The organism is Actinosynnema sp. NPDC023794 (genome assembly GCF_040639675.1).
In the GTDB taxonomy this organism is placed as follows: domain Bacteria; phylum Actinomycetota; class Actinomycetes; order Mycobacteriales; family Pseudonocardiaceae; genus Actinosynnema; species Actinosynnema luteola.
This window is the reverse complement of record NZ_JBFAFR010000008.1, coordinates 57672-115342: the sequence shown is the minus strand read 5'-3', so window position 1 is coordinate 115342 and position 57671 is coordinate 57672. Positions and strand designations below refer to the sequence as shown.

Here is a 57671-nt window from a genome sequence, read left to right as displayed (position 1 = left end):
ACCGCTACGCCGTGGAGGCCAACGGCCTGGTGTGCACCCCCAACCCCTTCCCGGTCGCACCGCAGTGACGTGGCGCCGCCTCCGGCGTCGCGGCTCGGTCGCCGGGAAGTCGACCGTCCGAGTCGACCTCGCGGCGGGTGAGGCGTGAGGGTGCCGTCCCGCGCCTTGGGACGACTTCCCATCCGGGAAGACGGACGGGCAGGCTGGTGTTGTCCGTCGGTAAGGACATGTTTCGTCGAGGAGGACTCAGATGGCGCTTCCGCCGCTCGTGGAGCCCGCAGCGGAGCTGACCAAGGAAGAAGTAGCGCGCTACAGCCGCCACCTGATCATCCCGGACGTCGGGGTCGACGGGCAGAAGCGGCTGAAGAACGCGAAGGTCCTGGTCGTCGGCGCGGGTGGCCTGGGCAGCCCGGCCCTGCTCTACCTCGCGGCGGCGGGTGTCGGCACGCTCGGCGTGGTCGACTTCGACGTCGTCGACGAGTCGAACCTCCAGCGTCAGGTCATCCACGGTCAGTCGGACATCGGCAAGCCCAAGGCGGAGTCGGCCCGGGACTCGGTGGCCGAGATCAACCCGTTCGTGAAGGTGGTCCTGCACCAGACCCACCTGAACTCGGAGAACGCGCTCGACATCTTCCGCGACTACGACCTGATCCTGGACGGCACGGACAACTTCGCCACCCGGTACCTGGTCAACGACGCGGCCGTGCTGCTGGGCAAGCCGTACGTGTGGGGCTCGATCTTCCGGTTCGAGGGCCAGGTCAGCGTGTTCTGGGAGGACGCGCCCAACGGCCAGGGCCTGAACTACCGCGACCTCTACCCGGAGCCCCCGCCGCCCGGCATGGTGCCGTCGTGCGCCGAGGGCGGCGTGCTGGGCGTGCTGTGCGCGTCGATCGGCTCGGTGATGGTGACCGAGGCGATCAAGCTGCTGACGGGCATCGGCGACCCGCTGCTCGGGCGGCTCATGGTCTACGACGCCCTGGAGATGTCCTACCGGACCATCAAGATCCGCAAGGACCCGGAGAGCCCGAAGATCACCGAGCTGATCGACTACGAGGCGTTCTGCGGTGTCGTGTCCGACGACGCGCAGCAGGCCGCCGCGGGCAACACGATCACGCCGCTGGAGCTGAAGCAGAAGCAGGAGAGCGGGCAGGACTTCCTGCTGGTGGACGTCCGCGAGCCGCACGAGTACGAGATCGTGAAGATCCCGGGCTCGGTGCTGATCCCGAAGGACCGCATCCTGTCGGGCGAGGCGTTCGCGGAGCTGCCGCAGGACAAGCAGGTCGTGCTGCACTGCAAGTCGGGCGCGCGCTCGGCCGAGGCGCTCGCCGTGCTGCACCAGGCCGGGTTCAAGGACGCCGTGCACGTGGGCGGCGGCGTGCTCGCCTGGGCGCGCGAGGTCGACCCCTCGCTGCCGACTTACTGAGCTGACGACCGACGCCGGGGCTGCCTTCAATGGCGGCCCCGGCGTCGTGCGTTCACGGCTCGGTCACCTCGGCCAGGAACAGCAGCAGGCCGGTGCCCCGGTGGCGCACGGCCAGCAGGAACGGCCGGTCGAACCGCACCACCAGGGCCTCCTCGGGGTCGTGCCACCCCATCGCGGCGATCACCGCCGTGGCCGCGGCGCCCTCGAACCCGTGCTCGTCGAGCGTGAGCTTCGCCTGGTGCAGCACCTGCTCCACCAGCAGCCACGAGTCGAACAGCGGTCCCGCCCCGAGCGCGCGCAGCGGCTCGACGAGTGCCGTGGCCGCCTCCAGGTCCACCTTGGGCAGGTACAGGTCGACCTCGGTGAACCTCACCCCGGTGATCAGGTCGGCGAGCGCCTCCCCGTCGAGCTCCGCCGTCGCCAGGGGCTGGTCGGGTAGCAGGGCGACGACGTCCAACGCCTCCTCGCACGGGATCAGCACGGACCGCCAGCCGTGCCGCGCGGCGTGGCCGAACGCGCCGGTCCGGCGCATCGTCGGCACCATCCGCTTGCCCGACGGGGCCCGGAACTTGCGGGGCCGCGTGTCCTCCTCCGGGAAGTCCTCCGCCCACGCGCCCTTCGCGTGCAGCGCGTTGACCAGGACGGCGAGGGCTCCGGGCGTGATGGCGCCGGGTGGGACGGCCTGCCGGACCAGGCCCCGGGTCAGCTCGCGCACCGCCTCGTTGATCACGACGTGCGCGTGCTCGTCCAGCACCAGCCGCCGCACGTCCGGGTGCTCCGCCGCCGGGGCGGCCGGGTCGACCCAGATGGTGTCGGCCGAAGTCACGGCGGGCTCGTCGGCCGCGACGGCGAGCAGCTTCACCGTCCGGTCGACGTCGGCGCGCAGCACCTCGGCCACGGCGGACGCGGTGTCCTCGCCCGCCACGCCCGCGGCCCGGCACAGCGCCGCGGCCACGGAGAACGGCGACCAGCAGCGGTTGCCGGCGGGCAGCGCGCGGTGCAGGGTGAGCGCGAACGCGGCGTGCGTGGCGTCGGTCACGTCACAAAACCTCCAATCGAGACCGCAATAATGCGGTTAGGCCGAATGCGTGGACACCACGTGTTCGAACGCCCGAGGTCCACCAACGGAAGGCCCGGTGCAGGTAGCGTGCCGGCCGTGACCACTCCGGAGCCGCCACCGTCGCACGTGCGCGCGGCGTTCGGCGCGCGCGACGCCGAGCCGGAGTTGATCGACGGCGGCCCGGTGTGGCGGTGCGGCGACGCGGCGATCCGGCCCGCGGGCAAGCCGGCCGAGGCCACCTGGGTGGCCAAGACCCTCGACGCGCTCGACGTCGACAACGTGCGCGTGGCCAGGCCCCTGCGCTCCACCGACGGCCGCTACGTGGTCGGCGGCTGGGCGGCGACCAAGTACCTCTCGGGCCGGGCCGAGCCGCGGCACGACGAGGTCGTGGACGTGGCCGTGAAGCTGCACCGGGCGACCGCCGAGCTGCCCAGGCCCCGGTTCCTGGACGCGCGCGTCGACCTGTTCGCCACCGCCGACCGCTGCGCGTGGGAGGAGGAGAAGGCCGACCTCGACCCCGACCTCGGCGGCCGGCTGTTCGACCTGACCGCCGCCTACCGCAAGCCCGTCGCGCTCAAGCCCCAGGTCGTGCACGGCGACCTGTTCGGCACCGTGCTGTTCGCGGGCGACGCGGCCCCGGCGATCATCGACTTCGTCGCTTACTGGCGTCCCGCCCCCTACGGCGCGGCGGTCGTCGTGGTCGACGCGCTGTCCTGGGGTGGCGCGGATCACGGCCTGCTCCAGCGCTGGGCGCATCTGGACGAGTGGCCGCAAATCCTCCTGCGGGCGACCCTGTTCCGCCTCGCGGTCCACGCGCTGCACCCCCGTTCGAGCAGACAATCTCTCGCGGGACTGGAGCGAACGGCGGCACTCGTCGTCGACCTGCTGTGAGCTCACCCTCACCGCGCGTTCCCTGAGCTGTGAAGTTCGCGTGGACGAAACATTCCACGTGCTGCCGTTAACAGCCGCTTCTTACCGTCGGGCTCGTGACCGCCTCCGCGAGCATCGACACGCACTGCCCGTACTGCGCGCTGCAGTGCGCGATGTCCATCGAGAACGGCAAGGTGTCGCCGCGCGAGTTCCCGACCAACCGCGGCGGGCTGTGCCAGAAGGGCTGGACGTCGGCCGAGCTGCTGACCTCGCCCCACCGGCTGACCACGCCGCTGGTGCGCCGGGACGGCGAGCTGCGGCCGGCCACCTGGGACGAGGCGCTGGACCTGGTGGCGGCCAAGCTCGAGGCCCTCCGCGAGGAGCACGGACCGGACTCGGTCGGCGTGTTCGGCGGCGGCGGGCTGACCAACGAGAAGTCGTACCTGCTCGGCAAGTTCGCCCGGGTCGCGCTGGGCACCTCCCAGATCGACTACAACGGCCGGTTCTGCATGTCCAGCGCCGCCGCCGCGGGCATGAAGGCGTTCGGGCTCGACCGCGGCCTGCCGTTCCCGGTCACCGACCTCGACCGCGCGGACGCGATCCTGCTGGTCGGGGGCAACCCGGCGGAGACCATGCCGCCGTTCGTGCAGCACCTCCGCAACGCCGAGCTGATCGTCGTCGACCCCCGGCGCACGCCCACCGCCGAGCTGGCCACGCTGCACCTGCAGCCCGCGCCCGGCACGGACCTCGCGCTGGCGCTCGGCCTGCTGCACACCGCCGTGGCCGACGGTCACCTGGACAAGGAGTACCTGGCCGAGCGCACCACCGGCTTCGATGACGCGTGGCGCATCGCCGCGACGTGGTGGCCGGAACGGGTCGAGCGGGTCACCGGCGTGCCGGTCGCCGACCAGCGGGCGGCGGTGCGGATCCTGGCCGAGGCGCACAACGCCTACGCCCTCACCGGCCGCGGCACCGAGCAGCACGCCAGCGGCGCGGACACGGTGTCGGCGTGGATCAACCTGGCGCTGGCGCTGGGCCTGCCCGGCACGAAGTACTCCGGCTACGGCTGCCTCACCGGCCAGGGCAACGGCCAGGGCGGGCGCGAGCACGGCCAGAAGGCCGACCAGCTGCCCGGCTACCGCAAGATCGACGACCCGGCGGCCCGCGCGCACGTCATGGACGTCTGGGGCGTGGACGACCTGCCCGGACCCGGCCGCTCGGCCTACGAGCTGCTCGACGCGCTGGGGCAGCCCGGTGGCCCGAAGGCGCTGCTGGTGTTCGGCAGCAACGTCATCGTCTCCGCGCCGCGCTCCCAGCACGTCGCCGACCGGCTCAAGGCGCTGGACCTGCTGGTCGTGGCCGACCTGGTGCTGTCGGAGACGGCCGCGGTCGCCGACGTGGTGCTGCCGATCACGCAGTGGGCCGAGGAGAGCGGCACGATGACCAACCTCGAGGGCCGCGTCCTGCTGCGCCAGGTGGCCGTGGCCCCGCCTGAGGGCGTGCGCAGCGACCTGGACGTGCTGCACGGCCTGGCGACCCGCCTCGGCCAGCCCGCCGAGCGGTTCCCGACCGAGCCCGAGGTGGTGTTCGAGGAGCTCCGGCGGGCGTCGCAGGGCGGCGCCGCCGACTACTCCGGCGTGACCTACGAGCGCCTGCGCCAGGGCGAGGCCCTGCACTGGCCCGTGGTCCGGGAGAGCACGCCGCGCACCTTCCTCGACCGCTTCGCCCACGCCGACGGCCTGGCCAGGTTCGTCCCCGTCGAGCACCGCGGACCCGCGGAGATGCCCGACGTCGACTACCCGTTGCAGGCGACCACCGGCCGGGTGCTCCAGCACTACCAGTCCGGCGCGCAGACCCGGCTGGTCCCCGAGTTGAACGAGGCCGAACCCGAGGCGTACGTGGAGGTCCACCCGGACACCGCGACCAGGGCGGGCCTGCGCGACGGCGGGATGGCGAGCGTCGTCTCGCGGCGCGGCCGGACCGTGGCGCGGGTGCGCTGCGTGCCGTCGATGCGGATCGACGTGGTGTTCCTGCCCTTCCACTACGCGGGCGAGGGCCGGGCCAACCTGCTGACCAACCCGGCGCTGGACCCGACCAGCCGGATGCCCGAGTTCAAGGTGTGCGCGGTCCGATTGGAGTCGGTATGAGGAACGTTGTCATCGTGGGCTACGGCATGGCCGGCGCCCGGCTGGCCGACGAGATCCGCCGCCGCGACCCGAAGGCGGAACGCGTCTCGGTGACCGTGCTGGGCGACGAGTCGCACCACGCGTACAACCGGGTGCTGCTGTCCAGCGTGGTCGCCGGGTCGCTGACGCCCGACGCGGTGCGGCTGCACGACCCCGACTGGGCCGCCAAGCACCACGTCGACCTGCGGCTCGGCAGCGCGGTCGGCAAGATCGACCGGACCCGCCGGGTCGTGCACGTCGACGACACCGAGGTGCCCTACGACGCGTTGGTGCTGGCCACGGGCTCGCGGTCGTGGGTGCCGCCGACGCCCGGCCTGCTCGACGGCAACGGCGACCTCGCGTCCGGCGTGGTGGCGTTCCGCTCGCTGGACGACTGCGCCGAGATCGTGGCCAAGGCCTCGCCCGGCACGCCGGTCGCGGTGCTCGGCGGCGGGCTGCTCGGGCTGGAGGCCGCGCGCGGCCTGGCCGGCCGGGGCTGCCTGGTCACCGTGGTGCACCCGGTGAAGCACCTGATGGAACGGCAGCTCGACGCGGGCGCGGGCCGGGTGCTCGCCACGACGTTGAAGGGCCTGGGCATCGAGTTCCGGCTCGGCGTGCTGGCCGCGAAGTACGTGCCCGGTGACGGCCTGGAGCTCGACGACGGCACGCACGTGCCCGCGGACCTGGTCGTCGTCTCGGCGGGGGTGCGCGCGGAGACCTCGCTGGCCGAGCAGGCGGGCATCGAGGTCGACCGGGGCATCCTCGTGGACGACGCGCTGCGCACCAGCGACCCCAGGGTGCACGCCATCGGCGACTGCGCCCAGCACGTCGGCACGGTGTCCGGCCTGGTCCAGCCCGCGTGGGAGCAGGCGGCCGTGCTCGCCGACCGGCTCACCGGCGTCGCGCCCGCCGCCCGCTACTCCGGCACCACCGTCGTGACCAGGCTCAAGGCCCGCGACGTCGACCTGGCCGCGTTGGGCGACGTGCACGTGGGCGTCGACTCGGCCGACGACGAGGTGCTGTGCTTCCAGGACCCGGCGCGCGGCAGGTACGCCAAGCTCGTGCTGCGCGACGACAAGGTCACCGGCGCGATCGTGCTCGGCGCGCCGGACGCGGCGGCGGCCATCACCCAGCTGTTCGACCGCGGCCTGCCCGCGCCGACCGACCGGCTCGCGCTGCTGCTGGGCCGCGCGCTGCCCGCCGAGAACGAGGCCAGCCCCGCCGACCTGCCCGCGTCCGCGGTGGTGTGCCGGTGCAACACGGTCAGCAAGGGCCAGCTGGTCAGCGCCTGGCGGGCGGGCGCGACGACGCTGTCCTCGATCGCCGAGGTCACGCGGGCCAGCACGGGCTGCGGGGGCTGCAAGGACGCGGTGTGCGGGATCGTCGACTGGCTCGCGGCCTCACAGCCCCAATCCGCTTGATGTGCGCGGGAGTTGCCGCCGACGACACCTGTCCGAACGTCGGGGTAACGGACCGTTCTTACGGTTCCTGCAACGGGAAATCGGTGTCCAGGAGGGTCCAATGAGCACGGTGATGGAGACCAAGGGCGTTGCGCCTCAGGCCAAACGCGGTGGTCGGTGGATCGAGCACTGGGAGCCGGAAGACCCGTCGTTCTGGGAGACGACCGGCAAGAAGACCGCCCGCAAGAACCTGGTCTTCTCCATCCTGGCGGAGAACCTGGGCTTCACGGTGTGGAGCCTGATGAGCATCGTCGTCGTGAGCCTGGGCTCCGTCGGCTTCAGCTTCAGCGTCGGCCAGACGTTCTGGCTGCTCATCGTGCCGAACCTGGTCGGCGCGGTGCTGCGCATCCCCTACACGTTCGCGGTGCCGAAGTTCGGCGGGCGGGCGTGGACCACGATCAGCGCCGGGCTGCTGCTGATCCCCACCACGATGCTGGCGATCGCGGTGAGCGACGCCGGCACGCCGTACTGGTTCTTCCTGCTCACGTCGGCCGCGATGGGCTTCGGCGGCGGCAACTTCTCGTCCTCCATGGCGAACATCTCGTTCTTCTACCCGGAGGGCAAGAAGGGCCTGGCGCTCGGCCTCAACGCGGCGGGCGGCAACCTCGGCGTGGCCATGGTGCAGCTCGTCGTGCCGATCGTCATCTCCCTGGGCACGGGCATCAACCTGGCCTACGCGGCGCTGTTCTGGATGCCGTTCATCATCGTGGCCTCGGCGTGCGCGTGGTTCCTGATGGACAGCCTCACCCAGGCGAAGCCGGACGGCTCGTCGTACAAGAAGGCGATGTCGAACAAGCACACGTGGGTGATGTCGTTCCTGTACATCGGCACGTTCGGCTCGTTCATCGGCTTCTCGTTCGCGTTCCCGTCGCTGATCAAGCTGAGCTTCGTCGACTACAAGAGCTTCGTCGGCCTGGCCTTCCTCGGCGCCCTCATCGGCTCGGTGAGCAGGCCGTTCGGCGGGTGGCTCGCCGACCGGTTCGGCGGCGCGCGGATGACCATGGCGGTGTTCCTCGGCCTGGCCGCCGGCACCGTCAGCCTGCTGATCAGCATCGAGATCCGCAGCTTCGCGCTGTTCTTCGGCTCGTTCATCGCGCTGTTCGTGCTGGCCGGCGTCGGCAACGGCTCGACCTACCGGATGATCCCCGCCATCTTCGCCGCGCAGACGGAGGACATGAGGTCGGCCAAGCGGCAGGCCGCCGCCGTGGTCGGCATCGCGGGCGCGATCGGCGCGTTCGGCGGCGTGCTGGTCAACCTGGTGTTCAAGTTCTCGCTCGAGGGCAGCAAGACGCTGGCGCCCGCGCTCACCGCGTTCCTGGTGTTCTACGGCCTCTGCATGGCCACCACCTGGTGGTTCTACATGCGTCGACGGGTGTTCGCGCGCGTGCCGAGCCTCGCCTACGCCGGTGTGTGACGCACACAACCCTCTGAAGTGCGGCGTGAGGCTGCTTTAACGCCTGCGCAACATTCGCGACCTTGGCACGACACGGTGCCCGGTGAGCATTGACCTGGGCGGAAGAAGGGATTGGTCCCATGACGCGAACGCTGGTGGTGGTCGGTCACGGCATGGTCGGTCACCGGCTCGTGGAGGCCCTCCGCGAGAAGGACGTGACCGGTCAGTGGCGGATCGTCGTGTTCGCCGAGGAGACCCGTCCGGCCTACGACCGGGTCGCGCTCTCGTCCTACGTGGACAACTGGGACGCGGGGTCGCTGAGCCTCGTGCGGCACGACGACGACGTCGAGCTGCACCTGGACGACAAGGTGGTGCACATCGACCGCGACAACAAGGTCGTGCGCACCGCCAAGGGCCGGGTGCAGCCCTACGACACGCTGGTCCTGGCCACCGGCTCGGTGCCGTTCGTGCCGCCGGTGCCCGGCCGTGACCTGCCCGGGTGTCACGTCTACCGCACCATCGACGACCTGGACGGCATCCGCGCCACGGTCGAGTCGGCGCGCGCGGCGGGCCGGCACGCGGGCATGGTGCTCGGCGGCGGCCTGCTCGGCCTGGAGGCGGCGAACGCGCTGCGCGGCATGGGCATCTCGCCGCACGTGGTCGAGCTCGGACCGCGGCTGATGCCGCTGCAGGTGGACGAGGGCGGCGGCGGCCTGCTCAAGCGCCTGGTCGAGAAGCTGGACCTGACCGTGCACACCGGCACGTCCGCGTCCTCAATCGAGCAGGACCGCGGGCGGCTCATCGCCAAGCTGTCCAACGGCCTCGAGCTCGACTTGGACGTCGTGGTGTTCTCCGCGGGCATCCGGCCGCGCGACGAGCTGGCCCGCTCGTTCGGCCTCACCGTCGGCGAGCGCGGCGGCATCATCGTGGACAAGGCGTGCCGCACCTCCGACGAGCACATCTACGCCATCGGCGAGTGCGCCAACCTCGACGGCATGGTGTACGGGCTGGTCGCGCCGGGCTACTCCATGGCCGAGGTGGTCGCCGACCGCCTGCTCGGCGGCGCCGCCGAGTTCCCCGGCGCGGACATGTCCACCAAGCTCAAGCTCCTCGGCGTGGACGTCGCCTCGTTCGGCGACGCGCACGCCAAGCAGGAGGGCGCGCTGGAGGTCGTCGTCAACGACGCCGTGGCCGGCACCTACGCCAAGGTCGTGGTGTCCGACGACGCGAAGACCCTGCTCGGCGGCATCCTCGTCGGCGACGCCTCCAAGTACACGTCGCTGCGGCCCCTGGTCGGCAGGCCCGTGCCCGGCGACCCGGTCGCGCTGATCGGGCCGGAGGGCGGCGTCGAGCTGACCCTGCCGCACGACGCGCAGGTGTGCTCGTGCCACGCGGTCACCAAGCAGCAGATCGTGGACGTGGTCAACTCCGGCGATGCCGTCGACGTGCCGGGCATCAAGTCCTGCACCAAGGCGGGCACCGGCTGCGGCTCGTGCGTGCCGATGCTGAAGAAGCTGCTGTCCGAGTGCGGCGTCGAGCAGTCCAAGGCGCTGTGCGAGCACTTCGACCAGTCCCGCGCCGAGCTGTTCGAGGTCATCCGCTCCACCGGCGTCACCACGTTCTCCGAGCTGGTCTCCCGGCACGGTCGCGGCCACGGCTGCGACATCTGCAAGCCCGCCGTCGCCTCGATCCTCGCGTCGCTGGACAACGGCCACGTGCTGGAGGGCGAGCAGGCCGCGCTCCAGGACACCAACGACCGCTTCCTGGCCAACATGCAGCGCAACGGCACCTACTCGGTCGTGCCGCGCATCCCCGGCGGCGAGATCACGCCGGAGAAGCTGATCGTCATCGGCGAGGTCGCGCGCGACTTCGGCCTCTACACCAAGATCACCGGCGGGCAGCGGATCGACCTGTTCGGCGCGACCGTCGACCAGCTCCCGCTGATCTGGAAGCGCCTGGTGGACGCCGGTTTCGAGTCCGGCCACGCCTACGGCAAGGCGCTGCGCACGGTGAAGTCGTGCGTCGGCACCACGTGGTGCCGCTACGGCGTGCAGGACTCCGTGTCGCTGGCCATCGCGCTGGAGCTGCGCTACCGCGGCCTGCGGTCGCCGCACAAGCTCAAGTCCGCCGTGTCCGGCTGCGCGCGCGAGTGCGCCGAGGCGCGGGGCAAGGACTTCGGCATCATCGCGACCGAGAACGGCTGGAACCTCTACGTCGGCGGCAACGGCGGCTTCACCCCGCGCCACGCCGACCTGATCGCGTCCGACGTGGACACCGAGACCCTGATCAAGCTGATCGACCGGTTCCTGATGTTCTACATCCGCACCGCGGACCGGTTGCAGCGCACGTCGACGTGGATCGAGTCGCTGGAAGGCGGGCTCGACCACCTGCGCGACGTCATCGTCGACGACAGCCTCGGCATCTGCGCCGACCTGGAAGCCGCGATGGCCAAGCACGTGGACAACTACGCCGACGAGTGGCGCGGTGTGCTGGAGGACCCGGAGAAGCTGTCCCGCTTCACCTCGTTCGTCAACGCGCCCGGCACGCCCGACCCGACGATCACGTTCCGCGAGGAGCGCGGCCAGAAGGTGCCGGTCCTGTTGGGCGTTCCCACTGTCGGCCAGGCGGAGGTTTCCCGATGACACCTGTGTGCGAGTTGAGCGCCCTGCAGCCCGACCGCGGGGTGGCGGCCCTGCTGCCCGACGGTTCCCAGGTGGCGGTGTTCCTCACCTCGGCCGGGACCGTGCACGCGTTGGGCAACATCGACCCGTTCAGCGGCGCGGCCGTGATGTCGCGCGGCATCGTCGGCGACCGCGGCGGCGTGCCGGTGGTCGTGTCGCCGGTGTACAAGCAGGCCTTCGAGCTCTCCACCGGCAAGTGCCTGGACGACCCCTCGACCGGCGTGCCGGTGCACCCCGTGGTCGTGGCCGACGGCGTCATCCAGGTCGGGTCACCGTGAACGCCGCCCCGCTGGCCGGGTACACGGTCGGAGTGACCGCCGCCCGGCGGGCCGACGAGCTCTCGGCTCTGCTCGAGCGCAAGGGCGCGACCGTGCTGCACGGTCCCGCCATCAGGATCGTGCCCCTGCCCGACGACACCGAGCTGCTGGCCGCGACCAAGGCCGTGGTGGAGGAGCCGGTGGACGTCGTGGTGGCGACCACCGGCATCGGCTTCCGCGGCTGGGTGGAGGCCGCGGAGGGCTGGGGGCTCGGCGCGCGCCTGCTGTCCCGGCTGTCCGGGGCGCGGGTGCTGGCCAGGGGACCGAAGGCCCGGGGCGCGGTGCGCGCCGCCGGGTTGGTGGAGACGTGGTCGCCGGAGGGCGAGAGCAACGCCGAGCTGCTCGACCACCTGCTGCGGGCAGGCGTGTCCGGTCGCCGCATCGCCGTGCAGCTGCACGGCGAGCCGTTGCCGGAGTTCACGTCGACCTTGCGCGCGGCCGGCGCCGCGGTCGTCGAGGTCCCCGTCTACCGCTGGACCGGCCCGTCCGACCCCGCGCCGCTGGAACGGCTGCTGGAGGCCGTGCTCGCCGGCCAGGTGGACGCGCTCACGTTCACCAGCGCGCCGGCCGCGGCCTCCGTGCTGCGCGTGGCGGAGGCGATGGGCAAGCAGGCCGAGCTGATCTCGTTGCTGCGCCGGGAAGTGCTGGTGGTGGGCGTCGGCGCGATCACCGCCGGACCGCTCGTCGCGGCCGGCGTCCCCGTCGTGCAGCCGGCACGGGCCCGGATCGGCGCGCTGGCCCGTGAGCTGGCGCTGGAACTGCCCGCCAGGGCGACGCGGCTGCGGATCGCGGCCCGGGACATCGAGCTGCGCGGCCAGGCCGTGGTGGTGGACGGCGAACTGCGCCCCGTGCCGCCCGCGCCGATGGCCGTGCTGCGCGTGCTGGCCGCCGCGCGTGGCCGGGTGGTGTCCCGGCGCGACCTGCTGGCGGCGCTGCCCAGCGGCGGCGAGGAGCACGCCGTGGAGACCGCCATCGGCCGCCTGCGCTCGGCGTTGGGCGAGCCGCGCATGGTCGCCACCGTCGTGAAGCGCGGCTACCGCCTGGCCATGGACCCCGCCGGGGTGGCCGTATGACCCTGGTCCTCGTCGCGCACGGCACCCGTGACCCCGCCGGAGCCGTTGTCGTGGAAGAGATCGCGTCGCTGGTGCGGGCGCGGCTGGGTGGCGTGCCCGTGCGGGTCGCCTACGCCGACGTGCGGCAGCCGGACGTGACTTCCGTGCTGGAGTCGATCTCGGGCCCGGCCGTCGTGGTCCCCGCGTTCCTGGCCGCCGGCTACCACGTCCGGGTGGACATCCCGGCGCAGGTCGAGGCGTCCGGCCACCCCGACGCGGTGATCACGGACCCGATCGGCCCGGCCCTGCTGCCCGCCCTGCTGGCGCGGCTGACCGAGGCCGGGTGGACGCCGGGCGACTCCGTGGTGCTGGCGGCGGCGGGATCGTCGGATCCCCGTGCCCTGGCCGACGTCCGCGCCGTGGCCACCGCGCTGTCGCACCGGGTCGGCCCGGTGACCATCGGCTACGCCGCCACCGCCGATCCCCGCATCGCCGACGTGGTCGCCTCCGCCGCCGGTCGCGTGGCCGTCGCCTCGTGGTTGCTGGCCCCCGGCCTCTTCCACCGCGTCGTCGCGGACTCGGGCGCGGCGGTCGTGGCGGCGCCCATCGGCGCGCACCTGAGGGTCGTGGAAGCCGTCCTCCTCCGCTACTACGAGGCGCGCTGCTTCCAAGACGTGGCCTGACCGCGCGAGTCCTGCGTTCAGACCGCGTGAGTCCTACGTTCGGAACACCCGAGTTGAACGCTGGGGTACCGGCGGGCGGGGTGTCGGCGGGCGAGCGACGACGGGCTCGGAATAGTTGAGGTTTCAACTAGGTTGACGCGGGTGAGACCGCCGAACCCGGGCGGTCACCGTCCGAGGAGGCAGTCATGCCCGCCGTCACCGCCGACACCCTGACCCTGCCGCGCCTGCCCCGGTTGCCCGAGGCCGCGACCGAGTGGCGCGGCGTGCGCCGGGTCGTGCGGGCGCAACGGTTCCTCGAAGGCGAGGGCTTCCAGGTCCGCCGCCCGTTCCCGGGCGTGGAGCTCGCCGACGCGGACCCGTTCCTGCTCCTCGACCACATGGGCGCCGTCGAGTACGGCCCCGGCGAGGCGAAGGGCGCGCCCTGGCACCCGCACCGGGGCTTCGAGACCGTCACCTACATGATCGACGGCGTCTTCGAGCACCGGGACTCCACCGGTGGCGGCGGGGTGATCACCAACGGTGGCACGCAGTGGATGACCGCCGGTTCCGGCGTGCTCCACTCCGAGCTGCCGTCGCAGGAACTGGTGGCCCAGGGCGGTCTGTTCCACGGCGTGCAGCTGTGGGTCAACCTGCCGAAGGCCGCCAAGTGGACCCCGCCCCGCTACCAGGACATCAACGCGGCCGACACCGTGCTGCTGTCCAGCGACGACGGCGGCGCGCTGGTCCGCGTGATCGCCGGCGACGTGGCGGGGCACCGGGGCCCCGGCATGACGCACACGCCGATCACCTACCTGCACGCCACGCTCAGCCCGCACGCCCACCTGACCCTGCCGTGGCCGGAGGACTTCACCGCGATGGTCTACGTCCTGTCCGGTCGCGGCACGGTCGGCGCCGACCACCGTCCGCTCGACGAAGGTCGACTGGCCGTGTTCGAGAACCACGGCGCCGCGCTCACCATGCGGGCCGACACGGCGTGGGACGTCCTGGTGCTGGGCGGGCTGCCGCTGCGCGAGCCGGTCGCGCGCTACGGGCCGTTCGTGATGAACACGCGGGCCGAGATCCTGCAAGCCGTCGAAGACTTCCAAGCCGGGCGACTGGGCGTCACGCACGTGCCGCACGTCACCGCGGCGGACGAGGAGCTGTCATGACCGACGTTCGCGAGCTGCTGCGCAAGGGACGGATGTTCCGCGCGTCCGGCGACCCGAGCGGCGCGGCGCGCTACCTGGCCGAGGCCGCGGAGCACGTGCCGACCGACCGGACCGTGCTGACCGAGCTCGCGCTGGCGCACTTCCAGTCCGCCGCGCTGGGCAAGGCCGAACGGGTGCTGACCACGCTGGTCGACCTCGACCCGTCCGACGGCTACGCGCGCCTGCTGCTCGGCCGCACGCTCAGCAGGCAGAGCCGGCACGCCGAGGCGCTGCCGCAGCTGCGCCTGGCCGCCGCGATCACCCGAGACCCCGAGGTCGAGTCCGAGGTGGCGCGGGTCGAGGCGCGGGTCAGAACAGGGCCGGAGGCTCGTCAGCCTTCTCCTTGACCGCGTCCTCCCAGCGGTACGTGCGCAGGTCGACCTTGCCCCCGTCGACCACCACACCCTCCTCGCGCAGCAGTTGCAGCTGCTCGTCGGCGATGTGGGGCGCGCACGTGCCGTTGGCGCGCAGCACCCGGTGCCACGGCAGGTCGTGCCCGTCCTGGTTGAGCACCTGCCCGACCAGGCGGGGCGACGGCGCGCGGGCGATGTCGGCGACGTCACCGTAGGTCGCGACCCGGCCGCGGGGAATCTTGCGCACGACCGCGCGGACCATCTCGTGCAACTCTTCGTCCACCGCGACAGCTTCCCACGCGAGGTCGCGAACGACCGACTTCCCGGCGACCTCGCCGCCGTCTGCGGAGCAGCGGCCATCAACGCTGTCAGGGGTTCGTGGTTCTATCTCTGCCGTGGCAGTGAACAGGGCGCCGTTGCTGGTGCGCCGGGTGCGGCAGGAGGAGCCCCGGCGCCACTGGGACGCGCCCGCGCGCGCCGTGTTCGACCACGCCGGCGGGCCGCTGCGGTTGCTCGGCGGTCCCGGCACGGGCAAGACGACGTTGCTGGCCGAAGTGGTGGCGCACCGGGTGCTGCACGGCGGCGTGCACCCGGAGAACGTGCTGGTCCTCACCCCCAACCGGCGCGCGGCCGAGGCGATGCGCGCCCACATCACCCGCCTGCTGACCGGCGCCCGCGCCGACGGCGTCCTGCCGACCACGCAGGAACCGCTGGTCAGGACCGTGCACTCGTACGCCTTCGCGGTGCTGCGCGCGCAAGCCGTCCACCAGGGCGAACCCGCGCCCCGCCTGCTCTCCGGCCCCGAGCAGGACGCGGTGGTGCGCGAACTGCTCGCCGGCGACGTGAGCATGGGCGCCCCGAAGTGGCCGGAACGCCTCCGTCCCGCCCTCGCGCTGCCCGCGTTCGCGCACGAGCTGCGCGACCTGATGCTGCGTGCCACCGAACGCGGCTTCGCGCCGGAGGACCTCACCGAACTCGGCCGCCAGCACTCCCGCGAGGAATGGGTCGCGGCCGGCCTGTTCGCCACCCAGTACGAGCAGGTCAACCTGCTGGCCAGCAGCGGACAGGGCCACGCGCCGTCGTTCGACGCGGCGGAGCTGGTCGGCAGCGCGCTGCTCGCCTTCCAGACCGAGCCGGACGTGCTCGCGGGCGAGCAACGGCGGGTGCGGCACCTCCTGGTCGACGACGCGCAGCACCTCGACCCGTTGCAGTACGAGTTCATCCGCGTGCTGGGCGGCGCCGCGCAGGAGTTCGTCCTCGCGGGCGACCCCGACCAGGCCGTGTTCTCCTTCCGCGGCGCCGATCCGACCCTGCTGTCCGAGGCGGGCGGCCCGGCGGTGGTGCTCACCACGGGCCACCGGATGGCGCCGGAGATCAGGGCCGCGGTGGGCAGGCTCGCCGGACGCCTGCCCGGCGCGTCGCCGACCCGCGAGGTCTCACCGGCCGACGGCACGGGCAACGTCCAGGTCCGCCTGTTCGCGTCCGCGGCGCAGGAGGCGAGCTGGGTGTCCGACCAGCTGCGCCGGGCCCACCTGATCGACGAGGTCCCGTGGTCGCACATGGCCGTCGTGGCGCGGTCGGCGACGAGGTCGCTGCCGGTGCTGCAACGCGCGCTGCTCGCGGCCGGCGTCCCGGTGGCCGTGCCGCGCGACGAACTGCCGTTGGCGCGTCAGCCGGCGGTGATGCCGTTCCTGGCGCTGCTGCGCTGCGCGGCCGTGCCCGGCGCCCTCGACGAGGACACCGCCGCGATGCTCCTGTCGTCACCGCTCGGCGGCGCGGACCCGTTGGCGCTGCGGCGGTTGCGGCGCGGCCTGCGCCGGCTGGAACTGGCCGCGGGCCGTGACCGGCCGAGCGGCGAGCTGCTGGTCGAGGTGATCGAGTCGGACGACCGCCTGGCCGCGCTGGAGGACGCCGAGGCGCAGCCGGCGCGCCGCGTCGCCGGGCTGTTGCGCAAGGCGCGCAAGGGGATCGCGGACGGCCTGACCGTCGAGCAGGTGCTGTGGGAGCTGTGGCAGACCACCGGCCTGGAGCTGCGCTGGGTGGCGCAGTCCGCGCGGCACGGCACCGTCGGCATGCAGGCCGACCGGGACCTGGACGCGATCGTGGCGCTGTTCGAGGCCGCGGCGAAGTACGTGGACCGGCTGCCCGGCTCGGGCGCCGAGGGCTTCGCGGACTACCTGGCCGCGCAGGAGATCGTCGGCGACACGCTGGCCGCCGCCGCGCCCACCGGCGAAGCGGTGTCGGTGCTGACCGCCCACGCCGCCGCTGGTCGCGAGTGGACGGTCGTGGCGGTGCCGGGCGTGCAGGAGGGCAGCTGGCCCGACCTGCGGCTGCGCGGGTCGTTGCTGGGCGTGGAGCGCATGGTCGACGTGGTCGCGGGCGTGTCGGCGGAGACGGTGTCCGCGGTCGCGCCGATCCTGGCCGAGGAACGGAGGCTGCTGCTCGTCGCGGCGAGCCGGGCCCGGCGGACGTTGCTGGTCAGCGCGGTGCGCGGGGAGGACGAGCAGCCGTCGCGGTTCCTGGACGAGATCGAGGAGCTGTCCACCGAGGAGCCGGAGCGGCCGACGTTCACCCCCGAGCGCGGGCTGGTGCTGGCCGAGCTGGTCGGCGAGCTGCGGCGGGTCGTGTGCTCCGACGACGAGCCGGCCGAACGCCGGGAACGCGCGGCCGTCCAGTTGGCCCGGTTGGCGGCGGAAGGCGTGCCGGGCGCGCACCCGGATTCCTGGTACGGCTTGGCGGACGTCACCACGGAGAGTCCTCTGTGGACCGAGGAGCACACGGTGAGCGTGTCGCCGTCCACGGTGGAGACGCTGGCGAAGTGCCCGCTGCGCTGGGTCGTCGAACGGCACGGCGGCCAGGACCCGGCCGAGCTGGCGTCGGTCACCGGCACGCTCGTGCACGCGTTGGCGCAGGCCGCCGCGACCGGCGCGGACGAGAAGGAGCTGCGGGTCAAGCTGGACGAGGCGTGGGCCGCGGTCGACGCGGGCGCGCCCTGGTTCTCCCGCCGCGAGCGGATCCGGGTGGAGCGGATGCTCGACACGTTCCTGGCGTGGCTCGCGTCCAGCCGCTCCCAGCTCACCCAGGTCGCGGTCGAGGAGGAGATCTCCGTCGAGCTCCCCCGACCCGACGACGGCCCGAAGCTGCGCGTGCGCGGCCGGGTCGACCGGCTGGAGACCGACCGGGACGGGCGGCCGGTCGTGGTGGACGTGAAGACCGGCAAGTCCCCGGTGAGCAAGGACAAGGCGCAGGAGCACCCGCAGCTCGCGGTCTACCAGCTGGCGACGGCGCTGGGCGGCTTCACGCACCTGGGCCTCGGCACCGACCCGGGTGGCGCGCGCCTGCTCTACGTGGCCAAGGAGGACCGCAAGTCCGGCGCGGTCGAGCGCGAGCAGGCGCCGCTGGACGAGCAGGGCGTGCGGGTGTGGCTGGAGGCCGTGCAGCTGGCCGCCGGGTCCAGCGTCGGGCCGTCCTACCAGGCGACGGAGAACGCGGACTGTGATCGTTGCCCGGCCCGCACCACCTGCCCGGTGCACTCGTCCGGTCGTCAGGTGAGCCACTAGGGCGTTCCTGACCAGCCACTTCGTCCCGGCCCTGCGGGTCGCCGAAGCCGGCCGGGCCCGACCACGGAGAATGCGGGACGTGGTCGTGCCGAGCGGGGTCGAACGGGTGGCGGGTGAGCCGGTGGCGCTCGCCAGCCCGTTCGAGGTCGCCGAGGCGCTCGGCCTGCCCAAGCCGACGCCCGAGCAGGCCGCCGTCGTCGCCGCGCCCACCGCGCCCGCGCTGGTCGTGGCCGGGGCCGGGGCCGGCAAGACCGAGACGATGGCCGCCCGCGTGGTGTACCTGGTCGCCAACGGCTTCGTCACCCCCGACCGGGTCCTCGGCCTGACGTTCACCCGCAAGGCCGCGCGCCAGCTGTCCGACCGGGTGCGGCTGCGGCTGCGCCGGCTCGGCGGCTCGACCCTGCTGGACCGGCTCGACCCGAGCGGTGAGCGGCGGGCCGCGGTGCTGACCACCGAGCCGGTGATCCTGACCTACCACGCGTACGCGGGCCGGCTGGTGGGCGAGCACGGCCTGCGGCTGCCCGTGGAGCCGGGCGTGCGGCTGCTCACCGAGACCGCCGCGTGGCAGCTCGCGCACCGCGTCGTGTCGACGTGGAACGACGACCTGGACACCGACAAGGTGCCCGCGACCGTCACCGGCTACCTGCTCGCGCTGGCGGGCGAGCTGGGCGAGCACCTCGTCGACCCGGTCACGCTGTGGCGGCACGCCGAGCGGCTGTGCGCGGTGATCGAGAACGCGCCCAAGACGGCACGGCAACGCGATGGCCTGCCGGAGTCGCTGAAGGCCGTGGTGAACGCCCAGCGGCTGCGGGTCAACCTGATCCCGCTGCTGGAGGCCTACCAGGCGCGCAAGCGGCGTGAGGCGGCGATGGACTTCGCCGACCAGATGTCCCTGGCCGCCCGGCTCGCGTCCGAGCACCCGGAGGTCGTGCGGGGCGAGCGGGAGCGCTACGGCGCCGTGCTGCTGGACGAGTACCAGGACACCGGTCACGCGCAACGCGTGCTGCTGCGGTCGTTGTTCGGGCGCGGCGAGCCGATGCCCGTGACGTCGGTGGGCGACCCGGCGCAGGCGATCTACGGCTGGCGCGGCGCGTCGGCGGCGAACCTGCCCCGGTTCGTGCAGGACTTCCCGCCCGCGAAGAAGTACGGCCTGCTCACCAGCTTCCGCAACCCGCCGGAGGTGCTGGCGCTGGCCAACGCCGTGTCCGCGCCGCTGCGCGCGATGGGCCTGGACGTGGACGAGCTGCGTGCCCGTGAGGGCGCCGGGCCGGGCGACGTGCGGGTGGCGTTGTTCGACGACGTGCGGCAGGAGCTGGACTGGGTGGCCGACACGGTCGCCGCGCAGTGGGAGCAGCACCTGGACCACAGCGACGAGCCGCCGACCGCCGCCGTGCTGGTGCGCCGCCGTTCGGACATGGCGAACATCGCGGCGGCGCTGCGGGAACGCGGCCTGCCGGTCGAGGTCGTCGGTCTCGGCGGGCTGCTGGACGAGCCGGAGGTGCGCGACCTGACCAGCGCCCTGCGCGTGCTGGTCGACCCGCTGGCCGGCACCGCCGCCGCCCGGCTGCTCACCGGCTCGCGCTGGCGGATCGCCGCGTACGACCTGGCGGCGCTGTGGGCGCGGGCACGTGACCTGGCGGGCGCGCCGAGCAGGCAGGCCGTGGCGAACGACCCGCTGGCCGTGATCGCGGACGCGTTGCCGGGCGAGCACGCCGAGCAGGCCGGGCTCGCCGACGCGTTGGACGACCCGGGCGACCCGACCGCGTACTCCGCCGAGGGGTACCGCCGGATCCGGCGGCTGGGCGCGGAGCTGTCGTCGTTGCGCCGGCGGCTGGTGCAGCCGCTGCCCGAGCTGGTCGCGGACGTCGAGCGCACGTTGTTGCTGGACATCGAGGCGATGGCCCGGCCGGGCGGGGTGGGTCGGGCGCACCTGGACGCGTTCGCCGACGTGGTCAACGACTTCGCCGCCGCCAGCCCGTCGGCCACCCTGCCCGCGCTGCTCGACTACCTCTACACCGCCGAGCAGGCCGAGGACGGCCTGGAACCCGGCGAGGTGGAGGTGGCCGAGAACCGGGTGCAGGTGCTGACCATGCACTCGGCGAAGGGCCTGGAGTGGCACATCGTCGCCGTGCCGCACGTGGTGAAGGACGTGTTCCCGGGCCGGAAGAAGTCGTCCAGCTGGCTGCGTTCGGTGGCGGAGCTGCCCGCCGACCTGCGCGGTGACGCCGAGGACCTGCCGAAGCTGCGCATCGCGCCCGACGCCAACCGCAAGGAGGTGGAGGAGGCGCTGGCCCGGCACGAGGACGACTTCGACGCGCGGCGGCTGGTGGAGGAGCGGCGGCTGCTGTACGTGGCGCTGACCAGGTCCGAGCACAGCCTGCTGGTGTCGGGGCACTGGTGGGGCGAGACGGGCGACAAGCCGAAGGGCCCGTCGGCGTTCCTGACCGAGATCCACGAGTCGGTGCTCGCCGCCGACCACCCGCCCGCCGACATCGCCCACTGGGCGGCCCGTCCGGCCGACGACGAGCCCAACCCCCTCGCGTCGCAGACGAAGACGGCCCAGTGGCCGACCGACCCGCTGGGCAAGCGCCGGGCCGCCGTGGCCGACGGAGCCGAACTGGTCCTGACCGCCCTGGACCGCCACCTCGCCGCGCCGCCCACCCCCGACCTGCCGCCCGAACCCCCGGCGGAACCCGACCTCGACCTGCCCCCCGAACCACCGGACGACGACCTGCCGCCCGAACCGCCGGACTCGGACCCGCGCGTGTCGAACGCTCAGGACCCGCGTGTCGAACCTCCAGGACCCCCGAGTTCCACGTTCGGCGACCCCGACGTCCTCGAGGACGACCCGGACGGCTGGGCCCGGGACGTCGACGTGCTCCTCGCCGAACGCGCCGCCGCGGCCGACCGCCGGGAACGCGTCGTCCTGCCCGACCACCTCTCGGTCAGCCAACTGGTCGAGCTCGCGGCCGACCCGGACGTGCTCGCCCGCCGGCTGCGCCGTCCCCTGCCGTTCCCGCCCAACCCGCTGGCCCGCCGCGGCACGGCGTTCCACACCTGGCTGGAACAGCGGTTCGGCGCGAGCCGCCTGTTCGACCTCGACGAACTGCCCGGCGCGGCGGACGAGGGCGCGGCGCCCGACAGCGACCTCACCCGTCTGCAGGAGGCGTTCCTGGCCGGCGCGTGGGCAGACCGCGTGCCGCACGACGTCGAGGTGCCGTTCGAGGCGGAGATCGACGGCCTGTCGGTGCGCGGCCGGATGGACGCGGTGTTCGCCGACGACGACGGCGGCTGGACCGTGGTCGACTGGAAGACCGGCGCGGTTCCGGAGCCCGACCGCCTGCCGGCGCTGTCGGTGCAGCTCGCGGCCTACCGGCTGGCGTGGGCGGCGTTGACCGGGACACCGGTGGAGAAGGTGCGGGCGGCGTTCCACTACGTCCGCCAGGACCACACGCTGCGCCCCGCCGACCTGCTGGACGCCGACGGCCTGCGGGCGCTGATCCGCTCGATCCCGGCCTAGGTGTTCACCCGCGCGTGCGCGGGCACTTCCTTCAACACGCGGTCGTAGAGCACTTCCAGCAGCCACCGCCCGAACAGCGACGGCCCGAACTCCGTCGACCGGTCCTCCGGCGGCACCAGCAGCTCGGCCGCGCCCGCCGAGTCCACCGCGACCACGCCGATGCCGTAGTAGTCCAGCTCGATCAGCGGCCACGACTGCTTGCCCAACGGCGCCGGGAGCACCACCGAGCACGGCGCGAGCGTCATCAACGTCCCGCACGACTGCAGCGCGCGGTCCACCGTGGATTCACCCACCAGCACACCGACCAGCTCGACGGCCGGCACGGGCAGCCGGTCGTGCGCGGCCGGCTCGAACCACGAGCGGAACCACGAGGGGTCGGCCTGCGGCGGCCAGCCGTTCGCGCTGCGCCACTCGTGCACATCGGCACGAACCCGCACGACGGCTGACACCTGATGGCCCAGCACGGCGACGTCGGGCACGACGATGCCGCGCCAACCCAACGCCGTCGCGGCATGGTGGAGGAGCGGTTGCACTCGGGCATCCTAGGACTGGTTGCGGTTTCAAGGACAGTCCCCCGGCCGCGCTGGGTGTCGGACCCAGTGCCGAGAGTGATCAGGGAGTTGAGCGTCCTACGCGCAACGCCCACAGGATGAGCGGCACCTGCAACGGCAACCGCCCGTAGGCGACGGCCTTCACCCTGGGTGACTTCGTCCGGTGGTCGTAGGCCATCTTGACGTTGGCCGGGAACACCGCCGCGAAGAACCCGGCCGCCAGCTTCCCGCCCACGCCCCGCGTGCGCGGCACGGCGACCGCCGCCGCCAACGCCACCTCCACGGCCCCGGACAGGTACGTCCAGGTCCGCGGCTTGCCCGGCAGCGCGCGCGGCACGATCGCGTCGTACGGCTTCGGCTTGGCGAAGTGCGTGACACCCGCGGCGCCGAGCAACCCGGCCAGCGCGAGCGCCGACCGGGAACGGGAACGAGTGGGTTCCATGGGACCACCCTGTCACGTCGTCCGGCGAACGGCGCTCCCAGGGTTCTTCCGGGGTTATCCTCCGGCACCGTGAGCGGTGATCCCGAAAAACCCGAATCCCCCGAGCGGGCGGCCGTGGCCGCGTTCGCCGACGACTTCCTGACCGGCCTGCGCGAGTGGCTGGCCATCCCGTCGATCGGCGCCGACCCGGCGCACCACGGCGACGTGGCCGCTTCCGCGCACTGGCTGGCCGACGCGTTGCGCCGCGACGGGTGGTCCGACGTGCAGGTCTGGGACGAGGGCCCGGCGCTGCCCGCCGTGTACGCCTGCCGGCCCGCGGCCGATCCCGACGCGCCGACCGTGCTGGTCTACGGCCACCACGACGTGCAGCCGGTCGACCCGGTCGAGCAGTGGCACCACCCACCGTTCGAGGCGACGGTGATCGGCGAGGAGCTGTTCGGCCGGGGCGCCAGCGACGACAAGGGCCAGGTCGCGATGCACCTGCTCGGGATGCGGGCGCACCTGGCGGCGATGGGCGCGGAGCACCCCGCGGTGACGGTGAAGCTGTTCGTGGAGGGGGAGGAGGAGTCCGGCTCGCCGCACCTGACCCGGCTGCTCGACGACCACCGCGACGACCTCGCGTGCGACCTCGTGGTGTTCACCGACACGCCGCTGTACGGGCGTGACGCGCCGACCGTGTGCACCGGCCAGCGCGGGGTGTACGGGGCGGAGGTCGTGATCACCGGCGGGACGTCCGAGGTGCACTCCGGGCGGGCCGGCGGCAGCGTGCCGAACCCGGCGACGGCGATCGCGCGGCTCGTCGCGGCGCTGCACGACGAGGACGGACGCGTCCAGCTGCCCGACTTCTACGCCGACGTGATCGAGCCCACGGCGGCCGAACGCGCCGATTACGCGGCGCTGCCGTTCGACGAGGCGGAGTGGCTGGCGAACGCCGGCGGCGCCCAAGGACTGGCCGGTGAACCCGGTTGGTCGACCCTCGAACGGGTCTGGGTGCGTCCCACCGCCGAGGTCAACGGCATCCACGGCGGCTACACCGGGCCGGGGCTGAAGACGGTCGTGCCCGCGCGGGCGTCGGTGAAGCTGTCGTTCCGGCTCGTGCCCGACCAGCGGCCGGAACGGGTCGCGGACGCGTTGCGCGAGTTCGTCGCCCGGCACACCCCGGCCGGGCTGCACGCCGAGGTGGTCCCGTCCGGTGACGGCGCGCCGCCCTACGCGGTGGACGTCTCCCACCCGGCCGTGGGAGCGGTGCGCGACGCCGTGCAGGCCGTGTTCGAACAGCCCGTGCGGTTCAGTCGGACGGGTGGCTCCGGTCCGGCGGCTTTGCTGCACGGGTGGCTCGGCGTGCCGGTGGTGTACCTCGGCGCGACGTTGCCGGATGATCGGATCCACGCGCCCAACGAGCGCGTCGTCGTGCCGCTGCTGCTCCGCGGCGCCGAGGCCGCCGCCCGGTTGTGGCGACTACTGCCGGAGAGGTTGTCATGATCCGCCGCACCAGCCCGGGCGAACCGCTGGCCGACCGGCCCGGCCACTCGCTCGTCGGCGTGATCAGGATGCCGGACACGGTGCAGAGCCCGGTCCGCGCGATCCTGAAACGGGTGATCGGCGCTCTCACCGCGCTCATGGCGGCCGTGCTGATCGTCTACCTCGACCGCGACGGCTACCGCGACGTCAACGATGACGGACTGTCCTTCCTGGACTCGGTGTACTACGCGACGGTGTCGCTCTCCACCACCGGATACGGTGACATCACCCCTGCCAGTTCGTCGGCGAGGCTGGTCAACGTCCTGGTGATCACCCCCTTGCGGGTGCTCTTCCTGATCGTCCTGGTCGGCACGACCCTCGAAGTGCTCACCGAGCGTTCGCGGCAGGCGCTGCGCATCCAGAAGTGGAGGACCAAGGTGCGGGACCACGTGGTCGTCATCGGGTACGGCACGAAAGGCCGGTCCGCCGTCAGCGCCCTCATGGGCGACGGCGCCGAGCCGGGCTCGATCGTCGTGGTCGACACCACCCAGGAGGCCCTGGACGCCGCGTCCGCGATCGGCCTGGTCACCGTCCACGGCTCCGGCACCAGCAACGACGTCCTGCGGGTGGCGGGCGTCCCCCGCGCACGTGCCGTGGTGGTCGCCGCGAACCGCGACGACACCGCCGTCCTGGTCACCCTCACCGCCCGCGAGCTGGCCCCGAAGGCCCAGATCGTCGCCTCGGTCCGGGAGCGCGAGAACGAACACCTGCTCCGCCAGTCCGGCGCGGACTCGGTCGTGGTCTCCAGCGAGACGGCGGGCAGGCTGCTGGGCATGGCCACCGCCACCCCGTCCGTGGTGGACATGGTGGAGGACCTGCTGACCCCGGACGCGGGCCTGGCCATCGCGGAACGCGACGTGGAGCCCTCGGAGATCGGCGGCTCGCCCCGCCACCTGCCGGACATAGTGCTGGGCGTGGTGCGCGACGGCACCCTGTACCGGGTGGACGCCCCGGAAGCCGACGCGGTAGAAGCCGGCGACCGCCTCCTCTACGTCAAGAAGGTCACCCCACCGAGGGACGCCTAGCCGGCCCCCGCGACCCCTCGGCCGACCCGTCACCGGGCACCCTCATTCGGCACCCTCATTCGGCCAACGGAATCCGCACCTCGAACGCGGCCCCAACCGACCCGATCCCTGAACCACCCTCACCCACCCCGCGCACACCGATCCCCTCACCAGGCCGGCCTCGCACACCGCCCATCTCAGCGACCCCGCCGGACGGCACGAGGCCCCCTGGATCGGCGACCACTCCGCGCGCCACGACGCCCTGGACGTCGGCGACCGCCCCGCGCGTCGGGAGGCCTTGTGGGGCGGCGGTCGGGCTGGGTTGGGTGGTGTTCTGAGGGTGGGCGACGGCGTCTGGCGGCCCGCTGTCCTGCGGGTCGGTGGGGCGGGCGGCACCAGCCACCGCCGCGACCGGCGCGACCGGCGCGGGACGTGCGATGCCCGCGTCCCGCACGGTTGCGGCCGGCGGGCGGCTGGGGCTCAGGCCTGGTTGGTCCGTCGAACGTGGTGGGTTGTGTGGGCTGTGGGCTTCGGCCTCCCGCGAGTCGTTGCTGTCGTTGCCGAGGGTGATGCACGACAGCTCGCCGCCGTGCGCGCGCACGACTCCGCGGGCGATCGGCAGTCCGAGGCCCGATCCGCCGGAGCGCTGGTCCCTCGCCTCGTCCAGCCGCACCAGCCGGTCGAAGATGCGTTCCCTCTCCTCCGGCGGCACGCCCGGACCGTTGTCGGACACGACCAACCGCGCGAAGCTGCCCACCTTGGACACGCGCAGCCGCACCCGACCCGACGGGCCGGTGGCCTGGCGGGCGTTGTCGGCCAGGTTCGCCAACACCTGCGCCAACCGTTGTGGGTCGCCCGAGACGAACGTCGACTCGCCCTCGGCGGCGATGTCGAAGTCCGGCGCGAGCAGCTGCGTACGCCCCACCTCGGCCTCGGCCAACGCGAGCAGGTCCACCCATTCCCGGTGCAGTTCGAGGCCGGCCTCGATGCGTGCCAACGCCAGCAGGTCGTCGACCAGCCGCCCCGCCCGCCGCGACTCGCGCACCAGCAGCAGGTTCAGCCGCTCCCGTTCCTCGGCACCGGCGGTCTGCATCAGGGCTTCCGCGACCGCCTGCACACCCGCGATGGGTGTCCTCAGCTCGTGCGCCGCGTCGGCCACGAACCGTTTCGTCCGCTCCTCCGATCCCTCCAACGAGTCCAACATGTCGTCGAACGCGGCGGCCGTCCGGCCGAGTTCGTTGTCCGCCCGCGACGGGTTGAGCCGGTACCCGCGGTTGCCGCGCGCGATCGACCGGGCCAGCGTGGTCATCGCGTCCAACGGCGCCAACGCCCGCCGGACCACCAGCACCATCGCCCCGGCCGTCACGGCCAGCGCCCCTACCCCGGCCAGCAGCAACAACCGCCGCAGCCTGGTCTGCGCCGCCGTGATCACCGACGACTCGGCGTACACCGTGATCTTCGACCCGTCGAGCAACTGCCGACTGGCTTCGTTGGCCACCTCCTCGTCCGGCGCGTTCCCGAACACCGTCCCGTCCGGCATGACCAGCCGGACCTCCACGCCCCGACCTTCCAGCCGGTCCACCAGCTCGGCCCCGCGCACCCGCTGCTTGACCAGCTGCTGCGCGACCCGCGCCTTCTCCAGCAGCGCGGTGTCGACGTCCCGCTTGGACTGCGCCGCGAACAGCGCGTCCACCAACAACACGACCCCGATCAGCACGACGCCGAGCACGCCGATCGCGGACAACGTGACCCGTCGGCGCAGCGAGACGGTCCGCAAGCTCACGTCTCGTCCGCCCTGAGCACGTAGCCCAGCCCTCGCACGGTGTGCAGCAACCGCGGCCCGTGCTCCTCCAACTTCCGGCGCAGGGCGCTGACGTGCACCTCGACCAGGTTCGGGTCGTAGTCCTCGTAACCCCACACCGCGGTGAGGATCTGCGTCTTGCCCACCACCCGCCCGCGCTGCGCGGCCAGGTACCGCAACAGGCGCAGCTCGGTGGCGGTCAACTCGATCGACGCGTCGCCCCGCAGCACCACCGCCGACTCGGCGTCCACGACCAGGTCGCCGATCTGCACGGTCGACGGCGTCCGCCCCAGCCGCCGCAGCACCGCGCTCACCCGGGCGACCAGCTCGGCCAGCACGAACGGCTTCACCACGTAGTCGTCGGCACCCCGGTCGAGCCCGCGCAGCCGGTCGGTCACCCCGTCCCGGGCGGTCAACATCACCACCCCGGCCCCGCACGTCCGACGGATGACCTCCAGGAGCATGAAGCCGTCCCGACCGGGCAGCATCACGTCGAGCACCACCAGGTCCGGCCGGAACCGGACCAGATCACCCTCCAGGTCACGACCGTCCGGCCGGACCTGCACCTGGTAACCCGCGTCCCGCAGGGCGGAACTCACCGCGGCGCCAATCGCCTCCGCGTCCTCGATCACCAGCACCCTGGCAGCAGTCGACACCTCCATATTCTGCGTCGCGTCGCCCACCACGGCCGCAACGCCGCGATAAGCCTGGACAATTGACGGTCACTCGGCGGCACCCACCCCGTCACCTGCTGTCACCCGTTGCCGGGTGGTCAGCGGTCGGCTGCGGTGGGTGACGTGCCGGAGGTCTGGGCCGGCCTCCCCCGACGTGGGCGCGGACAGGAGAGGCCGGCCGTCTGCGGATCCCGGTGCCACATCGCCTCGTCGGCGTCGGCGGTTGGCGATCGGTGTGACTCGGGATGCGAATCCGATGTGGACATGGACGTGGACACGGACGGAGGCAACAGGGACAGGACAACGGGAACGGGGGAAGGGCGGCTCAGGGGCGGCTGCGCCGACCTCGTCGTGGCTCGGGGGGTGTCGTCTCCCGACGAGAGTGGGCGTGGGGTCCCGGCGACCCGTGGAACGCCAGACCGCAGCCGAGTGCTGGGCGGCGCGGTCCCGTGAGCGGCGGTGTCGTGCGGGCCTCGCCGAGGCTTGAGCAGGTGCTACGGCGCACGCACCCGGCACGGTGACCGTGTCGGCCGGCGTAGGCGCGACGGTGGCCGAGTTCGAGAGCTCCACCAAGACCCTGGACTTCTCCGGCGCGGTGGCCAGGTCCAGGGTCGGAGATCCCGTCGCGGTGCGCGGTGCGGCATCCGGCGACGTGCTCGTGGTCGAACGGTTTCGGTGGGTTTCGTGGTATGAGGCATGGGACCAGTGTCGAACAGGAGTTCGAGGGTGTGCAAGATCACGATCAGGTGATGTTTGAGGGCGCGGCGGAGCCGTCGGCCCCCACGACAACCGAGCGCTCCGTCTGCGACCATCCACGCTGTGGCGGTTCCGCGAAGCCCGGTCAGATGGGCGCTGGTGCTGCTGGTCGTGGGCCTGGTGGCCGTCGCGGCAGCGGTCGCGTTGTGGTGGCCGCGCACGTCCGCCGAGGTCCAGCGGACCGCCGCCACCGTCGTCGCACCGGCCTCCTGCGGCGACGCGGAGGCCTACGACCGGGTCGAACTCACGATCGGTGACCAGACGCACACCGCCAAGCTCGACGGTTGCGGCCATCAGCGGGACGAGGTCGTCGAGGTCGTCGTGCCCACCGACACCAGCGGCGAGTTCACCGTCCAAGCAGCCGCCAGCACACCGGTCGGCATGCCGTTCGAGGTCAGGCTGACCACGTTGCTGATGTGCCTGAGCGGCCTGGCCGGCGGCCTCTACGCCTACCTGCTGACCAGGCGTTCTCAGCCGACGGCCGCCACCGGGGCCGCGTAGGTGTTGCACGACGAGGTCACGCCCGTCGTGTACCCCTGCGACGCCCATTCGGACTGGTTGGCGGGGCTGCCGTGGGCGTTCTTCTCCGGCGGCTCCTCCACGGCGTACTGGAAGTCGTCCGCCGCCTCCTGCGCCAACCCGGTCCCGATCGACCCGGACGCCGCCACCAGGAACATCCCGGCGAAGCAGTTGGCCTGCAGCTCGATCCGCCGCGACATCTCCAGGCCCGCCGGCGTCTTCTCTCCCGCGTCGACGATCTTGGTGTCCGCCGCGCGCAGCATCCCCGTCAACGCCTGCACGTGGTGCCCGTACTCGTGCGCCAACGTCGCCAGGTGCGACCCGGCGCGCTCGCCGCCGCCGTTGTCACGCAGCCGCCGCGTGGGCATGTAGATGGTCCTGTTGCGACCGCAGTAGTACGCGACCGCTTCGCTCTCCGCGGGCGCCGAGCCGCACGGCCCCTCGGTCAGGTCCGGCGACGTGTCCAGCGCGGGCGAGTCGAACGGCAGGTTCGCCTGCTCCAGCACCGGCCGCCACGCCTCGTCCAGGCACACGACGCCGGCTCGGTAGTACGCCGACAGCTCCGCGTCCGACACCCCGAACCCCGGCAGCGCGCACGTCACGGCGGGCAGCCGAACGGGCGCCGTGAGCAACGGGTGGTCGGCCAGCCGGTGCACGGCACGCGGCCGGGGGGCCTCCGTCTCCGTGGACTGCACGACCGTCACGCCCGGCGCGGCCACCGCACGGCCGTTGATCCGACGGGACGTGTCGAGCTGCGTGATGCCGCCGAGGCCCAACACGCACAACACGATCAACGAGAACACGCCGATGAGGACGATCGGGTTGTTCCTGGGGGTCTCCTCGGGCGTGTGCACGGTCCTCCAGTCGGGTCAGCTGACGTCCGCCGCGCTCGCCACCCAAGTGTTGCACGCGCTCGTCTCGTTGTTTTTGAACCCGTGGTTGACCCACGCGGCGTTCCGCTCGGGCGCGCCGTGGTCCCGGTTGGGGTAGATCGGGTAGTCGCCCCGGTTCCCCGCGTCCGTCAGGGCGACCGAGATGACGTCGGCGGGTACCGCGCCGTGCGACAGCGGCGCGAGCGTCATCCCGCCGAAGCACGTGGCCTGCAGCTCCTTGCGCCGGTTCAGGTCGAGGCCCTCGGGGGTGTCCCAGCCGCCCTTCTCGTACTGGGCCTGGCCGGACGCCCGCAGGATGCCGGACAGCCACTGGACGTGGTGGCCGTACTCGTGCGCGAGCTGGCCCAGGTACTTGCCCGGGTGGTTGGGGTTCGCCGAACCCTGTTCGTTCGCGTAGTGGTTCGGCGTCCAGTAGATGGTGCCGTCGCAGTACATGGCCGTGCGGTCCGGGCCCATGGAGCCGCACGTGTTGGTGATCTGGGACGTCACCATGACCAGCTCGACCGGCTGGTAGGGCAGGTTCGCGCGCTCGAACGACGGCTTCCACATCGCCTCGATGCACGGCAGCGAGGCCCTGAGGAACCGGTCCTGGCCGGCGGGCGAGTACTCCATCGCGGGCAGGGGGCAGCCGCCGATGTTGAACGCGCCGAGGCCCGCGGCGTGGATCGGGTTGTCGCCCAGCGCGATGACGGCTTTCGGGCCGGCCTTCGACGTGCTGGTCGACGTGGTCCGCGTGCTGCTCGACGTGGCGGACGTCGTCGTGGTCGTCGTGGTGGTGGTGGGTTCGGGTGTGTACGTGTAGCTGTCGTACCCGGCGTTGGCCGAATCGCTCGTCTTCTTGGAGCCGCTGTTCGCGGCGACTATGCCGATCGTGACCACGCCCAGCACGAGGAAGCCGACGACCAGCGCGGCCACCAGCGGGCCCTTGCTCTTCTGCCGCGGCAGCGGCGGGTACGGCATCGGAGCGGGGCCCCAGCCCTGGGGTGGTCCGGGCGGCGGACCCCAGTTGACCGGCGGCGGTTGCGGCGGGGCCATGGGCGGCAGTTGCCGCGGGGCCGTCGGCGGCGGCATCGCGGGCGCCTGCCCCGGCCAGGACGGCGGTGGCGGCTGCTGCTGGGCGGGCCACTGCTGGGGCTGTTGGTGGTGGAGCGGGGCGGGCATCGGCGGCGGCCCAACCGGTCGTGGCGGCGGCCAGCCACCCGGCGGCGGTGGTTGCGTCATCGCTGGTGGTCCCCCATATCGCGGATGCCCGAATCAGCACAAGAGCTTAGGGGAACTCCGCTATTCTCCGCGGCCGTGTTGAAAAACTGGGGAGCGGCGGCCACCTGCGCGGTCGCGCTGTGCGCGGGCGCCGGCACGGCGACGGCGCAGCCGAGCGACGCGGCCGGACTGCCCGGGACGGTCGGCGCGGACGTGCGGCTCAAACTGGAGCGCGACGGCAGGCTGACCGTGACCGAGGTGGTCACCGTCCCCGAGGGCGGGACCGCCACGCGGGTCGTCCCGCTGCGCGTGCCGGTCTCCGCCGATCGCGAGCGGGTGTTCCAGGTCAGCGACGCGGCGGTGGACGGCACGGGCACGGCCACCGCGTCGGACGACGAGCTGAGGATCGCGCTCCGGGCGGGCACGTCCACCGTCAAGTACTCCGTGGTCGGCGCCGTCGCCAAGATCGGCGACACGCTGGAGCTGCGCTGGCAGCCCGCGAGCGGCTGGGACACCCCGCTCGACTCGGTGAAGGCCTCCGTGATCACGCCGGACGTGCCGCGGTCGGTGAACTGCCTGGCCGGCGAGCCGGGCACGTCGAAGCCGTGCACCAGCGCGGACCTGGGCGACGGGCGCGGCGTGCGGGTGACCGAGATCGGCCTGGCCGCAGGCGAGCGGGTCGACGTGACGGTCGGGTTGCAGGAGGGCGCGGCTCCCGCCAACGCGCGCGTGGAGGAGTCGTCCGGGCTGGCGGCGGCGTTCGCGTTAACCCCCCTCACCGGCGCCGGGCTCGGTGGGCTCGTCGTGCTGCTGCTGTGCGGCGGGTTGTTGTTGTGGTACCTCCGCGGCCGTGACGCGCGGGCCTTGGCCGGTGAGGTCGGGCCGGTGAACGTGCTGGTCACCGACGGTTCCGGGCGGGTGGCGTTCGCCTCGCCGGACGGCGTTCTGCCCGGCCAGGTGGGGACCGTGGTGGACGAGCACGTGGACGTGGTCGACGTGACCGCGACGATCGTGGACCTCGCGGTGCGCAACTACGTGTGGATCGAAGAGGTCGACGGGCACGACTGGCGGTTCGTGCGGCGCAACCCGGCCGACCCGGCGCTGTCGGGGTACGAACGCGCGGTGTACGAGGCGTTGTTGCCCGACGGTGTGGACGCGGTGTCGCTGTCGGAGCTGCGGGGCAGGCGGATCGACCTGTCTCGCGTGCGGGACGCGCTGTACGCGGACGTGGTGGCGAAGAACTGGTTCGCGCGCCGGCCGGACGCCGAGCGCAACCTGTGGTGGTGGGCCGGTGTCGGGGTCGCCGTGCTGGGCGCGGTGCTGACGGTGGTGCTGGCGCTGGCCGGCGGTGCGGCGCTGTTCGGGCTGGTGGTCGTGGTCGCCGGGGTGGCGTTGGCGGTGGGCGCTCGCACCATGCCCGCTCGGACCAAGCGCGGCAGCGTCTTGTTGGAGCACGTGCGGGGGTTGCGCGGGTACCTGCACACGGCGACGCCGCAGGACATCCCGGAGTCCGATCGGGAGATGGTGTTCTCGCGGTCGTTGCCGTACGCGGTGGTGCTGGGGGAGACGGAGCGGTGGTTGGCCACGTTCGCCGGCACGCGGCCGGGGCTGTACTGGTTCGGCGAGGCGGAGCAGGGCGGTGACCTGCGGCGGTTCGCGCAGCGGTTCCCGACGTTCCTGGGCGCGGTGGACGGGGTGCTGGCGCAGGCGGGTCACCTCAGGTCGTTGCGGGGCTGACCCGACGTTCACTCGAAAGTGATCTTGCACATCTCGAACAGAGGTTCGACACTGGAGCCATCCCCGAACACGAACCCGCGGGCGGCGGGCGAAGGTCCACGGGGGTGCGGCCGCGGCCGACCCGGTGTCCACACGCGCCGGCTCCACCGGGTGGGCGGCCTGCTGAGACAGGTGGTGGTCCGGACCGGCGCGGGCGCGTGCCCGACTCCGGATCGGCGGTCGAGGCGCTGGTCGGCCGGTCCGAACCCGGTCGGTTCGCGCTGGGCGTAGCGGGACGCTTCGGTGGGTGGGCGACCATCGAGCCCGGCGGTGGTGTGAACCCGTAGGCTGCGTTCATGGCGCTACCCGAACTGCACAGGTTCACGCTTCCCAACGGTCTGCGGGTGGTGCTCGCACCCGACCGCAGCGCCCCGGTCGTCGGGGTGAGCGTGCACTACGACGTGGGTTTCCGCTCCGAGCCCGAGGGGCGGACGGGGTTCGCCCACCTCTTCGAGCACCTCATGTTCCAGGGCAGCGAGAGCCTGGAGAAGCTGGCCCACTTCCGGCACGTGCAGTCCTCGGGCGGCACGTTCAACGGCTCGACCCACCCCGACTACACCGACTACTACGAAGTGCTGCCGTCGGCGGCACTGGAGCGGGCTCTGTTCCTCGAGGCGGACCGCATGCGGGCGCCGAAGATCACCGAGGAGAACCTGCGCAACCAGATCGACGTCGTGAAGGAGGAGATCAGGCTCAACGTGCTCAACCGACCGTACGGCGGGTTCCCGTGGATCCTCCTGCCGCCGGTCCTGTTCCAGACCTTCCCCAACGCGCACAACGGCTACGGCGACTTCACCGACCTGGAGAACGCCACCGTGGACGATTGCGCCGCGTTCTTCGACACCTACTACGCGCCGGGTAACGCCGTGCTCACGGTGGCGGGCGACTTCGACCCCGAAGGGGCGAAGGCACTCGTCGAGAAGCACTTCGGTGACGTGCCCGCCCGTCCGGTGCCGTCTCGGCCGTCGTTCGCCGAGGCCGCGCCGAAGGGCGAGGTGCGGGCCGAGCACACCGACAAGCACGCGCCGATGCCCGCCATCGCCGTGGGCTACCGCATCCCGGACCCGGTGAACGAGGTCGAGGGCTACCTCGCGTACCTGGTCCTGGCCGGTGTGCTCACCGACGGCGACGGGTCGCGGCTGCAGCAGCGGCTGGTGCACCGCGACGCGATCGTGGTCGACGTCGGCGCCGGGTGCGGTCTGTTCGGGCCGCTGGAGGCGCGCGACCCCGACACGTTCAGCATCACCGCGATCCACCCGGCGGAGGTCACCTCCGAGCAGGTGCTCGCGGCGGTGGACGAGGAGCTGCTGCGGTTGGCCGAGGAAGGGCCGACGGAGCAGGAGCTGGCGAAGGTGACCGCCCGCTGGGTGTCGACCATGCACCGCGAGCACGACCGGCTCACCAGCCGGACCCTGGGGCTCGGGTCGGCCGAGCTGCTGTTCGGCCGGGCGGAGCTGCTGTACGAGCTGCCGGACAAGCTGGCCGGCATCACCACCGACGAGGTCGCCGCGGCGGCCAAGGCGTTGCGGCCCGACTCGCGCGCCGTCCTGATCCTCAACCCCGCCGACGGAGGTACCGAGTGAGCGCCCCGACCAAGCACCGCAGCGCCGACGAGATCGGCCGTACGGAGCTAGGGCCTCGCCCGTTCCCGGAGCTGGGCGAGCAGCGGGCGGCGGCGGACCTGGACACCGTCGACACCACGCTGGCCAACGGCCTGCGGGTGCTGGCCGTGCGCCGGGACTCGGTGCCGCTGGTGGAGGTGCGGCTGCGGATCCCGTTCGGCGACCCGGCGGCGAGCAGCGTCGGCTCGACGCACGCGGCCCGCGCCGAGGTGCTGGCGAACACGATCCTCACCGGCACGTCCACCCGCAGCCGGGTGGACGTGGACACCGAGCTGGCCCTGGTCGGCGGCGAGCTGGACGCGGTGGTCGACCCGGAGCGGCTGGCGTTCTCCGGCAACGCCCTGGTGTCCGGTTTCGAGACCGTGCTGGACGTGCTGCGGGACGTGCTGACCGGCGCGACCTACCCGGCCGACGAGGTCGAGCGGGAACGCGCGCGGTTGGTGGAGCGGATCCGGCTGGCGCGCTCGCAGCCGAACGTGATCGCGCGGGAGGCGTTGCAGCGCCACCTGTACGGCGACCACCCGTTCGCCAAGGAGATGCCCGAGGCGGACGAGGTCGAGGCGGTGACGCGGGACGACGTGCTGGCGCTGCACTCGTCGGCCGTGCTGCCGCGCGGTTCGGCGATCGTCGTGGTGGGCGACGTGTCGCCGGACGCGGCGGTGCGCGCGGTCGAGAGCGCGCTGGGCGGCTGGACCGGCGAGGGCACCGCGGTGGCGTTGTCGCCGCTGCCGCCCGTGCGGGGTGGTGACGTGCTGTTCGTGCACCGTCCCGGTGCCGTGCAGTCCCAGATCCGGCTCGCCGGGCGCGGGCTGGAGCGCACCGACGACCGGTACCCGGCGTTGCAGCTGGCGAACCTGGTGTTCGGCGGGTTCTTCTCGTCCCGGCTGGTGGAGAACATCCGCGAGGACAAGGGCTACACCTACAGCGCGCGGTCGCACCCTGAGTTCACGCCGGGCGGCGCGACGCTGCTGGTGGACGCCGACACCGCGAGCGAGGTGACCGCGGCGGCGCTGCTCGAGACCCGGTACGAGCTGGGCCGGCTCGGCCTGGTGCCGCCGACGGAGTCCGAGGTGGACACCGCGCGCCGGTACGCGATCGGGTCGCTGCTGACCGCGACGTCGTCGCAGGGCGGGCTGGCGTCGTACCTGATGAACCTCGCCGGGCTCGGCCTGGACGTGGAGTGGTTCACCGGGCACCCGAGCCGGCTGGCGGCGGTCACCGTCGAGCAGGTCACCGAGGTGGCGTTGGAGTTCTTCGCGCCGACGTCGTTCACCGGCGTGCTGGTGGGTGACGCTGACCTGCTGACCTCGCAGCTGCGGGCGCTGGGTGGCGTGACCCTGCCGTGAGCTTCGAGTTGGTGGAACTGCCCGCCCTGTCGCGGTTCACGGTGGATCGGCGGGAGCCGTTGCGCGGCGACGCGCAGCGGATCGCGCAGCTGTGGCCGAAGGCGCGCGTCCTCACCGTGGACGCGCACGGCCGCACGTTGGTGGCCGACCAGGCCTCGCGCCTGGTCGACCGCCCCGCCACCGAGCTCGGCGACGGTCCGCCGGACACGGCGGTGCTGCTCGGCGAGCAGGACGGCGTGGCGTACTGGGCGGTTCCGCTGACCGACGACGAGACGGACGTCAGCGCGCCCTCCGGCCGGGCGTGGGTCCGGCCGGAGCTGACGGACGAGCCGCAGTGGCTCGACCTGCGGGCGTGCGGCGCGCTGCTGGACGACACCGGCGCGGGCTTGTTCACGTCGGCGGTGGCGTTGTTCCACTGGCACCGGTCGGCGAGGTTCTGCGCGGCGTGCGGCGGGACGACCGAGTCGATCAAGTCCGGGTGGGCTCGGGTCTGCGAGCGGTGCGGGCGCGAGGAGTACCCGCGCACGGACGCGGCCGTGATCTGCCTGGTGCACGACGGCGCGGACCAGGTGCTGCTCGCCCGTGGCGAGGGGTGGCCCGAGGGGCGGTACTCGGTGCTGGCCGGGTTCGTCGAAGCGGGCGAGTCGCTGGAGGCGTGCGTGGCGCGGGAGATCGAGGAGGAGGTCGGCGTCGAGGTCGTCGGCATCCGCTACCTCGGCAGCCAGCCGTGGCCGTTCCCCCGGTCGTTGATGGTGGGGTTCGAGGCGGTGGCCGACCCGACGGAGCCGCTGCGGCTCGCGGACGGTGAGATCGCGCAGGCCCGGTGGGTGAGCCGGGCCGACGTGCGGCAGGCGCTCGCCGAGCCGGGCAGCGTGCCCGACCTGCTGCTCGCGCCGGGCGCCTCCATCGCCTACCGGATGATCCAGTCGTGGGCGGCGGTCGACTGACCCGGCGCGCCACTGCGGCCGGGTCGCGCGCGAGCCACCACCGGACGACCGCCGGGTCGTCCACGCCGTGTCGGCCGACGAGGGGCGGCAGGTGCCGGCGACGCCGACCTGCACCGAATCGGGCGGACACTGCTGGAAGCGCACGGCAAATGAAGCACCAAGCGGATCGCAACCGACTAACGTCGGGAGTTCTACGCGCCCGTGTGGCGGCCGTGGTCCTACTCGCCCGATGGGGGTCGCCGTGCACCGCAAGCTGACCGTGCGCGACCTGCGTGCCGGTAACCGGGCGCGGGTGTTGCGCGCGCTGTACTTCGACCAACCGCGCAGCCGGCAGGAACTCGCGGGCGTCACCGGCCTCAGCCAGGCCTCGGTCAGCAACGTCGTCGCCGAGCTCATGGCGGACGGTGTCGTGGTGGAGGCCGGGCAGGTCGAGTCGGACGGCGGGCGGCCTCGCGTGCTGCTGCGGGTCGACCCGGCGCACGCGGCGGTGGTGGGTGTCGACGTCGGCGAGACGCACGTGCTGGTCGAGGTGTTCGACCTGACGTTGCAACGGCTGGCGGAGGCGACGTTCCCGATGGAGCCGGACGTCCACTCGGTCGACGACGTGGCGCGGCGGGTCCTCGAAGGGCTCGACCGGTGCCTCGCCGTCAGCGGGGTCGGCGACGTGCTCGGCGTCGGCATCGGCGTGCCGGGGCAGGTCGAGCACGGGCTGGTGTACGCGCAGACCGTCGGCTGGCGCGGCGTCGCGTTGGAACAGCTGCTCCGGACCGGGACCCACCTGCCGTTGTTCCTGGACAACGGCGCGAACACGCTGGGGCAGGCGGAGGTCTGGTTCGGCGCGGGCCGCGGCACGGGTGACGCGGTGGTCGCGTTGATCGGGTCGGGCGTCGGCGCGAGCGTCATCACCGGCGGCGTGCTGTACCGCGGCTCGTCGGGCGGCGCGGGGGAGTGGGGCCACACCACGGTCGCGTTGGACGGCCGCCCGTGCCGGTGCGGCGCGCACGGGTGCCTGGAGGCGTACATCGGCGCGTCGGCCGTGGTGGAGCGGTACCGCGCGGTGAAGGCGGACGTGCCGGCCGAGCAGGAGGCGGCGTTGGCGGCGCTGGTCGCCGACGGTTCGCGGGCGGCGCGGGACGTCCTCGCCGAGACCGCCCGGTACGCGGGCCTCGGCATCGCGAACCTGATCAACCTGTTCAACCCGTCCCAGGTGATCGTCGGCGGCTGGGCCGGGCTCCTGCTCGGCGGGCGGATCCTGGACGACGTCCGCGCCCAGGCCTCCCGCCACGCCCTGCGCCGACCGTTCGAGCAGGCGTCGATCACCCTGTGCGAACTGGGCCCCGAGTCGGTCGCGCTCGGCGCGGCGACCCTGCCCGTGGCCGAGTTCCTGGCCGCGGGTGGCGTGCGCCGCCGCACACCCAGTCACGTGGTCTAGCGACGGCGCTCGCCCCACCGGATCGACGCGCGAGGCGGACCCCCGCTCCGGTCACGCGGTGTGCTGGTACGCCGAGTAGGTGAGATAGCCCGTGTCGCCGCCCTGGTAGAACGCGTCGACGTCGACGGGCGCGATCGGCAGGTTGGTGCGGAGCCGTTCCACCAGGTCGGGGTTGGCGATGAAGGCACGGCCGAAGCTGATCAGCTCCGCGCCCAGGCCGAGCCAGTGGTCGGCGGCGGCCCGGTCGGTCTGCTTCGGACCCATCGGGACCACCGGGTTCATGATCAGGGTGCCCGGCCACGCGCGGCGCAGCCCGATCAGCACCTCCTCGTCGGCGGTCGCCTCCAGGTGCACGTAGGCGAGGTCGAAGCGGGCGAGCTCGGCGAGCAGCGCCGCGTACAGCTGCGGCACCTCCGTCTCCTCGACGCCCCAGAACGTGGCGCCGGGCGAGAGCCTGATCGCGGTGCGCTCCGCGCCGACGGCGTCCACCGTGGCCGCGACCGCCTCGACGGCGAACCGGATGCGGTGGGCGATCGGGCCGCCGTAGGAGTCGGTGCGCAGGTTGGCGTTGGACGACAGGAACTGCGAGATCAGGTAGCCGTTCGCGCCGTGCAGCTCGACGCCGTCGAACCCGGCGTCGACGGCGCGGCGGGCGGCCTCGGCGTACGAACGGGCGTGCTCGGGCACCTCGGCGGTGCCCAGGGCGCGGGGCACCGGCGCGGGCCGTGGTCCGTTCGGGGTGAACACGTCGCCCACGGCGGCGACGGCGGACGGTCCGACCGGCTGGAAACCGGTGGTGTCGGGGTGCGAGACCCGGCCGCCGTGCATGATCTGGGCGAAGATGCGTCCGCCGTTGGTGTGCACGGCGTCGGTGACGGGCCGCCAGGCCGCCACCTGCTCGTCGGTGTGCAGGCCCGGTGTGCCCGGGTTGGACTGCCCGATCAGGCTGGGCTGCACGCCCTCGGAGACGATCAACCCGGCCGACGCGCGCTGGGCGTAGTAGGTCGCCATCGACGGGGTCGCGAGACCGCCGGCCGCGGCCCGGACCCGGCTCATCGGCGCCATCACGACGCGGTTGGGCAGGTCCAGACCGCCGAGGCGGTAGCGGTCGAACAGCGTGGTCATGCCGGAGCTCCTTCGTGCTGGTCGAGGCGGCCCGCGACGGGCCCGACCGGTACGCTAAAACCTGACATCAATGTGAGAGGCAAGTCGTGCGGCCGGTGTCACACTCGGGAGGGTCGGATGAGGATCGGTGACCTCGCGGCGCGGGCCGGAGTCAGCGTCCGTTCGCTGCGGTACTACGAGGAGCAGGGACTGCTCAGCAGCACTCGCAGCGCGGGCGGGCAGCGGCAGTACACGGAGGACGACGTCGAGCGGGTCGCCTTCGTCCAGCGCCTGTACGCGGCCGGGCTGTCCAGCCGCACCATCGGCGAGCTGCTGCCGTGCGTCGACTCGCCCAGCGACGAGAACTCCGACGCCGCGATGGAGCGCATGGCCGACGAACGCGACCGGCTCTCCGCGCACATCGACGAGCTGCTGCGCACCCGTGACGCGCTCGACGCCCTCATGGCCGCGGCGCGCGCCTACCGTGACGCCCGCAAGGTGTGTGTCTGACGACGGGTCGGCGCCTAGGGGTCGACCCGGTCCAGCGCCGCGCCGTCCCACGTGGTCTGCGTGCACGCCACGCCGCGCCCGTTCTTCGGTCGCAGCACGTCGTAGATGTGCATGCGCGGGATCTTGTCGGACACGCCCCAGCCGCTGGGCCAGGTGATCACCCAGTCCATGTCGAGGTCGACCAGCAGGCCGAGCATGCGCGCGATCGTCGGGTCGTCCAGCCGCTCGAACGCCTCGTCCAGCAGCACCAGCCGCAACGGTGAGAACTCGCCGCTCACCGCGTCGTAGAACGACGCCGCCGCCGCGAACAGCGTCACGTACGAGATGAGCCGCGTCTCGCCGGACGACAGCTGCCGAAGCCTGCGTTCCCGCGGGTTGCCGTCCGGGCCGGTGTCGGCGACCGTGACGGTGAACTGGTGCCACGTCCGGTAGTCCAGGGCGCGGGACAGGATTTCGGCGTAGTTGCCGGTGTGCGCGTCGCGTTCGGCTTCGATGCGTTCGGTGAACACGCGGCGCAGCGTGGCGTCCTGCTCGGGATCGCGTTGCGCGTAGGGGAGGCGGACCAGCGCCAACGCGTCGCGCGTCTCCTCCTCCAACGCCGACGACGGCTTCCACGCCAGCTTCACGTGCACGCCCTGGCTGGACCGGGCCTTGCCGAGCACCTCGTTCATCCGCTTGCACAGGTCCTCGGCGACGGCGATCTGCCCGCGCAGCCACTCGGCCAGGTCGCGGATCAGGTAGTCGGCGAAGATGTTCTGGTACTGCTCGTCGAGGAATCCGCGCTGTTCGGCCAGTTTCGCGGTCACCTGCCGTGCGGCGACGGCGACCGGGCGGGCGCCCTCCTCGCCGGTGACGGTGACGGTGAGCAGGCCGACGTGCTGCTCGGCGGCGATGTCGTGGCTGCCGGCCAGCGACGTCTGCAACGCCTGGAGCTTGGTGATCACCGTGGCCTCGCCCGCGCCGCGCCGGTCGGACGCCGCCAGTGCCGTGCGGACCGACGTGACGTCGTCCGGCGTGTCCGGCAGGGCGGCCACGAGGATGCCGGGCGCCTGCACGGTGGCCTTGAAGTGCTCGGTCGCGCGGGTCAGGGCGTCGCGGGCGGTGGCGAGTTGTTCGGCCGACGTGTCCAGTTGGGCGTTCAGCTTCGCGGCCTGCTCGCGTGCCGAGGTGACCTGTTCGCGCACGCTCTTGAGCTCATCGCGCATCTCGCGCCGTGAACGATCCAAAGTGGACAGTTGGTCCGCGATTTCCCTTGCCTCGCCACCGATCGCGTCGGTCAGCTCGGCCAACGTCGACGCCTGGGACGCGTAGTCGACGCACCGCGCCTCCGCATCCGCCTCCGCCGCGGCCCGATCGTCCACGGACGCGTGGTACCGGTGCGCCGCGTCGGTCAGGTCGGCCACGGTGCCGCGGCACTGGCGGCGCAGGACGTCGCCCAACCGGTCGGCCGTGCGCTGGGCCTCGGCCGCCGCCTGTTGGGCCTGGTGCAGGCCGTCGGTGGTGGCGGGCAGGTCCGCGTCGCCGGCCTGGCGCACGACTTCGGCGGCGGCGGCTTCGCCACGCGCTTGGGCGGCGGCGAGTTCGTCGCGCAGCTCCTCGGCGCGGCGGGCGGCGCGGTCGGAGGATTCCTGGGCGGCCTGGAGGCGGCCGTGGCGGGCGACCAGCTCGCGGTCGGCCGGGAAGCGGTCGAGGTGGGTCTCCCACTGCTTGACCAGGCCGTGCGCGGCGGCCAGGTCGGCTTCCGCCACGCCGAGGTCGGCGCGCAGGGCGGCCAGTTCGTCCTCGAGTTCCGCGATCCGGCGCTGGCGGGCGGCTTCGCGGGCACCGGCGCCGATGAACTCCGCCGCCTCCTTGTGCCACGCGCCGGTCAGCACGCCTGCCTGCCAGTGGCCGTCCGGGGACACCGCGAACGCGCCGGCGGCCGGGGCCAGGGTCCGCAGGGACACCGAGGCGAGCAGGTCCGCCACCACCGCGGCCGGGACCGGTGAGGCCGGCTCGACGGCCGGGATCAGCACCGTCGCCAGGGACGGGCCGTCGACCGGGGTGCAGGGGACGGCCAGCACGTCCTGTCCGGGTGCCGCGGGTGTGGGGTGCCCGGCAGGTGCGGTGTGGGTCGGGTCGGCGGTGGTGGCGGGGTCGGCGAGGGCGGGATCGGAGAGGGCTGGGTCGGGGCGGTCTGGGGTGGTTTCGGCGGGTCCGCTGGTTTTCAACCGAGGTGCGGTAACAGTGTTTCCGTACATGTTCGGGCCAGGTTCACCCGTTTGTGTTACCCAGGCGTCCAGGAGGCCTGATGCCTCAAGGGCTGCCTCCAGGCCTGCGCGGGAGCTGTCGTCGACGGTGGGGTGGAAGTCGACCAAGCGGTAGAACGGGGCGCCGGTGGTCGGGTCCCGGTCCGACGCGGTGAAGCGGCCCCGGTCCGGGGTGTGGGCGGTTCCCGAGCGCAGGCGCGACAGTTCGGCGTCACGGCCGTTGATCGACGTGACCAGGTCGGCACGTCGCCGGGCGGCCGTGTGCGCGCCGTCCCGGGCGGCGGTGACCAGGGGACTCACCCACTCCCGGGCGGTGGTGGTCAGGGAGCGGGCGGTGGCCGGGTCGACGGAGGTCGGCAGGGGGAGTGGTGAATCGGGGTGGCAGGCGGCCAGGGGGCCGGAGGCCCGCCACGACTCGACGTCGGCCAACCACCCTTGGGCGACCTCGGCCAGTTCCTGCGCCTCCTGGTTGCGCAACGCCGCCGCCTCGGTCGCCGCGTGCTGCGCGTCCCGCGCCGTCTGCCGCAGCGCCTCCACCTTCCGCTGCGCCGAATCCAGCTCGGCCGCCCGCGCCGCCAACGCCAACGCCAACGCACCGCGCTGCCGCGCCGCCGAAGCGATCTCCGACGTCCGCGCCGCCACCTCCTCCAACGTCCCCTCGTCGACGGAGACCGAAGGCGGCACGCGGCGTTCGATCGGCAGCGGCTCGGCTTCCGGGTCCGGCTTGGCCCGCACCGACTCCGTGCGCACGACCGCCTCCGAGCTCGACACCCGCGGCACGTCCGGCACGGTGTCGGTGGGGAGGCCGGCCACGCGCAGGTGGTGGCGCAGCGGCTCGACCAGCTCCTGCGCCGAACCCAGGTCCTCGGCCAACCGCCGCAGCAGCCGCAGCACGCCGTCGACCGCGCCGTCCTCCTGCAACCGCTGTTTGTTCGCCATGTCCAGCGCCGCGACCGCCGACGAACGCTTCTCCGCCACCAGCTTCTCGCGCGTCTGCAGGTCCTGGAGATCGCGGAACGCCGGCAGTTCCTTCAGCGCGCCGATGGTCTCCTCGGCCTGCTGCTCACCGGCCTCCAACGACGCCACCGAGTGCTCCGCCGCCGCACGCGCCGCCAGCGCCTCCTCCAACGAGGCCGCCAGCCGGGCCGACGCCCGCTCCAGCTTCCGCACCCCGTCCTCGGCCCCGCCCAACCGCTCCGCCGCCGCACGCAGCCCGCCGAACGCGTAGTCCGAGTACGTCTTCAGGAACGTGCTTAGCGCCGCGTCGGCCGACGACAGCCGCGTGATGTTCTCCCGGATCGACTCCAGGTCGTCGAACGACGTCGCCAGCTGCTCGACCATCGCCTGGTCCAACGGCGGCAGCGCGTCGGACAGGATCTGCTCCAGCTGCCCTTCCAGCACCTTCAACCCGACGTCCGGGTTGCGCAGCGTCCGCTGCAGGTGCAGCAGGTCGCCGTACCGGGGCCCTGGCACGCCGTACACGGTCTCGGCCACGCGCGCCCGGAACGCCGCCTCCTCCAGCACGCAGTCCGCGCCGATCAGGTCGCGCAACTGCGCCGGGCCCAACGGCGTGCGGTCCGCGCCGACCAACGTCAACCCGTGACCCACCCGCGACGAGGTGATGAACCGCCACGAGTCGGTGATCGCCTGCGAGGTCTTGGACGCCTTCACGCCCAACCCGCAGGTCAGGTACTCCCCGGAACCACGCGTCAGCTCCACCCACGCGTACCCGATCCGGTTCGGCCCGCCGTCGTAGTCGTCCAGCATGAGCCGCCTCAGCGACACCGTGTCGAAGCCCTTGGACCCGACCTGCCGGAGGTCGCCGTCCAGGCACAGCGGCAGCAGGAGCTCCAGCGTGCGCGACTTGCCGGACCCGTTGGTGCCCTGGAAGATCGCGCGCCCACCCGAGAAGTCGAACGTCTGCTCGGTGTACTGCCAGATGTTGACGATGCCGCCCCTGTGCAGCCGCCACCTGTTCACGCGGTCTCCTCATCGAACAACGACCAGCTGGGCACGTCCGGCACGACCACCGGCTCCACGTCACGTTCGGGGTCGCCGTCGGGCGAGGGCAGCCACCGGTGCGCGGCGGCGTTGAGCAGCCACCCGTCCGCGGAGGCGACCGCCAACCCCATGCGGCGCAACAGCTCCAGCACCTCGTCGACCAGTCGGTCCAGGTCCTCGGTGAACTGCTTGGACCACGCGGTCGGGTAGTCCTCCACCAACCGCTCGCACGCCGACCGCAACTCCGCCCGGACGACGACGTGCCGCCCGTCGGAGGGGCGGGGGTCGGACTCCAGCAGCTCCGGCAGCGCCAGCAACGCGATCCGCGCCACCGTGGACGTGCCGGGGAAGTACAGGTCGGTCAGGTAGTCCTCGGGATCGGCCGCCAGCACGCCCTCGACCCGGCACTCGGTGTGCAGGCCGAAGCATGTCTCCAGCAACGCGGACTCCTTGCGCTGGTTGCGCCGCAACCACTCCGCCTGCTCGGGCGGCAGGTCCGCGTACAGCACGACGGGGTTCTCCACCAGCTTGCGCCGCACCGCGTGCTCCACGCCGCGCGGACCGGGCCGTGCCGCCAGCTCCACCAGCCGTGACGGCGACGACGCCTCCGCCACCGGCCCGGTCAGCAGCTGCCCGAGCAGGTCGGTGTCGATGGTGATCAACGCCTCGGCCTGCACGTCCACCGCGCCCTCGGTCTCGTGCAGCACGCCGAGCGAGACCAGGTGCCGCAACGCCGCCGTCAACGCCCGCCGGTCCGCCACGTCGTCCACCACGGTCAGCCCGGCCTCCACCGCCGCCGCGCGGATGTCCGCCACCAGCCGCGACAGCAGCGCCTGCCGCCCGACCCCGGTCAGCACCGCCATGGTCAGCGCCACGTACGCGTACCCGCGCGGCGACATGCCGAGCACGCCGCGCGAGTCGTCGGGACCCGGACCCGCCTTGTAGAGCCGGGCGAACCGCCGTTCCACCACGAGCCGGTAGCCCAGCTGCCGGGCGAACAGGTCCTGCAACGCCGCCCGGTGCCGGTAGACCAGCGTCAACAGCTCGCCGTCCGGCCCGTCGGCGCGCAGCAGCGGCCGTCGCAGCAGGGTGCGGGCGCAGCGCACCACGTTCGCCGCGTCGATCTCGGAGAGGTCGTCGAACATCAGTCGAGCACCAACGTCGAGTCGTGCAGCGTCAACGTGCCCGCCGCCGAGCGGATCCGCGTCGAACGCCCGGCGGCGTGCGACACGGTCACGCGCAGCCCGCGCACCGGATCCGTCGCCGAACCCGGGTCGGCCGCGGTGTCGCGCTGCGCCATCGCCAAGGTCAGCAGCTCGCACAGCACCTCGAGCGCCTCACCGGACAACGTCGTGGACGACAGCCGGGGCGCCGCCGCCGCCAGCTCGGCCACCGACGCCGCCCGCCGCTCGTCGGCCTCCCGCGCCTCGGCCAGCAGCGACTGCTCGGTCATCGGGTCGTCCAGGATCCGCGAGGTCCGCCCGCGGGCGCCGCGATCCCCGCGGCTGCGCACGCTCACCTGCACGTCGACCACCGGTCCGTCACGCCACGGCGTGCGCTCGTTGTCGCGGTCGTGCTCGGGCGCCGGCGACACGTGCCGCGCCGCGTACAGCCCGAACGCCGCCGCGTACAGCTCGTGCGCCTCCGAGCGCGTCCCCGCGTCGAACCACCCGGCCAGCTTCAGCAGCTCGGCCCGCCGGCTCGGCAGCAGCCCGCCACCGGACGTCGCCCGCTTCACGCTCGCCAGCAGCGACCCGATCGCGCGCGCCGTCGCCTCCCGCAACGCCGTCACCTGGCTCGGCCGCCCGGGGCGGTCCACGAACCAGTCGGTCAGGTCCTGCCAGTCCTCCGCCGACCGCCCGCGGGCCCGTTCGACCTTCTCACCGAGGTCGGCACGGCCCAGCAGGCGCAGCAGCTCGGACCGCGCGGAGGTGACCCGGGCCAGGGCGTCCGCGATGGCCGGCGTGTGCCGCAGCACGTCCTCCACGACCATCTGGATGTACTCGACCAGCAGGTTGCGGAACCCGGAGATCTCGTCCGGCGCGAGGTGGTGCCGCGTCACGACCTGACCCAGGTAGGCGTAGAAGTCGCGCACGGTCGCGGCCAGCTCGGCGTGCTGCAGGAACAGCGTGGTGACCTGCTCGGCCAGCACCTCGCGCGAGCGGGGCGCGCCGCTGATCAACGCCTCCGACAGCGACTGCCCGAGCCGGTCGAGGCCGCGTTCCACGGCGGGCAGCAGCTCCCGGGACACCTCACGGGCGCCCTCCGGCACGCGCAGCAGCTCGTCCACGTCGCGCTGCACCCGGACCGCGAGCTTGCTGACCTGGTAGCGGACGCTGCCGTGCTGGAACTCGGCGATGCTGGAGGCCACCACCTCGCGCCTGCCCTGCACCAGGTTGCCCCACTCGACCAGCTGCCGGAGCCGGTTGATCACGTTCTCGATGCGCGACTCGCCCGCCTCGACCCGGCCCTCCCGCTCGGCGCCCGCCAACGCGCCCGCGACCTCGCCCGCCGACAGGTCGGCCAGCAGCGTGGACGTGAACAACCGCATGATCGCCAGGTACGTGCGCTGGTGATCACGGGCGTCCAGGTACGCGTAGAGCTTGAGGCGGCCGGCTGGTTCCACGGTGCGCCACCCTAATGCGGCGGTCCGACACGTGCGGGCTACCGTGCCCGTGTGAGTCTGGGGCGCGCGGTGGGGTTGGTGCTGGGCGTGGCCGCTGACGCGGTGTTCGGCGACCCCGAGAGGTATCACCCGGTAGCGGGATTCGGACGGGCGGCGGCGGCGCTGGAGCGCAAGCTGTACCGCGACCACCGGGCGGGCGGTGTGGCGCACACGGTGGCGCTCGTCGGCGGCACGGTCCTCGCGGGAGTCGCGGTGGAGCGGCTCGGCAAGCGCAGCCAGGTCTTCCAGGCCCTGAGCACGGCCGCCGCCACGTGGATCGTGCTCGGCGGGTCGTCGTTGGCCGACGAGGGCACCGCGATGGGCCGCGAGCTGGACGGCGGCGACCTGGAAGCGGCGCGCAATCGTTTGCCCAACCTGTGCGGGCGCGAGCCGCGCAAGCTCGACACCATGGGCTTGGCGAAGGCGACCGTCGAGTCCGTGGCGGAGAACACGTCCGACGCCGTCGTGGCCCCGCTGTTCTGGGGCGCGGTCGCGGGCGTGCCCGGCCTGCTCGGCTACCGCGCGGCGAACACCCTCGACGCCATGGTCGGCCACCGCAACGAGCGCTACCGCCGGTTCGGCTGGGCCGCCGCACGGCTGGACGACGTGGCGAACCTGCTGCCCTCGCGGCTGGCCGCGCTGCTCACGGCGGCGGGCGCGCCGGTCGTCGGCGGGTCGGCGGGCGAGGCGTGGCGGACGTGGCGGCGGGACGCGGCGGCGCACCCGAGCCCCAACGCGGGCCAGGTCGAGGCGGCGTTCGCGGGCGCGTTGGAGGTCCGGCTGGGCGGGCGCACGGTGTACGCGCACGGCGCGGAGGACCGGCCGGTGCTCGGGCACGGCCGCAACCCCGACGCGGGTCACGTGACGCGGGCGGTGGAGCTGTCGCGGGTGGTCGGCGCGTCGGCGGCGGCCGTGACCGCGGTCATCGCGCTGGCGCGGCCTCGTCTTCGGCGAGCTGTTCGGCGACGGACTTCCGCCTGACCTTCTTGCCGGTGGTGTCCGCCTGGAGCGCGCCGCCGGGGCGGATCTCGCGGACGGTGAAGTAGAGCCAGCCGCCGAGCGCCATCGCGCCGAACGCGATCCACTGCAGCGCGTAGGAGAAGAACGGTCCCGCGTCGAGCTTCGGCAGCGGCAGGGACTCCTCGACCCCGGGCTGGCCCTCGGTGAGCTGGAAGTAGCCCGGCCGGATGTCCAGCCCGGCGGCCCGGCCGACCACGGCGGAGTTCACCGAGTACACCTGCCGGTGCTCGTCCTCCTGGAAGGCGTCCCGGGCGTCCGACTCGTCCCGGCGGACCAGCGCCACCAGCGTCACGTCACCCGTCGGCACGGGCTTGAGGTCGGGCACCTTGATGCCGTTGACCGGCCGCACGTAACCCCGGTCGACCAGCACGGTCGGCCCGTCGGCCAGCCGGAACGGCGTCAGCACCTCGAACGCCGCCTCGCCCTGCACGGTCCGCAGCCGCGCCACCGCCTGCCCCTCGGGCAGGTAGCGGCCGGTCAGCGTCACGCGCCGCCACTCGACCTCGGCGGCGGGCCGGTCGAGCAGCGTGGCGACCGGCACGGGGTCGGTGCGCAGGGACGACGTGACGGCGTTGTTCTGGGCGTCGCGCTCGGTGTCGCGGTCGAACTGCCACGGCGCCAGCAGCGTGAAGCACGCGCCCGCGAACACCCAGACCGCCAGCGTCAACGCCAGCCACCCGGGCTGCAACAGGAACCTCAACCGCACGTGACCACGGTAAGCCCTAGGCCGTTGTGACCTGCACCCGGTCGAAGCGGGCGGTGAAGCCCGGGCCCGTCGGCGCCGCGACCATCACGCCGACCAGCGTCTCGACCCCGGGCGGGAAGTACGCCAGCCGCAGCAGGGTCGTCGGCTCGGCGTCGCCGGCGCCGTAGCGGACGGTCACCGCGTCGCCCTCGCGCACCGCCGCGATCGTCACCCGACCGACGCGTCCGGCCGGCACCACCGACCAGTCGGAGAAGTCCCTGGTCACGACGGTGCTGACCTGGAACTCGTCGTCCACGAGCTCGACGCCCGCCTTGATCCAGTTCCGGTCGTCGAGCCACAGCGCGACGCCGGCCTGGTCGTACTGGGCGGCGTAGTCCGCGGTGAACGAGGCGGCGATGGTGAAGTCGCCGGACAGCGGCACGCCGAGCACGTGGCCGCTGTCGCGGTCGTAGCCGTAGTGGGTGGTGCGCCAGAAGTCCGTCTCCGGGTCGCTGGTGACGGTCAGCCCGTCCCCGTCGCTCCACGCGCGCGGCTCGTTGAGCCACCGCCAGTCGTCGCGGTCGAACGCCTTGATCCCCATGCGGTCATCATGTCAGCGACCGGGCCAGGGACAACGCCTGTCCGGCGTAGCCGCCGCCGAACAGCGCGGCGTGCACGAGCAGCGGGAACAGCTGGTGCAGCGGCACCCGATCCCGCCAGCCGTCGGCCAACGGCGCGGCTTCGTCGTAGGCGGCGAGCACGCGGTCCAGGTGGGGACAGCCGAACAGGGCGAGCATGGCCAGGTCGCTCTCCCGGTGGCCGCCGTGGGAGGCGGGGTCGATCAGCCACGCGCGGCCGTCGGCGGCCCAGTGCACGTTGCCGTTCCACAGGTCGCCGTGCAGGCGGGCGGGCGGCTCGTGCGGCGCCTGCACGCGCACGCCTTCGATGGTCCGGGCCTCGGCGGCGGTCAACGCGCCCGCGTCCACCGCGAGCCGGGCGTAGTGGGCGATCCGGTGCTCGGCGAACCACTCGGGCCAGTCGTCGGACGGGACGTTGCGCATCGGCGCGAGGCCGATCGTCGCCTCGGTCGGCCCGCCGGGTGGCGGCGCGCCGAACGCGGGGGCTCCGGTCGCGTGCAGGGCGGCGAGCCTGCGGCCGAACTCCTCGGCGGCGGTGGGGGTCGGGCGGCCCTGTTCGATCCGGTCCATCACGAGCCACTGCCCGTCGTGGCCGCGTACCTGTGGCACCGGTGGGCCCTCGGGTTCGGCCAGCCAGTGGAGTGAGGCGGCCTCCGCCAGGGCCGCGTTCGGCTCGTCGTGCCGTTTGACGACCACCAGGTCGCCGTTGGCGAGGGTGACCTCCCACACCGTCGCGCCGAGCCGGCGGGCTCCGGTGCCCGGCACGCCGGTCAGCTCCGTCGCGGCCTCCGCTGGTGATCTACGGCTGTCCACGGGGTGCTTCCCTTCGGCCGGTTGGCGCAGAAGCTTGAAAGCCTGGCACGCCCTTCCCTCACCACGCCCTTCCCTCGCAAGGAGGGCTTCGTGTCATCCCGCCGACCTGCCCGTCCGGCGAGGACGCTTTGATCTTCGTCTCACAGACGTTCGCGCACCCAGGCCAGCAGGCCCGGGACCGCGGCCTCCACCATCTCCACCACGCGGTCGAAGCCGGCCTTGTCGCCGTAGTACGGGTCGGGCACGTCGACGCCGTCCGCGTCCGGGTCGAACGAGCGCAGCAGCCTGACCCGCTCGGGGTCGCCGACCAGTCGCCGCAGCGCCCGCGCGTGCCCCGTGTCCAACGCCACCAACAGGTCCGCGTCGAGGTGGTTGTCGTCGACCTGGGCGGCGCTGTGCCCGGTCGGGTAGCCGTTGTCGGCCAACGACTTCGCGGCCCGGGGGTCGGCGGGGTCACCGACGTGCCACCCGCCGGTGCCGGCGCTGGTCACCTCCACAAGATCACCCAGGCCGGCCCGGCGCAGGTGCTCGCGGAATATGATCGCGGCCACGGGGGAACGGCAGATGTTGCCGGTGCAGATGAACGAGACGGTCAGCGTCACGGCAGGGGAGTCTGCCAGGTCGAGCGCTCGGCGACCGCTCGCTTTGGGGGTCCAAGCATGTCCGGGGTCGTGGTCGGTGTCGTCGTGGTGCTCGTGGTCCTGGCGACCGCCGGGGCGGTGGTGGCGGTGCGCCGCCGGTCGTGGCCGGAGACGCCCGCGTTCGCCCGACCACGGCCCGTGACATCGCCTGGTGGGCCGGTGCCCGACCCCAACGCGGGATTCTTCACCCATCGCCGCTTCGCGTTCCGGAAAAGGCATTTCTTCGTCGGCACGGGATGTCCGCCGGTGCTGGTCGCCGATTTCTCGTCACTCGACGTGTTGCGTCGGGAGCAGCCCGTGCGCATTGCCCGTTACGGCATTCGGGTGTGGTGGTGGTTCGAGGACGAATTCTACCGGGAAGCGGTCGGCCTGGGGGCCGACGACGTGCGAGCATGGGTGCGTGAGCGGGAACGGAGGCGGCTGGCCCGGCAGGACCGGGCCCGGCTGCTGTCAGCGGTGGAAGAGAGTCTGCGAAAGCGTGATAACGAGTAACGTGTCGACCCGCGCGTCCGACGCCAAAGGTGTGGGGAATGTGTCGGGAAGGAAAGCGAATGACTCGCACATGGGTGGTGTGGCAGGTTCGTCCGTCCTATTCGGAACGGGCGTCGCGCTCGAAGACCGGGTCGTCCGGCCGGTGGCCGACGCCGACGCCGCGGGAGTCCGGCGACCGGTGCTGACCGAGCGGTCGCTGTGCCCCGGCGGCCGGCCCGAGGTGCCCTCGCTCGTCCACCTGGTGCTGAGCCTCGCCGTGCTGTGCTTCGCGGTCGCGATCTCGGTGCTCTGACGACCGCGGTCCCGGCGGCGGTCCGACCGGCGGTCTGAGCGGCGGCCCGGCGGCTGGTCGAGCGGCGGTCTCAGCGGGCTCTCAGGCGCCGCGAGCGACGATCACCGTGTGTCCACAGTGCAGTCGAACGAAGCGCAGTCGACCATGCCGACCATGCCGGCGCTCGCCCGTGCGCTGCCGAAGGTCGAGGACGAGATCCGGGCCCTGGCGACCTCGTCGTCCCTGCCGATCGTCAACACCTTCTCCGGCCGCATCACCGCGGCCGGCGGCAAGCGGCTGCGCTCGGTGCTGGTCCTGGCCGGGTCCCTGGCCGTGTCCGGTCGCATCACCGACAAGGCGGTCACCGCCGCCGCCTGCGTCGAACTGCTGCACGCCGGCTCGCTGGTGCACGACGACCTGATGGACAACGCCGAGGAACGGCGCGGCGTCCGCACGGTCAACGCGGACTGGGGTACGGGTCCCGCCGTGCTGGTCGGCGACTTCATGCTGGCCCGCGCGAGCCAGGCCGCGCTCGACCGGATCTCGCCGTTCGCCGCGAGCACGCTCGCCAAGGCCGTGACGGACCTGGTCGAGGGGCAGGTGCTGGAGGTCGTCGACCTCTACGACTCCGACCGCGACCCGGCCGCCGCGCTGCGGTCCATCGAGCTGAAGACGGGCGCGTTGTTCGAGGTCGGCTGCGTGCTGGCCGCGCACTGCGCCGACGCCGACGAGGCGACCACCGACGCCATGGCCCGCTTCGGCGCGCTGTTCGGGTTGATGTTCCAGATCCTCGACGACCTGCTGGACCTGGCGTCCACCTCGCAGCGGCTCGGCAAGCCGGTCGGCAACGACATCCGCCAGGGCGTCTACACGCTCCCGCTGCTGCGGGCGTTGACCGACGACCAGCGCGCGCTGCTCGCGCGACGCGGCCGTGAGCTGACCGACGCGGAGCTGACCGGGCTGCTGGCGGAGCTGCGGCAGAGCAGCCTGGTCGCCGACACCCTCGCGCACTGCACGTCGTTGGCCGGGCAGGCGGTGCGCGCGCTGCCGAACCTGCCCGACTCCGACGCCCTCGGCATCCTGCGCGAGCTGCCCGGCGCCTACCTGGACTGGGCCGCCTCCCAGATCGGGTGACGACGCTGATCGCCTAGACTCGCGGCGATGACCAGCCAGGATTCCGGCCGGGCGCTGCTGCGCCACCACGGGGACGTCGACGCCGCACCCGGGCTCGCGGACTTCGCGGTCAACGTGCGGACGCCCGCCCCGCCCGCGTGGCTGCGCGACCGGCTGGCCGCCGCGCTCGACGGCCTCGGCTCCTACCCGGCCGCCGCCGCCGACGAACGCGCCCGCGTCGCGGTCGCCGCGCGGCACGGGCGCACACCGGACGAGGTGCTCGTCCTCAACGGCGCCGCCGAGGGCTTCGCGCTGCTGCCGAACCTGCACCCGTGCCTGGCCGCCGTGGTGCACCCGTCGTTCACCGAGCCCGAGGTGGCGTTGCGCGACGCGGGCGTGCCGGTGCAGCGGGTGCAGCTGTGGCCCGAGGACGGCTACGGGCTGCGCGCCGACCTGGTGCCCGACGAGGCCGACCTGGTGGTCCTGGGCAACCCGACCAACCCGACGTCCGTGCTGCACCCGGCGGAGGTCGTGGCGTCGCTGAGCAGGCCCGGCCGGGTGCTGGTGGTGGACGAGGCGTTCGCCGACGCCGTGCCCGGCGAGCCGGAGTCGCTGGCCGGCCGCGCCGACGTGCCCGGGCTGCTGGTGCTGCGCAGCCTGACGAAGACCTGGGGCCTGGCGGGACTGCGCGCGGGCTACCTGCTCGGCGCGCCGGAGCTGCTGGCCCGGCTCGCGCTGCCCCGACCGCCGTGGCCGGTGGGCAGCCTGGTGCTGGAGGCCGTCATGGCGTGCTGCGAGCCGTCGGCCGTGGCGGAGGCCGAGGCGTGGGCGCGGGAGACCCGGGAGCACACCGCGCACGCCCTCGCCGCCCTGGGCGACCTGGTGGTCGTGCCGCCGGACGCGCCGTTCGTGCTGCTGCGCGTGCCGCACGGGCAGCGGGTGCGGGAGGCGTTGCGGGACAAGGGGATCGCGGTACGACGCGGCGACACGTTCCCCGGCCTGACCGCCGACCACCTCCGGGTCGCGGTCCGCGCGCCCGAGGAGTTCGCCCTGCTGGTGGACGCGCTGCGAGTCGTGCTGGAGGAGCTGTGACCACGCTCGGGGACGTCCTGGAGGTCCTGGAGGCCGCCTACCCGCCCGCGACCGCCGAGTCGTGGGACGCCGTCGGCCTCGTCTGCGGCGACCGCGCCGAACCCGTGTCGAGGGCGCTGTTCTGCGTCGACCCGGTCGAGTCCACAGTGGACGAGGCGCTGGAGGTGGGCGCGCAGCTGATCGTGGCGCACCACCCGCTGATGCTGCGCGGCGTCACGGGCGTCCCGGCCGACGACCCGAAGGGCGGGCTGGTCCACCGGCTCATCCGCGCACGCGTCGCCCTCTACACCGCGCACACGAACGCCGACGTGGCCAACCCCGGCGTCTCGGACGCCCTCGCCGAGGCCCTCGGCCTGCGCGTCACCGGCCCGCTGGAGCCTGCGGACGCCGAACCCGGCACCGCCACCGGCATCGGCCGGATCGGCGAGCTCGACCGACCCGAACCGCTGCGCGACTTCGCCCGGCGCGTCGCCGAGGCCCTGCCCGCGACGGCGTGGGGCGTGCGCGCGGCGGGCGACCCGGACCGGCCGATCCGCCGCGTCGCGGTGTGCGGCGGCGCGGGCGACAGCTACCTGGCCGCGGCGGCACGCGCGGGCGTGGACGCCTACGTCACCGCGGACCTGCGTCACCACCCGGCGGGCGAGCACCTGGCCGCGGGCGGGCCCGCGCTGGTCGACGTGGCGCACTGGGCCAGTGAGCAGCCGTGGTGCGGACAGGCGGCGCACATCGTGCGCGCCGCGTTCGGCGGTACGGTCGAGGTCCTCGTCTCGACCCGCCGGACCGACCCGTGGACCGTGGGCGTGACGAGCCGAACAGGAGAGGTGACGTAGTGCGAGTCCCTGCTTGCTCCTGCTCGGCGCTGGTCACCGTGGTCGGGATGGCTACGAGCCAAGGGTCCGAGCCGCCGGTCGGCAGTGCCTGTTCTGTCGTGCGTGGGTGGGCGCGGGACGATTGCACCCTGACCGGTGGTGCGCGGTGAAGGTCACCCGTGTCGCCTACTCCGCGGACCTCAACGCGGGAAAGTACGAGCAGCTCGTAGAGCAGGCGCGCCGGCTCGGTGCCATCCGCTCGAAAGTGTGGCGGGAGTACGGCTCGATCAACGGTGTCGGGCTCGGGGACCGGGCCATCCGGGATCACTGGATGGCCAACGGCACTGCCCGATCCTTCACGGTGCCGGCGAACGCGTGGAAGGAAACGGTGCGTGACGCGGTCGCGAACATCACCGCGACCCGCGCGGCGGCCAAAGCGAAGGTTCGCGAGGCGGTCAGCCGACGACCCGACGGTCCGGCGGAGCGGACGCGACGATTCGCCGCGTTGAAGAACGACACATGGACCGGTGATCCGTACCTGCGCCGGTTGATGCGCCGGCGCTCGAAACGTGGCCGGAACCGCACCCACAACCAAATCGTGGTGCGCTCGGACCAGTACCGCACGTTCACCCTGGCAGAGGGTGGACCTGTCTGGCTCGCGATACCCGCGCTGGAGCGCCGTAGGCGGCTCAAGATCCCGCTCGACACTGCGGTAGCGCCGGTGGGGACCCTGCGCCTGATCCTTCGCGACGGCCGCGTTGAGGTGCACTACACGATCGACGCGAGCGCGGTGAAGTCGCCGAGAAGGCCCTGCGGTGACCGCGGGATCGGCGTGGACAAGGGGTACAGCGAGGTCCTCACCGACTCCGACGGGCTGCACCACGGTCCCGCACTCGGTGAGTTGTTGACGAGCGAATCCGATCACCGGAAAGCGAAGAACTCGCGTCGCGCGAAGCTCCGGGGTGTCGCCGAGAAGGCAGTCCGACGGGGGCATCACGCGAAAGCCCGACGGATCAGGGACCACAACCTCGGCGTGATCAAGCGGAACCGCCGCTCAGCCGCTTGGCAGCGCCGAGTCCGCGACATTACGTTCAAGGCCGTGCATGCTGTGGTCGACAAGGCCCGGTTCGTGGTGGCCGAAGACCTGACAAGGACCTTCACCGGCCGCAAGCGGCTGGGGAGGGATACGAACCGACGGTTGGCAGCCTGGACCAAGGGCGTCACCGCCGAGGCACTGGCGAACGTGTCGGAACGCAGAGGTTCTGCGTTGCGGCTGGTCAACGCCGCTTACACGTCACAAGTCATCCCCGGTACCGACTTCTTCGGAAGACGGGCGGGGGACCGGCTTCACTGCATCCGGTGCGGGGCCGTGTGGCAGGCCGACCACGCCGCTGCGATCAACATCCTGGATCGAGCCGCCGGCCCCGACATCGGCCTGTACACCCGCCACACGCGGGTGAAGCAGATCCTCCAGGAGCGGGATCGCCAACGGTCCAGACTGCCGGACCAGGACTCCCACACCGCAGATCGCTGCCGGTGTGGAGAGCGAAACATCCACAACCGATCGTTTTCGATCGACGAAAAGGAAGCAGGATCTCAGTGAAAGCCGATCCCGCCGTGCAGCGCAGGCTGCTCGACCTCGCGCAGGTCGACGCCGAACTGTCGCGCGTCACCCATCGGCGCCGCACGCTGCCCGAGATCGCGGAGATCGCCGAGGCGGAGAAGCAGTTCCGCGCCAAGCAGGACGCGCTGACCACGATCGAGACGACCCTGGGCGACCTGAACCGCGAGGTCAAGCGGCAGGAGACCGAGATCGACCAGGTGCGCGCCCGTGAGGAGCGCGACCGCAAGCTGCTCCAGGGCGGCTCCGTCGGCGCCAAGCAGCTCACCGACCTGGAGCACGAGCTGGCCACCCTCGGCCGCCGTCGCGGCGCGCTGGAGGACGACCTGCTGGAGCTGATGGAACGCCGCGAGGCCGTCGAGGCCGACATCCAGCACGCCCGCGTCTCGCTGGACAAGGCGCAGGAGGCCCTGTCCGACGCGGCACGCCGCCGCGACAGCGCGCTGGCCGACCTGGAGTCGACCGAGACCAAGCGCACCGCCGACCGCGGGCTCATGACCGGCCAGTTCCCCGAGCCGCTGCTCGCGCTCTACGACCGGGTGCGCGCGCACAAGGGCATCGGCGCGGCGCTGCTGCAGTCGCGGCGCTGCGGCGCGTGCCGCATCGAACTGGACCGCAACGCGTTCGCCAAGGTCAAGGAGTCCGCGGCGGACGAGGTCATCCAGTGCGACGAGTGCGGCGCGATCATGGTGCGCACCGGGGAATCGGGGCTGTGAGGGTCGTCGTCGAGGCCGACGGCGGCTCGCGCGGCAACCCCGGGCCCGCCGGGTACGGGGCCGTCGTGCTGGACGAGTCGGGCGCGGTGCTGGCCGAGCGGTCGGCGGGTCTCGGCGTCGTCACCAACAACGTGGCCGAGTACCAGGGGCTCGTCGCGGGGCTGCGGGCGGCGGCCGAGCTGGGCGCGTCCGAGGTGTCCGTGCGGATGGACTCCAAGCTCGTGGTCGAGCAGATGTCCGGCCGGTGGAAGGTCAAGCACCCGTCCATGCAGCCGCTGGTCGCGCAGGCCCGTGAGGTGGCGCGGGCGTTCGACCGGGTGAGCTACGAGTGGATCCCGCGCGCGCGCAACCAGCGGGCCGACCGGCTGGCCAACCAGGCGATGGACGAGCAGGCGGGCGTTCCCCGGGGGGAACCGGCCCAGCAGGAGCGGACCCAGCCGGCGAAGGCCGAGCCCGAGCCGCAGCAGCCGGACGCGGCGGCGACCCAGTCACCGGTGTCGTGGACCGGCGCGGTCGGCGAGCCGACCCGGCTGTACCTGCTGCGCCACGGGCAGACCGAGCTGTCGGTCGCCCGCCGCTACTCCGGGCGCGGCAACCCGCCGCTGACCGAGGTCGGACGCGGGCAGGCCGAGGCCGCCGCACGCCGGCTGGCCAAGGTCGAGGGCCTGACCGCGGTCGTGTCGTCGCCGTTGGGACGGGCGCGGGAGACGGCGCTGGCCGTCGCGACGGCCACGGGCGCCGAGCTGTCCTGGGACGACGACCTGATCGAGACCGACTTCGGCGCGTGGGAGGGGCTGACCTTCGCCGAGGCCGCCGAACGCGACCCCGACGTGCACCGGCGCTGGCTCGGCGACCCGTCCGTGCCCGCGCCCGGCGGCGAGAGCTTCGACCAGGTGCACCACCGGGTGCGGCGGGCGCGCAACGCCGTCGTGTCCCGCTTCGGCGGCGCGAACGTCGTCGTGGTCAGCCACGTCACGCCGATCAAGTCGCTGCTGCGGATGGCGCTGGACGTCGGCCCGTCGC

At 73.0% G+C, this 57671-nt stretch carries 48 protein-coding genes (2 of these 48 cut by a window edge); 32 read left to right on the top strand and 16 right to left on the bottom strand.

The window, feature by feature from the left end:
- On the top strand, positions 1 to 68 hold the end of the coding sequence (locus AB0H12_RS19360; RefSeq protein ID WP_499624219.1) for a DUF3152 domain-containing protein. Its footprint begins 961 nt before the window's first position; the window shows 68 of its 1029 coding nt (coding positions 962-1029); its start codon lies off the left edge, out of view; its stop codon occupies positions 66 to 68.
- Between the two features lie 182 nt (positions 69 to 250).
- Positions 251 to 1423: an adenylyltransferase/sulfurtransferase MoeZ gene (moeZ, locus tag AB0H12_RS19355; protein WP_499624218.1), complete on the top strand. Its 1173-nt coding sequence runs from the start codon at positions 251 to 253 to the stop codon at positions 1421 to 1423.
- A 52-nt stretch (positions 1424 to 1475) separates the two neighbouring features.
- On the opposite strand, the gene AB0H12_RS19350 is transcribed toward moeZ, so the two are convergent.
- Positions 1476 to 2462, bottom strand: a complete 987-nt coding sequence (locus AB0H12_RS19350) for a serpin family protein (protein WP_499624216.1) — start codon at positions 2460 to 2462, stop codon at positions 1476 to 1478.
- 117 nt (positions 2463 to 2579) lie between these two features.
- Here AB0H12_RS19350 and AB0H12_RS19345 point away from each other — a divergent pair, with 117 nt between their 5' ends.
- The 10 genes from AB0H12_RS19345 (at position 2580) to AB0H12_RS19300 (ending at position 14638) form a co-directional block, all read left to right on the top strand.
- A complete protein-coding gene (locus AB0H12_RS19345) occupies positions 2580 to 3374 on the top strand; it encodes a TIGR02569 family protein (RefSeq protein ID WP_499624214.1) in 795 nt (264 codons plus the stop codon).
- A gap of 152 nt (positions 3375 to 3526) precedes the next feature.
- The gene (locus tag AB0H12_RS19340) at positions 3527 to 5500 is read left to right on the top strand and encodes a molybdopterin oxidoreductase family protein (RefSeq protein ID WP_499624421.1); all 1974 of its coding nucleotides are present in this window, start codon (positions 3527 to 3529) and stop codon (positions 5498 to 5500) included.
- A complete protein-coding gene (locus tag AB0H12_RS19335) occupies positions 5497 to 6939 on the top strand; it encodes an FAD-dependent oxidoreductase (protein WP_499624211.1) in 1443 nt (480 codons plus the stop codon). Before AB0H12_RS19340 ends, AB0H12_RS19335 begins: the two co-directional genes overlap by 4 nt.
- Positions 6940 to 7039: 100 nt before the next feature.
- Positions 7040 to 8392 (top strand): MFS transporter, encoded by a 1353-nt coding sequence (locus AB0H12_RS19330; protein WP_499624210.1) that lies wholly within the window; start codon positions 7040 to 7042, stop codon positions 8390 to 8392.
- Positions 8393 to 8511: 119 nt separating this feature from the next.
- Complete coding sequence (gene nirB, locus AB0H12_RS19325; RefSeq protein ID WP_499624209.1) at positions 8512 to 11013, top strand: nitrite reductase large subunit NirB; 2502 nt, start codon at positions 8512 to 8514, stop codon at positions 11011 to 11013.
- A complete protein-coding gene (gene nirD, locus AB0H12_RS19320; RefSeq protein WP_230567237.1) occupies positions 11010 to 11330 on the top strand; it encodes a nitrite reductase small subunit NirD in 321 nt (106 codons plus the stop codon). Before nirB ends, nirD begins: the two co-directional genes overlap by 4 nt.
- Positions 11327 to 12442, top strand: coding sequence for a uroporphyrinogen-III synthase (locus AB0H12_RS19315; protein WP_499624208.1), 1116 nt, complete (start codon positions 11327 to 11329; stop codon positions 12440 to 12442). The genes nirD and AB0H12_RS19315 overlap by 4 nt, the downstream gene beginning before the upstream one ends.
- A complete protein-coding gene (locus AB0H12_RS19310; protein ID WP_499624207.1) occupies positions 12439 to 13104 on the top strand; it encodes a sirohydrochlorin chelatase in 666 nt (221 codons plus the stop codon). Before AB0H12_RS19315 ends, AB0H12_RS19310 begins: the two co-directional genes overlap by 4 nt.
- Positions 13105 to 13289: 185 nt before the next feature.
- A complete protein-coding gene (locus AB0H12_RS19305; protein WP_499624206.1) occupies positions 13290 to 14252 on the top strand; it encodes a pirin family protein in 963 nt (320 codons plus the stop codon).
- The gene (locus AB0H12_RS19300) at positions 14249 to 14638 is read left to right on the top strand and encodes a tetratricopeptide repeat protein (RefSeq protein WP_499624205.1); all 390 of its coding nucleotides are present in this window, start codon (positions 14249 to 14251) and stop codon (positions 14636 to 14638) included. The genes AB0H12_RS19305 and AB0H12_RS19300 overlap by 4 nt, the downstream gene beginning before the upstream one ends.
- Here AB0H12_RS19300 and AB0H12_RS19295 read toward each other — a convergent pair.
- Positions 14601 to 14927: an MGMT family protein gene (locus AB0H12_RS19295; protein WP_499610142.1), complete on the bottom strand. Its 327-nt coding sequence runs from the start codon at positions 14925 to 14927 to the stop codon at positions 14601 to 14603. The two genes, AB0H12_RS19300 and AB0H12_RS19295, sit on opposite strands and share 38 nt — an antisense overlap.
- Positions 14928 to 15045: 118 nt before the next feature.
- Here AB0H12_RS19295 and AB0H12_RS19290 point away from each other — a divergent pair, with 118 nt between their 5' ends.
- Positions 15046 to 18204: an ATP-dependent helicase gene (locus AB0H12_RS19290; protein WP_499624420.1), complete on the top strand. Its 3159-nt coding sequence runs from the start codon at positions 15046 to 15048 to the stop codon at positions 18202 to 18204.
- Positions 18205 to 18274: 70 nt separating this feature from the next.
- On the top strand, positions 18275 to 21724 hold the full coding sequence (locus AB0H12_RS19285; protein WP_499624204.1) for an ATP-dependent helicase: 3450 nt from the start codon (positions 18275 to 18277) through the stop codon (positions 21722 to 21724).
- Here the strand turns inward: AB0H12_RS19285 and AB0H12_RS19280 are convergent.
- Complete coding sequence (locus AB0H12_RS19280) at positions 21721 to 22257, bottom strand: hypothetical protein (protein WP_499624203.1); 537 nt, start codon at positions 22255 to 22257, stop codon at positions 21721 to 21723. The two genes, AB0H12_RS19285 and AB0H12_RS19280, sit on opposite strands and share 4 nt — an antisense overlap.
- A gap of 79 nt (positions 22258 to 22336) precedes the next feature.
- Complete coding sequence (locus AB0H12_RS19275) at positions 22337 to 22717, bottom strand: DoxX family protein (RefSeq protein ID WP_499624202.1); 381 nt, start codon at positions 22715 to 22717, stop codon at positions 22337 to 22339.
- 69 nt (positions 22718 to 22786) lie between these two features.
- On the opposite strand from AB0H12_RS19275, the gene AB0H12_RS19270 reads away from it, so the two are divergent.
- On the top strand, positions 22787 to 24199 hold the full coding sequence (locus AB0H12_RS19270; RefSeq protein WP_499624201.1) for a M20/M25/M40 family metallo-hydrolase: 1413 nt from the start codon (positions 22787 to 22789) through the stop codon (positions 24197 to 24199).
- Complete coding sequence (locus tag AB0H12_RS19265; protein WP_499624200.1) at positions 24196 to 25263, top strand: potassium channel family protein; 1068 nt, start codon at positions 24196 to 24198, stop codon at positions 25261 to 25263. The genes AB0H12_RS19270 and AB0H12_RS19265 overlap by 4 nt, the downstream gene beginning before the upstream one ends.
- Positions 25264 to 25318: 55 nt before the next feature.
- Here AB0H12_RS19265 and AB0H12_RS19260 read toward each other — a convergent pair whose 3' ends face one another.
- Positions 25319 to 27025, bottom strand: a complete 1707-nt coding sequence (locus AB0H12_RS19260) for a sensor histidine kinase (RefSeq protein ID WP_499624199.1) — start codon at positions 27023 to 27025, stop codon at positions 25319 to 25321.
- Positions 27022 to 27705, bottom strand: coding sequence for a response regulator transcription factor (locus AB0H12_RS19255; RefSeq protein WP_230567226.1), 684 nt, complete (start codon positions 27703 to 27705; stop codon positions 27022 to 27024). Before AB0H12_RS19255 ends, AB0H12_RS19260 begins: the two co-directional genes overlap by 4 nt.
- An 831-nt stretch (positions 27706 to 28536) precedes the next feature.
- On the opposite strand from AB0H12_RS19255, the gene AB0H12_RS19250 reads away from it, so the two are divergent.
- Complete coding sequence (locus AB0H12_RS19250; protein WP_499624198.1) at positions 28537 to 28974, top strand: hypothetical protein; 438 nt, start codon at positions 28537 to 28539, stop codon at positions 28972 to 28974.
- Here AB0H12_RS19250 and AB0H12_RS19245 read toward each other — a convergent pair.
- A complete protein-coding gene (locus AB0H12_RS19245) occupies positions 28944 to 29846 on the bottom strand; it encodes a neutral zinc metallopeptidase (protein ID WP_499624197.1) in 903 nt (300 codons plus the stop codon). The genes AB0H12_RS19250 and AB0H12_RS19245 overlap by 31 nt on opposite strands.
- A 15-nt stretch (positions 29847 to 29861) precedes the next feature.
- Complete coding sequence (locus tag AB0H12_RS19240; protein ID WP_499624196.1) at positions 29862 to 31046, bottom strand: neutral zinc metallopeptidase; 1185 nt, start codon at positions 31044 to 31046, stop codon at positions 29862 to 29864.
- Positions 31047 to 31181: 135 nt separating this feature from the next.
- Here AB0H12_RS19240 and AB0H12_RS19235 point away from each other — a divergent pair, with 135 nt between their 5' ends.
- The 5 genes from AB0H12_RS19235 (at position 31182) to AB0H12_RS19215 (ending at position 38208) form a co-directional block, all read left to right on the top strand.
- Positions 31182 to 32822, top strand: coding sequence for a DUF2207 domain-containing protein (locus AB0H12_RS19235; protein ID WP_499624195.1), 1641 nt, complete (start codon positions 31182 to 31184; stop codon positions 32820 to 32822).
- Positions 32823 to 33157: 335 nt separating this feature from the next.
- Positions 33158 to 34444, top strand: a complete 1287-nt coding sequence (locus tag AB0H12_RS19230; RefSeq protein WP_499624194.1) for a M16 family metallopeptidase — start codon at positions 33158 to 33160, stop codon at positions 34442 to 34444.
- Positions 34441 to 35829, top strand: a complete 1389-nt coding sequence (locus AB0H12_RS19225) for a M16 family metallopeptidase (RefSeq protein ID WP_499624193.1) — start codon at positions 34441 to 34443, stop codon at positions 35827 to 35829. Before AB0H12_RS19230 ends, AB0H12_RS19225 begins: the two co-directional genes overlap by 4 nt.
- Complete coding sequence (gene nudC / locus AB0H12_RS19220) at positions 35826 to 36776, top strand: NAD(+) diphosphatase (RefSeq protein ID WP_499624191.1); 951 nt, start codon at positions 35826 to 35828, stop codon at positions 36774 to 36776. The genes AB0H12_RS19225 and nudC overlap by 4 nt, the downstream gene beginning before the upstream one ends.
- 229 nt (positions 36777 to 37005) lie before the next feature.
- The gene (locus AB0H12_RS19215; protein WP_499624190.1) at positions 37006 to 38208 is read left to right on the top strand and encodes an ROK family transcriptional regulator; all 1203 of its coding nucleotides are present in this window, start codon (positions 37006 to 37008) and stop codon (positions 38206 to 38208) included.
- Positions 38209 to 38259: 51 nt separating this feature from the next.
- Here the strand turns inward: AB0H12_RS19215 and AB0H12_RS19210 are convergent, their stop codons facing one another.
- Positions 38260 to 39333, bottom strand: coding sequence for an alkene reductase (locus AB0H12_RS19210; protein WP_499624189.1), 1074 nt, complete (start codon positions 39331 to 39333; stop codon positions 38260 to 38262).
- Between the two features lie 117 nt (positions 39334 to 39450).
- On the opposite strand from AB0H12_RS19210, the gene AB0H12_RS19205 reads away from it, so the two are divergent.
- Complete coding sequence (locus AB0H12_RS19205) at positions 39451 to 39822, top strand: MerR family transcriptional regulator (RefSeq protein WP_499624188.1); 372 nt, start codon at positions 39451 to 39453, stop codon at positions 39820 to 39822.
- Between the two features lie 14 nt (positions 39823 to 39836).
- On the opposite strand, the gene AB0H12_RS19200 is transcribed toward AB0H12_RS19205, so the two are convergent.
- From AB0H12_RS19200 to AB0H12_RS19190, 3 genes are read right to left on the bottom strand one after another with little or no spacing between them, the layout of a single operon-like run.
- Complete coding sequence (locus tag AB0H12_RS19200; protein ID WP_499624187.1) at positions 39837 to 44051, bottom strand: SbcC/MukB-like Walker B domain-containing protein; 4215 nt, start codon at positions 44049 to 44051, stop codon at positions 39837 to 39839.
- Entirely contained in the window at positions 44048 to 45217 is a 1170-nt protein-coding gene (locus AB0H12_RS19195) for a TIGR02678 family protein (protein WP_499624186.1), read from the bottom strand. The genes AB0H12_RS19200 and AB0H12_RS19195 overlap by 4 nt, the downstream gene beginning before the upstream one ends.
- Positions 45217 to 46698 carry a DUF2397 domain-containing protein gene (locus tag AB0H12_RS19190; protein WP_499624185.1) on the bottom strand — a complete coding sequence of 494 codons (1482 nt, stop codon included), beginning with the start codon at positions 46696 to 46698 and terminating at the stop codon, positions 45217 to 45219. Before AB0H12_RS19190 ends, AB0H12_RS19195 begins: the two co-directional genes overlap by 1 nt.
- 51 nt (positions 46699 to 46749) lie before the next feature.
- On the opposite strand from AB0H12_RS19190, the gene AB0H12_RS19185 reads away from it, so the two are divergent.
- Positions 46750 to 47718 carry a cobalamin biosynthesis protein gene (locus AB0H12_RS19185; protein ID WP_230567214.1) on the top strand — a complete coding sequence of 323 codons (969 nt, stop codon included), beginning with the start codon at positions 46750 to 46752 and terminating at the stop codon, positions 47716 to 47718.
- Here AB0H12_RS19185 and AB0H12_RS19180 read toward each other — a convergent pair.
- The 4 genes from AB0H12_RS19180 to AB0H12_RS19165 all read right to left on the bottom strand — a co-directional run bounded on the left by AB0H12_RS19180 (position 47660) and on the right by AB0H12_RS19165 (position 50489).
- Positions 47660 to 48463 carry an SURF1 family cytochrome oxidase biogenesis protein gene (locus AB0H12_RS19180; RefSeq protein WP_499624184.1) on the bottom strand — a complete coding sequence of 268 codons (804 nt, stop codon included), beginning with the start codon at positions 48461 to 48463 and terminating at the stop codon, positions 47660 to 47662. The genes AB0H12_RS19185 and AB0H12_RS19180 overlap by 59 nt on opposite strands.
- Before the next feature lie 16 nt (positions 48464 to 48479).
- Positions 48480 to 49043, bottom strand: coding sequence for a DUF1349 domain-containing protein (locus tag AB0H12_RS19175; protein ID WP_499624183.1), 564 nt, complete (start codon positions 49041 to 49043; stop codon positions 48480 to 48482).
- A gap of 7 nt (positions 49044 to 49050) precedes the next feature.
- A complete protein-coding gene (locus AB0H12_RS19170; protein ID WP_499624182.1) occupies positions 49051 to 49893 on the bottom strand; it encodes a fructosamine kinase family protein in 843 nt (280 codons plus the stop codon).
- A gap of 140 nt (positions 49894 to 50033) precedes the next feature.
- Positions 50034 to 50489 (bottom strand): low molecular weight protein-tyrosine-phosphatase, encoded by a 456-nt coding sequence (locus AB0H12_RS19165; protein WP_499624419.1) that lies wholly within the window; start codon positions 50487 to 50489, stop codon positions 50034 to 50036.
- A gap of 63 nt (positions 50490 to 50552) precedes the next feature.
- On the opposite strand from AB0H12_RS19165, the gene AB0H12_RS19160 reads away from it, so the two are divergent.
- The 8 genes from AB0H12_RS19160 to AB0H12_RS19125 all read left to right on the top strand — a co-directional run.
- Positions 50553 to 51026 carry a hypothetical protein gene (locus AB0H12_RS19160; protein ID WP_499624181.1) on the top strand — a complete coding sequence of 158 codons (474 nt, stop codon included), beginning with the start codon at positions 50553 to 50555 and terminating at the stop codon, positions 51024 to 51026.
- 70 nt (positions 51027 to 51096) lie between these two features.
- A complete protein-coding gene (locus AB0H12_RS19155; RefSeq protein WP_499624180.1) occupies positions 51097 to 51318 on the top strand; it encodes a hypothetical protein in 222 nt (73 codons plus the stop codon).
- A gap of 108 nt (positions 51319 to 51426) precedes the next feature.
- On the top strand, positions 51427 to 52431 hold the full coding sequence (locus AB0H12_RS19150; protein ID WP_499624179.1) for a polyprenyl synthetase family protein: 1005 nt from the start codon (positions 51427 to 51429) through the stop codon (positions 52429 to 52431).
- Positions 52432 to 52458: 27 nt separating this feature from the next.
- The gene (gene cobC, locus AB0H12_RS19145) at positions 52459 to 53502 is read left to right on the top strand and encodes an Rv2231c family histidinol phosphate aminotransferase CobC (protein WP_499624178.1); all 1044 of its coding nucleotides are present in this window, start codon (positions 52459 to 52461) and stop codon (positions 53500 to 53502) included.
- A complete protein-coding gene (locus AB0H12_RS19140; protein ID WP_499624177.1) occupies positions 53499 to 54332 on the top strand; it encodes a Nif3-like dinuclear metal center hexameric protein in 834 nt (277 codons plus the stop codon). Before cobC ends, AB0H12_RS19140 begins: the two co-directional genes overlap by 4 nt.
- 145 nt (positions 54333 to 54477) lie before the next feature.
- Positions 54478 to 55914, top strand: coding sequence for a zinc ribbon domain-containing protein (locus AB0H12_RS19135; RefSeq protein WP_499624176.1), 1437 nt, complete (start codon positions 54478 to 54480; stop codon positions 55912 to 55914).
- Positions 55911 to 56648, top strand: coding sequence for a zinc ribbon domain-containing protein (locus AB0H12_RS19130; RefSeq protein WP_498774535.1), 738 nt, complete (start codon positions 55911 to 55913; stop codon positions 56646 to 56648). The genes AB0H12_RS19135 and AB0H12_RS19130 overlap by 4 nt, the downstream gene beginning before the upstream one ends.
- Positions 56645 to 57671: the 5' portion of a bifunctional RNase H/acid phosphatase gene (locus tag AB0H12_RS19125; RefSeq protein ID WP_499624175.1), read on the top strand. 107 nt of this gene lie beyond the right edge of the window; 1027 of the gene's 1134 nt are visible here — the first part of the coding sequence; it begins with the start codon at positions 56645 to 56647; the stop codon falls past the right edge of the window. The genes AB0H12_RS19130 and AB0H12_RS19125 overlap by 4 nt, the downstream gene beginning before the upstream one ends.

Excerpts from the sequence above, each read along its gene's own strand:
- moeZ (WP_499624218.1), top strand. The coding sequence starts at position 251 with ATGGCGCTTCCGCCGCTCGTGGAGCCCGCAGCGGAGCTGACCAAGGAA.
- AB0H12_RS19340 (WP_499624421.1), top strand. The coding sequence starts at position 3,527 with ATGTCCATCGAGAACGGCAAGGTGTCGCCGCGCGAGTTCCCGACCAAC.
- AB0H12_RS19335 (WP_499624211.1), top strand. The coding sequence starts at position 5,497 with ATGAGGAACGTTGTCATCGTGGGCTACGGCATGGCCGGCGCCCGGCTG.
- AB0H12_RS19330 (WP_499624210.1), top strand. The coding sequence starts at position 7,040 with ATGAGCACGGTGATGGAGACCAAGGGCGTTGCGCCTCAGGCCAAACGC.
- nirB (WP_499624209.1), top strand. The coding sequence starts at position 8,512 with ATGACGCGAACGCTGGTGGTGGTCGGTCACGGCATGGTCGGTCACCGG.
- nirD (WP_230567237.1), top strand. The coding sequence starts at position 11,010 with ATGACACCTGTGTGCGAGTTGAGCGCCCTGCAGCCCGACCGCGGGGTG.
- AB0H12_RS19310 (WP_499624207.1), top strand. The coding sequence starts at position 12,439 with ATGACCCTGGTCCTCGTCGCGCACGGCACCCGTGACCCCGCCGGAGCC.
- AB0H12_RS19305 (WP_499624206.1), top strand. The coding sequence starts at position 13,290 with ATGCCCGCCGTCACCGCCGACACCCTGACCCTGCCGCGCCTGCCCCGG.
- AB0H12_RS19300 (WP_499624205.1), top strand. The coding sequence starts at position 14,249 with ATGACCGACGTTCGCGAGCTGCTGCGCAAGGGACGGATGTTCCGCGCG.
- AB0H12_RS19285 (WP_499624204.1), top strand. The coding sequence starts at position 18,275 with ATGCGGGACGTGGTCGTGCCGAGCGGGGTCGAACGGGTGGCGGGTGAG.
- AB0H12_RS19275 (WP_499624202.1), bottom strand. The coding sequence starts at position 22,717 with ATGGAACCCACTCGTTCCCGTTCCCGGTCGGCGCTCGCGCTGGCCGGG.
- AB0H12_RS19265 (WP_499624200.1), top strand. The coding sequence starts at position 24,196 with ATGATCCGCCGCACCAGCCCGGGCGAACCGCTGGCCGACCGGCCCGGC.
- AB0H12_RS19255 (WP_230567226.1), bottom strand. The coding sequence starts at position 27,705 with ATGGAGGTGTCGACTGCTGCCAGGGTGCTGGTGATCGAGGACGCGGAG.
- AB0H12_RS19240 (WP_499624196.1), bottom strand. The coding sequence starts at position 31,046 with ATGCCCGCCCCGCTCCACCACCAACAGCCCCAGCAGTGGCCCGCCCAG.
- AB0H12_RS19230 (WP_499624194.1), top strand. The coding sequence starts at position 33,158 with ATGGCGCTACCCGAACTGCACAGGTTCACGCTTCCCAACGGTCTGCGG.
- AB0H12_RS19215 (WP_499624190.1), top strand. The coding sequence starts at position 37,006 with ATGGGGGTCGCCGTGCACCGCAAGCTGACCGTGCGCGACCTGCGTGCC.
- AB0H12_RS19210 (WP_499624189.1), bottom strand. The coding sequence starts at position 39,333 with ATGACCACGCTGTTCGACCGCTACCGCCTCGGCGGTCTGGACCTGCCC.
- AB0H12_RS19205 (WP_499624188.1), top strand. The coding sequence starts at position 39,451 with ATGAGGATCGGTGACCTCGCGGCGCGGGCCGGAGTCAGCGTCCGTTCG.
- AB0H12_RS19195 (WP_499624186.1), bottom strand. The coding sequence starts at position 45,217 with ATGTTCGACGACCTCTCCGAGATCGACGCGGCGAACGTGGTGCGCTGC.
- AB0H12_RS19175 (WP_499624183.1), bottom strand. The coding sequence starts at position 49,043 with ATGGGGATCAAGGCGTTCGACCGCGACGACTGGCGGTGGCTCAACGAG.
- AB0H12_RS19160 (WP_499624181.1), top strand. The coding sequence starts at position 50,553 with ATGTCCGGGGTCGTGGTCGGTGTCGTCGTGGTGCTCGTGGTCCTGGCG.
- AB0H12_RS19155 (WP_499624180.1), top strand. The coding sequence starts at position 51,097 with ATGGGTGGTGTGGCAGGTTCGTCCGTCCTATTCGGAACGGGCGTCGCG.
- cobC (WP_499624178.1), top strand. The coding sequence starts at position 52,459 with ATGACCAGCCAGGATTCCGGCCGGGCGCTGCTGCGCCACCACGGGGAC.